General features: G+C 43.0%; 46 protein-coding genes and 1 riboswitch (2 of these 47 running past the window's edge). Of the genes, 12 read left to right on the top strand and 34 right to left on the bottom strand.

Annotation, left to right across the window (positions count from 1 at the left end; all coding sequences use genetic code 11):
• A protein-coding gene (gene ubiG / locus FQ082_RS05785) for a bifunctional 2-polyprenyl-6-hydroxyphenol methylase/3-demethylubiquinol 3-O-methyltransferase UbiG (protein ID WP_011512505.1) crosses the window boundary here: on the bottom strand, positions 1–756 show its 5' portion. The gene continues 75 nt to the left of window position 1, outside the view; only the first 756 of its 831 coding nucleotides appear in the window; it begins with the start codon at positions 754–756; its stop codon lies off the left edge, out of view.
• 376 nt (positions 757–1,132) lie between these two features.
• On the opposite strand from ubiG, the gene FQ082_RS05780 reads away from it, so the two are divergent.
• Positions 1,133–1,753, top strand: coding sequence for a thiol:disulfide interchange protein DsbA/DsbL (locus FQ082_RS05780; RefSeq protein WP_011512504.1), 621 nt, complete (start codon positions 1,133–1,135; stop codon positions 1,751–1,753).
• A 150-nt stretch (positions 1,754–1,903) separates the two neighbouring features.
• On the opposite strand, the gene yjgA is transcribed toward FQ082_RS05780, so the two are convergent.
• The 8 genes from yjgA to mazG form a co-directional block, all read right to left on the bottom strand.
• On the bottom strand, positions 1,904–2,416 hold the full coding sequence (gene yjgA, locus FQ082_RS05775; protein ID WP_011512503.1) for a ribosome biogenesis factor YjgA: 513 nt from the start codon (positions 2,414–2,416) through the stop codon (positions 1,904–1,906).
• Between the two features lie 67 nt (positions 2,417–2,483).
• Positions 2,484–3,446 (bottom strand): RNase adapter RapZ, encoded by a 963-nt coding sequence (rapZ, locus tag FQ082_RS05770; RefSeq protein WP_149492385.1) that lies wholly within the window; start codon positions 3,444–3,446, stop codon positions 2,484–2,486.
• A 59-nt stretch (positions 3,447–3,505) separates the two neighbouring features.
• Entirely contained in the window at positions 3,506–4,369 is an 864-nt protein-coding gene (panC, locus tag FQ082_RS05765; RefSeq protein WP_149492384.1) for a pantoate--beta-alanine ligase, read from the bottom strand.
• Between the two features lie 51 nt (positions 4,370–4,420).
• Positions 4,421–5,221, bottom strand: a complete 801-nt coding sequence (panB, locus tag FQ082_RS05760; RefSeq protein ID WP_149492383.1) for a 3-methyl-2-oxobutanoate hydroxymethyltransferase — start codon at positions 5,219–5,221, stop codon at positions 4,421–4,423.
• Positions 5,222–5,288: 67 nt separating this feature from the next.
• Complete coding sequence (folK, locus tag FQ082_RS05755; RefSeq protein WP_149492382.1) at positions 5,289–5,855, bottom strand: 2-amino-4-hydroxy-6-hydroxymethyldihydropteridine diphosphokinase; 567 nt, start codon at positions 5,853–5,855, stop codon at positions 5,289–5,291.
• A gap of 34 nt (positions 5,856–5,889) precedes the next feature.
• Complete coding sequence (gene pcnB, locus FQ082_RS05750; protein WP_149492381.1) at positions 5,890–8,151, bottom strand: polynucleotide adenylyltransferase PcnB; 2,262 nt, start codon at positions 8,149–8,151, stop codon at positions 5,890–5,892.
• A 164-nt stretch (positions 8,152–8,315) separates the two neighbouring features.
• Entirely contained in the window at positions 8,316–8,627 is a 312-nt protein-coding gene (locus FQ082_RS05745) for a ComEA family DNA-binding protein (protein ID WP_410477379.1), read from the bottom strand.
• A gap of 73 nt (positions 8,628–8,700) precedes the next feature.
• The gene (gene mazG / locus FQ082_RS05740; protein WP_149492379.1) at positions 8,701–9,564 is read right to left on the bottom strand and encodes a nucleoside triphosphate pyrophosphohydrolase; all 864 of its coding nucleotides are present in this window, start codon (positions 9,562–9,564) and stop codon (positions 8,701–8,703) included.
• Between the two features lie 156 nt (positions 9,565–9,720).
• Between mazG and FQ082_RS05735 the strand changes: the two genes are divergently transcribed.
• The gene (locus tag FQ082_RS05735) at positions 9,721–11,208 is read left to right on the top strand and encodes a phosphomannomutase CpsG (RefSeq protein ID WP_149492378.1); all 1,488 of its coding nucleotides are present in this window, start codon (positions 9,721–9,723) and stop codon (positions 11,206–11,208) included.
• A 145-nt stretch (positions 11,209–11,353) separates the two neighbouring features.
• Here the strand turns inward: FQ082_RS05735 and FQ082_RS05730 are convergent, their stop codons facing one another.
• The 13 genes from FQ082_RS05730 to sdhC form a co-directional block, all read right to left on the bottom strand.
• The gene (locus tag FQ082_RS05730; protein ID WP_149492377.1) at positions 11,354–12,766 is read right to left on the bottom strand and encodes a UDP-glucose/GDP-mannose dehydrogenase family protein; all 1,413 of its coding nucleotides are present in this window, start codon (positions 12,764–12,766) and stop codon (positions 11,354–11,356) included.
• Positions 12,767–12,803: 37 nt separating this feature from the next.
• Positions 12,804–14,471, bottom strand: coding sequence for a glucose-6-phosphate isomerase (gene pgi / locus FQ082_RS05725; RefSeq protein WP_149492376.1), 1,668 nt, complete (start codon positions 14,469–14,471; stop codon positions 12,804–12,806).
• Positions 14,472–14,474: 3 nt separating this feature from the next.
• Positions 14,475–15,359 carry a UTP--glucose-1-phosphate uridylyltransferase gene (locus tag FQ082_RS05720; RefSeq protein ID WP_149492375.1) on the bottom strand — a complete coding sequence of 295 codons (885 nt, stop codon included), beginning with the start codon at positions 15,357–15,359 and terminating at the stop codon, positions 14,475–14,477.
• A 53-nt stretch (positions 15,360–15,412) separates the two neighbouring features.
• The gene (gene galE / locus FQ082_RS05715; protein ID WP_149492374.1) at positions 15,413–16,453 is read right to left on the bottom strand and encodes a UDP-glucose 4-epimerase GalE; all 1,041 of its coding nucleotides are present in this window, start codon (positions 16,451–16,453) and stop codon (positions 15,413–15,415) included.
• 107 nt (positions 16,454–16,560) lie between these two features.
• Positions 16,561–17,436, bottom strand: coding sequence for a succinate--CoA ligase subunit alpha (sucD, locus tag FQ082_RS05710; protein WP_149492373.1), 876 nt, complete (start codon positions 17,434–17,436; stop codon positions 16,561–16,563).
• Between the two features lie 104 nt (positions 17,437–17,540).
• Positions 17,541–18,707 (bottom strand): ADP-forming succinate--CoA ligase subunit beta, encoded by a 1,167-nt coding sequence (gene sucC / locus FQ082_RS05705; RefSeq protein ID WP_011512489.1) that lies wholly within the window; start codon positions 18,705–18,707, stop codon positions 17,541–17,543.
• A gap of 200 nt (positions 18,708–18,907) precedes the next feature.
• Positions 18,908–20,359, bottom strand: a complete 1,452-nt coding sequence (gene lpdA / locus FQ082_RS05700; RefSeq protein WP_149492372.1) for a dihydrolipoyl dehydrogenase — start codon at positions 20,357–20,359, stop codon at positions 18,908–18,910.
• A gap of 271 nt (positions 20,360–20,630) precedes the next feature.
• Positions 20,631–21,863, bottom strand: a complete 1,233-nt coding sequence (gene odhB / locus FQ082_RS05695; RefSeq protein WP_011512487.1) for a 2-oxoglutarate dehydrogenase complex dihydrolipoyllysine-residue succinyltransferase — start codon at positions 21,861–21,863, stop codon at positions 20,631–20,633.
• Positions 21,864–22,018: 155 nt separating this feature from the next.
• Positions 22,019–24,904 carry a 2-oxoglutarate dehydrogenase E1 component gene (locus FQ082_RS05690; RefSeq protein ID WP_149492371.1) on the bottom strand — a complete coding sequence of 962 codons (2,886 nt, stop codon included), beginning with the start codon at positions 24,902–24,904 and terminating at the stop codon, positions 22,019–22,021.
• Between the two features lie 813 nt (positions 24,905–25,717).
• Positions 25,718–26,428, bottom strand: coding sequence for a succinate dehydrogenase iron-sulfur subunit (locus FQ082_RS05685; protein WP_011512485.1), 711 nt, complete (start codon positions 26,426–26,428; stop codon positions 25,718–25,720).
• 207 nt (positions 26,429–26,635) lie between these two features.
• The gene (gene sdhA / locus FQ082_RS05680) at positions 26,636–28,486 is read right to left on the bottom strand and encodes a succinate dehydrogenase flavoprotein subunit (protein ID WP_011512484.1); all 1,851 of its coding nucleotides are present in this window, start codon (positions 28,484–28,486) and stop codon (positions 26,636–26,638) included.
• 178 nt (positions 28,487–28,664) lie between these two features.
• Entirely contained in the window at positions 28,665–29,051 is a 387-nt protein-coding gene (sdhD, locus tag FQ082_RS05675; protein WP_262498170.1) for a succinate dehydrogenase, hydrophobic membrane anchor protein, read from the bottom strand.
• A 17-nt stretch (positions 29,052–29,068) separates the two neighbouring features.
• The gene (gene sdhC, locus FQ082_RS05670; protein WP_011512482.1) at positions 29,069–29,455 is read right to left on the bottom strand and encodes a succinate dehydrogenase, cytochrome b556 subunit; all 387 of its coding nucleotides are present in this window, start codon (positions 29,453–29,455) and stop codon (positions 29,069–29,071) included.
• Between the two features lie 1,031 nt (positions 29,456–30,486).
• On the opposite strand from sdhC, the gene gltA reads away from it, so the two are divergent.
• A complete protein-coding gene (gene gltA / locus FQ082_RS05665) occupies positions 30,487–31,767 on the top strand; it encodes a citrate synthase (RefSeq protein ID WP_011512481.1) in 1,281 nt (426 codons plus the stop codon).
• Between the two features lie 80 nt (positions 31,768–31,847).
• On the opposite strand, the gene FQ082_RS05660 is transcribed toward gltA, so the two are convergent.
• On the bottom strand, positions 31,848–32,810 hold the full coding sequence (locus FQ082_RS05660) for a hypothetical protein (RefSeq protein ID WP_149492369.1): 963 nt from the start codon (positions 32,808–32,810) through the stop codon (positions 31,848–31,850).
• Between the two features lie 100 nt (positions 32,811–32,910).
• Positions 32,911–33,408, bottom strand: coding sequence for a type IV secretion protein Rhs (locus FQ082_RS05655; protein ID WP_149492368.1), 498 nt, complete (start codon positions 33,406–33,408; stop codon positions 32,911–32,913).
• Positions 33,409–33,737: 329 nt separating this feature from the next.
• Between FQ082_RS05655 and FQ082_RS05650 the strand changes: the two genes are divergently transcribed.
• Positions 33,738–35,027 carry a replication-associated recombination protein A gene (locus FQ082_RS05650; protein WP_149492367.1) on the top strand — a complete coding sequence of 430 codons (1,290 nt, stop codon included), beginning with the start codon at positions 33,738–33,740 and terminating at the stop codon, positions 35,025–35,027.
• Positions 35,028–35,339: 312 nt separating this feature from the next.
• The gene (gene ribBA / locus FQ082_RS05645) at positions 35,340–36,452 is read left to right on the top strand and encodes a bifunctional 3,4-dihydroxy-2-butanone-4-phosphate synthase/GTP cyclohydrolase II (RefSeq protein WP_149492366.1); all 1,113 of its coding nucleotides are present in this window, start codon (positions 35,340–35,342) and stop codon (positions 36,450–36,452) included.
• A 105-nt stretch (positions 36,453–36,557) separates the two neighbouring features.
• Here the strand turns inward: ribBA and FQ082_RS05640 are convergent, their stop codons facing one another.
• The 6 genes from FQ082_RS05640 to FQ082_RS05615 all read right to left on the bottom strand — a co-directional run bounded on the left by FQ082_RS05640 (position 36,558) and on the right by FQ082_RS05615 (position 42,593).
• Positions 36,558–37,043 (bottom strand): acyl-CoA thioesterase, encoded by a 486-nt coding sequence (locus FQ082_RS05640; RefSeq protein WP_149492365.1) that lies wholly within the window; start codon positions 37,041–37,043, stop codon positions 36,558–36,560.
• Positions 37,044–37,117: 74 nt separating this feature from the next.
• Positions 37,118–38,068 (bottom strand): hypothetical protein, encoded by a 951-nt coding sequence (locus FQ082_RS05635; protein ID WP_149492364.1) that lies wholly within the window; start codon positions 38,066–38,068, stop codon positions 37,118–37,120.
• A gap of 130 nt (positions 38,069–38,198) precedes the next feature.
• The gene (locus FQ082_RS05630) at positions 38,199–39,176 is read right to left on the bottom strand and encodes a uroporphyrinogen-III synthase (protein ID WP_149492363.1); all 978 of its coding nucleotides are present in this window, start codon (positions 39,174–39,176) and stop codon (positions 38,199–38,201) included.
• 112 nt (positions 39,177–39,288) lie between these two features.
• Positions 39,289–40,326 (bottom strand): hydroxymethylbilane synthase, encoded by a 1,038-nt coding sequence (hemC, locus tag FQ082_RS05625; RefSeq protein ID WP_149492362.1) that lies wholly within the window; start codon positions 40,324–40,326, stop codon positions 39,289–39,291.
• Between the two features lie 182 nt (positions 40,327–40,508).
• On the bottom strand, positions 40,509–41,246 hold the full coding sequence (locus FQ082_RS05620; protein WP_011512472.1) for a LytR/AlgR family response regulator transcription factor: 738 nt from the start codon (positions 41,244–41,246) through the stop codon (positions 40,509–40,511).
• 195 nt (positions 41,247–41,441) lie between these two features.
• A complete protein-coding gene (locus FQ082_RS05615; RefSeq protein ID WP_149492361.1) occupies positions 41,442–42,593 on the bottom strand; it encodes a sensor histidine kinase in 1,152 nt (383 codons plus the stop codon).
• A 116-nt stretch (positions 42,594–42,709) separates the two neighbouring features.
• On the opposite strand from FQ082_RS05615, the gene argH reads away from it, so the two are divergent.
• From argH to FQ082_RS05595, 4 genes are all read left to right on the top strand, one after another.
• On the top strand, positions 42,710–44,083 hold the full coding sequence (gene argH, locus FQ082_RS05610) for an argininosuccinate lyase (RefSeq protein ID WP_011512470.1): 1,374 nt from the start codon (positions 42,710–42,712) through the stop codon (positions 44,081–44,083).
• 145 nt (positions 44,084–44,228) lie between these two features.
• Entirely contained in the window at positions 44,229–44,519 is a 291-nt protein-coding gene (locus tag FQ082_RS05605; protein WP_011512469.1) for an oxidative damage protection protein, read from the top strand.
• A 79-nt stretch (positions 44,520–44,598) separates the two neighbouring features.
• Positions 44,599–44,722: riboswitch (TPP riboswitch) on the top strand.
• 239 nt (positions 44,723–44,961) lie between these two features.
• A complete protein-coding gene (gene thiC / locus FQ082_RS05600; RefSeq protein WP_262498162.1) occupies positions 44,962–46,854 on the top strand; it encodes a phosphomethylpyrimidine synthase ThiC in 1,893 nt (630 codons plus the stop codon).
• 381 nt (positions 46,855–47,235) lie between these two features.
• Complete coding sequence (locus tag FQ082_RS05595) at positions 47,236–50,646, top strand: autotransporter outer membrane beta-barrel domain-containing protein (protein ID WP_149492360.1); 3,411 nt, start codon at positions 47,236–47,238, stop codon at positions 50,644–50,646.
• A 110-nt stretch (positions 50,647–50,756) separates the two neighbouring features.
• Here the strand turns inward: FQ082_RS05595 and FQ082_RS05590 are convergent, their stop codons facing one another.
• Positions 50,757–51,647, bottom strand: a complete 891-nt coding sequence (locus tag FQ082_RS05590) for a fructose bisphosphate aldolase (protein ID WP_149492359.1) — start codon at positions 51,645–51,647, stop codon at positions 50,757–50,759.
• Between the two features lie 173 nt (positions 51,648–51,820).
• Positions 51,821–52,669: an EamA/RhaT family transporter gene (locus FQ082_RS05585; RefSeq protein WP_149492358.1), complete on the bottom strand. Its 849-nt coding sequence runs from the start codon at positions 52,667–52,669 to the stop codon at positions 51,821–51,823.
• Positions 52,670–52,946: 277 nt separating this feature from the next.
• Here FQ082_RS05585 and FQ082_RS05580 point away from each other — a divergent pair, with 277 nt between their 5' ends.
• The 3 genes from FQ082_RS05580 to FQ082_RS05570 are packed head-to-tail and all read left to right on the top strand — an operon-like array spanning position 52,947 to position 56,429.
• Complete coding sequence (locus tag FQ082_RS05580; RefSeq protein WP_149492357.1) at positions 52,947–54,857, top strand: ABC transporter ATP-binding protein; 1,911 nt, start codon at positions 52,947–52,949, stop codon at positions 54,855–54,857.
• Positions 54,858–54,906: 49 nt separating this feature from the next.
• Positions 54,907–55,794 (top strand): alpha/beta fold hydrolase, encoded by an 888-nt coding sequence (locus tag FQ082_RS05575; protein ID WP_149492356.1) that lies wholly within the window; start codon positions 54,907–54,909, stop codon positions 55,792–55,794.
• Positions 55,795–55,802: 8 nt separating this feature from the next.
• A complete protein-coding gene (locus FQ082_RS05570; protein WP_149492355.1) occupies positions 55,803–56,429 on the top strand; it encodes an alpha-ketoglutarate-dependent dioxygenase AlkB family protein in 627 nt (208 codons plus the stop codon).
• 35 nt (positions 56,430–56,464) lie between these two features.
• On the opposite strand, the gene FQ082_RS05565 is transcribed toward FQ082_RS05570, so the two are convergent.
• Both FQ082_RS05565 and FQ082_RS05560 read right to left on the bottom strand, forming a co-directional pair.
• Entirely contained in the window at positions 56,465–57,460 is a 996-nt protein-coding gene (locus tag FQ082_RS05565; protein ID WP_149492354.1) for an NADP-dependent oxidoreductase, read from the bottom strand.
• A gap of 61 nt (positions 57,461–57,521) precedes the next feature.
• Positions 57,522–57,671, bottom strand: partial view of an endonuclease/exonuclease/phosphatase family protein gene (locus FQ082_RS05560; RefSeq protein WP_133103967.1) — the 3' portion only. It continues 609 nt past the right edge of the window; only the last 150 of its 759 coding nucleotides appear in the window; its start codon lies beyond the right edge, outside the window; the stop codon is at positions 57,522–57,524.

Below are 57,671 nucleotides of genomic sequence, written 5' to 3'. Positions count from 1 at the left end.
TGGATTATAGTGCAGTCCAATGATATCTTGGCGCGCAAACTCTGCATCAATTGCCATTTTATCGAGCTCAGCTGGCGTAATAAACTTGGCATAATCATGCGTACCGCGATCAAGCAAACGCAATACGTACTCTGCACCCACGATAGCAAACAAATAAGATTTTGGATTACGGTTAATCGTTGATAGTACACATACGCCGCCTGGCGCCAACAGCTTAAAACAAGCATCTACAATAGCGGCTGGATCTGGTACATGCTCTAGCATCTCCATACAAGTAACCACATCAAACTGACCAGCATGGGTAGCCGCTAAAGCTTCAACCGGAATATGCTGATAGCGCAAGGTATCTTGTAAGTTGCTTTGTTCAGCATGGAGGCTTGCTGCTTTGAGATTTTCTGTCCCAAGGTCGATACCTGTCACATCTGCGCCGCGACGTGCCATTGATTCTGACAAGATACCACCGCCACAACCGACATCAAGAACCTTTTTACCCGCCAAGCCCATCTCTGCCGTTTTTTGACTATCAGCACTCACGTAGCCACGCTTCACATTTTCCTCTATCCAGTTTAGACGCAGCGGATTGATTTCGTGTAAGGTAGCAAAGGCACCGGTTTTATTCCACCACTCACCCGCCAATTTATTAAATTTTTCAACTTCGCTTGGATCGACATTGATAGCGTTTATGGTATCGTCAGCCATGCCACTATCATTTGCTTGAGTGTGCAAAGGCTGCCCAGAAAATAAAGCTTGGCTCATAGTTTTTCCTTTATTGTTATAGTATGTGATTAAAGACTCAATATTAACATGCGAGCCGCAAAGCTGCCGTAAGTACATCGTCACCGATTGTGAACTGCTTTATTGATGCTTTAAAGGTCAATAAAAATAGAATAACAGGCTATAAGTAAGATACCTTAAATAATGACTGACAGCATTACAACCATTAGTTAAGAATCCGGTTCACAAACTGCCGCATTTTACGCTATTATAGTTGCTATTCTATAGTAGGTCGACTCAGTCGACCTATCGTCGTCTATTGACTTTGTCATTGCTTATTTGCTTTGGTATTTATATGACTATCAAAGCTATAACTATTAAAGCAAACTTCTGAATGTCGTTATTTCAAGGAATAAGTATGAAACGTATCATCGCATTAACTGGTTTGGCTTGTGCTATTGGATTTGCCAATATGGGTGCACAAGCTGCCAATTATGTCGCAGGAAAAGACTATCGTGTGTTAGATAATCCAGAAAAAATCAGCGGTGATGCTATCATTGTGCGTGAGTTTTTTTGGTATGGTTGCCCGCATTGTAATGTCCTTAATCCACACATGGAAAAATGGGCAAAAAACAAAGATAAAGATGTGGCATTCTTTAAAACACCCGCAGCATTAAACCCTGTTTGGGAAGCCAGTGCCCGTGGTTTTTATGCCGCGCAATTACTAGGTTTTGAAGACAAGACCCATGACGCTTTATTTGATGCCGTACATAAAGATGGTAAGCAATTATTTGACCAGTCTTCATTAAGCAAATGGTATGCCTCAAAAGGTGTGAACGAAAAGAAATTTAATAGCCTTTACAACTCTTTTGCTGTTGGTACCAAAATCGGTCGCTCGCAAGCAGGCGCTAAGCGTTATCAGTTATCGGGTGTGCCAGCCGTTGTTGTGCAAGGCAAGTACGTGGTAACCGGTGAAAGTGCTACCGTACCTAAAGTAGTTGATTTCCTAGTCGACAAAGTACGCGCAGAGAAAAAGTAACATTAGTTTTTTTAAAAAAAATAAAAACGCTATTTCTGATCTATTAAAAAAGCCAATCTTTACTGATTGGCTTTTTTGTATTTTAGTATTCTATCTTTAGTGTTTTATAGATACTCACTAACCAAATTCCCTTGCCTATATCTCTTATCGCTATTTTTTTAGATTCGTTAAAATAGCGACTTCACGGATATAACTGGCCAAATCTGCTTTTGACTCCGCCATTAGCTCCTCATCGTTTGTATGCTTAGCGTACTCAATCCAGAGCAATAGCTGATACATACTATGCTGCTCAGAGGCTTTATATTGTTTGACAAACTGCTTAAGCGTCCCTTCATCATTGATATTCAAACGCTCATACCAGCTCTCTATCTTAGAAACCTGCTCTTTAGGAAAATAGGCATCAAATAGTGCTTTTATCAGCTCATGACGATTTTCTTCAATCATAAGCTTGCCAACGCGCTTGGTTTGACGATTACGCGCATTGGCGCTGGTGATATCGGCAAGCGCCATTAATTCCGCCATAAAATAATCACTGGCAGGTAAAGCTTTAAGTTGTTTCTTCGATAAGCTGGCAAGCGGTATCGACAACTGTTGTAGGCGCTCATGAGCTTTTTTGAGCTCTGTGCGTGAGACGCGCATATCTTGTTCTGACCAGTCAATCATAAAAGCTTTCCATGTTTAAAAATAAATAATAGGTATAAAAAATTAGGTATAAAAGGTCTAGCAAACGCTACCAGCGATGCTTTTCACGGTGTTTCGCCGTCACGGTTAAGCCTTCTGGCAGGCTATTTTGCAATCTATCTTGTAAGTGTTTGGTGATAAATACCGAGCGGTGCTTTCCACCGGTGCAGCCAATGGCAACCGTTACCGTATGACGATTATTGTGTAAAAAATCAGGTAACCAACGATTCAAGAATGTAGCGATATCTGCCGTCATCTCAGCGACCTCTGGATAATCAGCAAAAAACGCACCCACTTCGGCGTCAAGACCTGTCGCCGAGCGCAGTGTCGGATTCCAATGTGGATTGGGTAAGATGCGTACATCAAAAACGAAGTCTGCATCGATAGGGCTGCCGTACTTGAAACCAAACGATAGTAAATTAATCACAATTTGATTATCTACACCCACATAATCACGCAGACGCTCTTTTAGCTGATGGATATTGAGCATACTAGTATCTATCTTAATATCGGCATGCTTGAATATCGGCTGCAAAAGCTGTATTTCTTTCTCAATAGCTGCTGGTAAATTATAAACGTTATTTTCTACGCCTTTGGTATCTAACACCATTAACGGATGGATGCGGCGCGTGGCATTAAAGCGTGCAACCAGCGTCTCTTCTTGCGCCGTCACATACATCACCGTGACCGCCTCTTCGCCATAGGTCTGCTTTAAACTGTCATGGATTGCATCAAAGTTAGATAAATCTGCGCGCGGCGTACGAATATCTACCCCAAGGGCAATGCGCTTAATTCCACTATCACAGACCAGCTTTTGCGCCGCTTCAGGCACAAGAGACAAAGGCAAATTGTCAATAGAATAAAAACCCAGATCTTCAAGGATATTTAGTACCGAGGTTTTCCCTGAGCCTGAACGTCCTGACACTACCAATATACTCAGTTTATCACCAACCGACTCATTGGAACCTGTTAGCTTTGATTGAGCATTATGGGTGTCTTGATTTACCTGCATGTTCCGTCATCCTTATAAATTGCATCCCGCAAATTACAATATTATAAATAGCAGCGTGATCAGACTTTATTAATCGTGACCAATCGATTGTCTAGCAAGCGTGCACGACCTAGCCATGCAGCCACTAAAATAACCAAGACTTGATGGTTATTGATACTCTCATCATCAACAGCCGTTAGCTCAGTTGTTTTTACTTCTAGATAATCAATCATAAACCCCGCATTAGTAATACGCTCGTGAGCTGCTGTCAAAAGCACCTCTAACGGCTGTTTATTATCGCTAATCTGTTTGGCTAAATACTGCAGCTCCTGCTGTAAGATAGGTGCTGTTTGGCGCTCAGACTCGCTTAAATACTGATTGCGCGATGATAACGCTAAGCCATCAGTAGCACGAATAATAGGCGCGCCAATAATATCGATTGAATAGCTCAAATCACGAACCAACTGCTTAATAATGGCTAATTGCTGATAATCTTTTTGCCCAAATACGGCTATGTTAGGTTGCACGATATTGAAGAGCTTAGAGACAACAATACCGACACCATCGAAATGATTGGGGCGAGTTTTGCCACATAGTTGCTCAGTAATAGTCCCAGCGAGAATAGTGGTCGGCGGCGGTAGTACCGGATACATCTCATCAATAGTAGGAGCAAAAACATAGTCAGCGCCAACCGTGGTAAGCTTCGCGACATCTTCATCTAAGGTACGAGGGTAGCTATCAAAGTCTTCACCAACCCCAAACTGCGTTGGATTGACGAAAATACTAACCACCACGATATCTGCATGCTGTTTGGCAATTTTTACCAGCTCCAGATGACCATCGTGTAGATTACCCATTGTAGGTACTAAGGCAATGCGCTGCGCTGTTCGGTAAGGCTGCAGAGCAACGCGTAAGTCTGAGATATGGTAATGAATCGTCGGCATGGTTAACTGCTCTTTTACTGATGGACCTAATTACTGAAATTCTATATTTGCTTAGCTAAACTGGTGCTGCTCTGTTGGAAAACTACCTTCCTTTACTGACCGCTGATACAAGGCAAATGCGCCTTCGATACTGTGCTCAGTGTTACGCTCATCAGTCAGAAAATCATGGATGAAACGCGGCGCGCGACCATGAACCATACCGAGCATATCGTGCATGACCAATACCTGACCATCAGTATCAGCGCCTGCCCCAATACCAATCACTGGCACAGCAACGGCTTCCGTTACTGCTTTAGCAAGCTCAGCAGGGACGCATTCTAGTACCAAAAGCGCTGCACCAGCGTCAACCACAGCTTTTGCATCATCAAGGAGTTTTTGACCTGCTTCATTGCCGCGACCTTGGACTTTATAACCGCCAAAAACATTCACCGACTGCGGTGTTAATCCCAAATGCACGCACGTTGGCGTACCTGCTTGCGCCAATGTTGTAATCAACTCGCAAAGCTCACGACCACCCTCAATTTTAATCACATGAGCGCCTGCCTGCATCAGCTTGCGGCTATTGGCAACGGCCTCAGGCAGCGTCACGTAGCTCATAAAGGGTAAGTCCGCTAAAATAAGCGCCTGCTTATTGCTACGGGCGATATTAGCAGTGTGGTAAGCCATATCATCGACCGTAACAGGCAAAGTTGAATCATGACCCTGCACCACCATACCCAAGCTATCACCGATTAAAATCGTATCAATCTGCGCTTTTTCCATCATGCGTGCAAACATGGCGTCATAACAGGTCAGACAAGTAAATTTGGTACCGTCTTTTTTAAACTTATTTAAAGTAGATAACGTTGTCATATCGTTATATCATCCTCAATACTTCTGAATATCAATCAACTGTCATTCACTTTAAATGAATGTCTCTTTATTTATGACTTGACGCATCATGTTCTAACAGCTTCAAACCTGCCCAATCGCTGCTTTGAGGATAGTCGATTATCGACTTTCCTACAATCATTAGCTCAGGTGCGAGCTCTCGTAACGGTATCAAAACAAAATTACGCTCATGCAAACCCACATGCGGTATCGTTAATGTTGGCTCAGAAATCCGCTCATCGCCGTATAACAATATATCCACATCAAGACTACGCTCACCCCAATGACGCAGGCGGGCACGTTTTGCTTGCTGCTCCAACTGTTGGCAAAATATCAGCAGCTCAAACGGCGTAAATATAGTTTCAAAGCCAGCAACGGCGTTCACAAAATCTGGCTGATCTTGCGGTCCCATCGGTACCGAGGCATAAAATGAAGAAATACGCACAGTGCGTATCTTTTCTTGCTCTTGCATCATCTCAAACGCGTGCTGTAAATGCTCAACAGGCGCCCCAAGCTCATTTGCCAGATTGCTACCCAAGCCAACATAACAAGTGACCCAAGAGCAAATGGCGATAGATTTTCTATCAAAATCAGTATCATTAAAGCGCGTGTTCATCGTTATCACTTTACTCTTATATTCGCTGTCAACGTTAAACGTCATTGACGCTTGGCTGACGACGGCGACGTTTCGATGGCACAGGGCCTTTATTGGCATTCATATTACTGTTAGCTACTTTATTAGCATCTTGCGGTTCGTTAGAACTTTGATTAGTAGCACTTTGACTACTAGCGTCTCGTTTAGCTTTAGTAGGCTTAGTACTTGATGCTTTAGCGGGTTTCGGTGCTTTATCAATGACGTTATCAGTAGAGCCAACAGCTAATTTAGGCACTTTTTTTGCGTACTTCCCAGATGATTTCTCATTACTACTAGTGTCTATTGTCGTTGCTTCTTTAGCACTGCTAGCCTCTGCGACAATACCACTATTTTCAATCACAGTAGGCTGACGACGACGGCGCTTGTGCGGTATCGGCTCATTATTCATACTAACAAGTGCTGGAGACTGAGCAGCATTGCGTTCTTTATAAATAGTACTACGAGCATTGTTTGAAGACACCTGAGTATTCACTGACTCTTTTGGTGCATGCGATCTATTAGTTAAGTCACTCGCTTTATTAACAGCTTTTTCTTGCGGCTGCGATTGACTATCAGCCGATGCCTTTTTACTAACTGTTGCTTGCTCAAGCACTTTTTTGATAGGCGCTTTTTGCGTCGCTTTAGGCAGCACTTTATCTGAACCAGATAGCTGCTTTTTCAAAGGCGGTACGACGTTGCCGTGTTCTATGACAAACAATGGTGCAGGTTTCGGCATGTGCTGCTGATTGCTACCATTATTACTGCTCGCCAAAGACAATTGCTGCAACTGTGCCAGCTCATTATTGTCTTGTGTGAGTTGCTGCGGGCTATAATTTTTACTATTAGCAGAAGTATGTTGACTGGCACGGCGGCGACGTGATGGCACATTTGAGGCATCATTAACCATTGCTGGTTTTGCATGACCATTACTCAGCGCTTTACCTTGATAGTCATTATCTAACTGACTTAACTTAGCATTGTCATTTGAATTCTGCTGCTTTTGACGATTGCGTCCACGACCACGCTGACCTTGTTTATAAGCACCACGGCGGATATTTTCATCAAAGTCATCAATCGCTTGATCCTGCTGCTGCTCAGTCAAGGTTTGATAGGTCTGCCACCACTCGCCCATATCATTGGTCGATTCAGAAAGTGGATGCTCTGCATCGCCGCACTGCTCGCGCAATAATAAGAAATCAAAACCGGCACGAAAACGTGGATGCTCAGATAGCTGTACAATCTGTTTGCTACGCGGCGCGGCCAGTTTTGGCTGCAATATCCAGATATCACGAATAAACTGTTCAGCAAATTTTGGAATGGCAGTCTTGATACGTTGACGATCAATCACTTTGCCTGCTGCATGCATTTGTGCATCCGCAAAAGGCATATTGCGCTTTTTGGCTTTTTCTAGCTGATGTAAGTAGTTCTCCCACAGCAAAGCGGCATAAAAGAATGCTGGGTTGATACTTTTGCCAGCAGCAATACGTTTGTCGGTATTAATAGCGACTTGTTTAACTAAGGCACTTGGCTCAGAAGGCGGATAAATGATGAGACTATCAATCGCGCCTGAATCAAACAATAACGGTAATAATGGTACTAAATAACCACCGGTAAACATCTTTTGCGTTTCATCATACAGACGGTGCGGAGAGATTTGTTCAAGTAATGACCAGTTGCCATCATGGAACTGTGCGGCTAATTCGCTATCAAACTCAAAACCCAATTTTGCTTTGAAACGCAAGGCACGCAGCAATCTGACCGGATCTTCTTCGATACGAATCGGTGCATTGCCTAATAAACGGATAATTTTATTATCAATATCTTCAAGCGCGTCGCAAAAATCATGAACTATGCCTTTAAGTGGCTGATAATAAAGGGCATTAATAGAAAAATCACGACGGGCAAAGTCTTGTTTGATATCACCCCATACATTGTCGCGCAGAATCATACCGTCTTGATTGGTATTAGAAGCATTGATAGGTGGACCACGGAAGGTGGCTACTTCGATAAGCTCACGCCCAGAGTACACATGCGCCAACTGAAAACGGCGACCGATAATACGGCAGCGCTTACCAAAGACGTCTTTAATCTCATGAGGCTTGGCATCAGTGACCGCGTCAAAATCTTTTGGACGCAGTCCTAGCAAGGTATCACGCACGCCACCACCGACGATATAGGCGTCAAACCCAGCTCGGGTTAGGGTGGCGATTACTTCGGTAATAGAATTGGGTAATTCAGATTTATTCAGTTCTAACTGCTTGGCGGCACGCTCGGCCATGCATCTACTCCTTGCCTTTTTTCTTAACCACCCTGACGAACACAGCGTCAATCAGGCGGATGTACGTGCTAGTTTAACAAATTTTGGCCATGGTGGGTGTATTTAGACAGTTACTTACATGCTATTTTGTCAATATTGGGGTTAATTAAAGTAAAATACAGCGATTAATCTTGCACGGTCAAACGTCCTCGATTTTTATCAACGGTTTTTGCGGCAATACCCTTTACCTTTGTCAATTCATCAACCGTTCTAAAACTGCCAAACATCTCACGATATAGGATAATGGCTTGCGCCTTATTGCTACCAATACCATGTAGCAATGTCAGTTCACTCTCTGTCGCTCGATTAATATTAATGATTGACTGCATACGTGCTTGAGTTTGCACTGTCTCTTGCGTCAGTAGGTAGTTGTAAGCACTTTGAGCATTATCAAAACACGGTACTGCATTAGCAGTATTAATTGACGTAAAAATCATAGAAAGCATGCCCACTAAATAAAAACCCTTTTTTTGGAGTAATTTAGGGAGCAAGGTAGCGAGTAAATACTTACTAGGTGCGTTCATGTTGTTTAGCCGCTTCCCATAATGCGTCCATTTCATTAATATTACTATCTTCTAAGCGCTTGCCAGCAGCGGCTAGTTGATCTTCAATATAGCCAAAACGCGATTTAAATTTATGTACACAGGTCAGCGTTGCTGTTTCCGCATCAAGGTCTAACTTGCGTGCCACATTAACCAGCGCAAACATGCAATCGCCAAGCTCTTTTTCAATATCAGCGATATTGGCGTTTATATCGTCTTTTGATTTATCTAATAGTTCAGCTTTTAACTCGCTCACTTCTTCATTAAGCTTATCGAACGCACCGCTGACACCTTCCCAATCAAAACCCAATTTTGACGCCTGTTTTTGTACATCCTGCGCTTGCATGAGCGCGCTGCCTGCTTTGGTATTGTCCAAACGACGCTGTGGTTTGCCACGTGCAGCGCGGGCTTGTTGCTCCTCCGCCTTAATCTCATCCCAGCGTTCTTTTACCGCGGCTTCATCTTTAAGAGTTTCTGCTTCAAACACATGCGGATGCCGGCGAATCAGCTTTTCTTGTAAAGTGGTAATCACATCACTCATATCAAAGCGCTCTTGTTCAGCGTACATCTGACAATGAAAAACCACTTGCAGCAGCACATCGCCAAGCTCGCCTTTGATGTCTTCATCATCATTACTTTGTACCGCTTCGCCGAGCTCATAGGCTTCTTCAATCGCATACGGAATTAAGCTATGATTGCTTTGCTTTTTATCCCACGGACAATCGCTACGCAACCGCGCCATTAAGGACAACAAATCCGCTAATTCGCCACTTGCTTCTGGCGTTCCTTGTACTAGTGTCGGCACTTTAACTTTATTTTTTGGGTTACTCATAAAAAAACACTCTTATACTTTTATTGGTTATTAAATAGAACCATATTAAGTTTATAACGATTTTGTCGTTAGTGTAGCATTGAACACTGATTAGCTTATAATTGAGTAATCTACTTAATTATCATCTCACTGCTTAAACGCAAGGATTTTATCGTTATGCCCACATCCGATACGAATAATGCCAGCTATGCGACTCAAACCCAGTTCGCACCGATTAAAATTGATTCATTTAAAGCTTACGATATCCGCGGCGAGCTTGGCGTCAATCTCGATGAAGACATCGCTTATCGTATCGGACGTGCTTTTGCCCAGATTTTATTCGAGCGTTATAGCACAGCTGATGCCCCCTCTGACTTACAAGACGTAAAACCAGCTATCGTGATTGGCAGCGATATCCGCCATTCAAGTGAGCAGTTAAAACAAGCCTCCATCAAAGGTATGCTAGATGCTGGCGTCCATGTGATTGATTTGGGAATGACAGGTACAGAAGAGGTCTACTTTGCTACTAGCTATTATCAAGCGTTGGGCGGTATCGAAGTCACAGCAAGTCACAATCCCATTAATTATAATGGCTTAAAACTGGTCAAAGAGCACTCAAAACCGATTAGCGCCGATGATGGCTTGGCAGAGATTCAAGCATTGGCAGAATCAGGTCAATTCAACACTGACAATACGTTAGGCAACCTACAATTACTGACGGATAAAAGCGCTTATATCGATCATGTGATGACTTTCATTGATACTGATAAATTAAAACCGCTTAAGCTGGTTATCAATTCAGGCAATGGTAGCGCAGGGCCAGTGGTTGATTTATTAATCGATAAGTTAGCACAAACTGGCGCACCGATTGAAGTCATCAAACTGCATCATGAGCCTGATGGTAGTTTTCCAAATGGCATCCCTAATCCGATGATTTTGGCTAATAGAACCGCCACTCAGCAAGCCGTGTTAGCACATAAAGCCGACCTTGGCATTGCCTTTGATGGCGATTTTGACCGCTGTTTCTTATTCGATGAATACGGCGAATTTATCGATGGTAGCTATGTCGTTGGAATGCTGGCACAAGCCTTTTTAAATAAGTATGCGGGCGAGTCGATTGTTTATGATCCACGGGTAATTTATAACACTGAAGCCGTCATTCATGAGCATAATGGCAAAGCGGTTATTAGTAAATCTGGGCACTCATTTATTAAGCAGGTGATGCGTGATTCTGGCGCGGTTTATGGCGGCGAGATGTCAGCGCATCATTATTTCCGCGATTTTTTCTACTGCGATAGCGGTATGATTCCTTGGCTGCTAACCATTGAGTTATTATCGATTACTGGTAAAACCTTGTCAGAATTGGTCAGCGGTTATATTAAAGCGTATCCAAGCTCAGGCGAGCTGAACTTTCATCTGACCACGCATGATGCGCAGGCGATTATTAAAGCGATTGAAGAAAAGTTTAGCGCTAAAAATCCAGCTAAATCTACCCTTGATGGCTTAAGCCTCAATTTTGGCGAATGGCGTTTTAACTTACGCGCCTCAAATACTGAACCATTAGTTCGGTTAAATATTGAAAGTCGCGGTGATAAGGATTTATTACAAGGCAAGACCCAGGAGATTCAACAATGGCTTGCCAGTAAAGGTGCTGTACCTGCTTAAATAGCTGCTGTGCTGAATAAAGACATTCTAAACTTATAAAGATAAAAAAAGCGCCGATTAATTTTTATATTAATCGGCGCTTTCATTTAGCTTTAGTCTAATAATTGTTTGTCTACTGAGCTTACTTTATACTTGATAGAAAATCTTATTTAGCGCGACCAATCCCCATATAGTCGCCGACTAGACCATCTATCTGCGTTCGTGACAAGGCATTTTGCGCATCGAATACGGGCATCGCTTGCTCATTAAGCTTAGCAATATCTAGTCTATTTTCTGGTAACCAGCTGATAATAAAGATTGCCTGCGCCTCATTAAGCTGTTGATAAGGATTGTTTATCAGTTCAAGTAATGGCTGCTGCTTATAAAGCGCGGCAAGCTCCGTTTGCGCTTTATCACTATAAACCAGCGTGCGAATATTATAAGACCATAATAATGCTAATAATGGGTGAATAGCCGACTCTGCTGTCCGTCCCGAGCCGGCTTTATAACTACCGCCCCAAATCATAACGGTTTTATTATCGATAAAACCATCAAAATATTGCCAAAATTTGCGGAATATCAGCTCTTTTTGGTCTTCGTTAATATGGATAACCGATTGCAATAGCGGCATGGCCAAGCTCTGTGCTTGACTTGATTGCTGTAGCTGAAGCAATTCGGTCGGTAGCGTATTACCACCAAACCCCCAGCCCGCCTGCAAGTAGCTACTGCCCACGCGCTCATCAAGCCCCATGATATGGCTGACTTGCTGGATATCGACTTGTTGACTATCCGCCAAGCGTGACATCTCATTCATGAAACTGACCCGCGTTGCGAGCATCGCCATGATGCTACTACGAGCAAATTCGATAGTTGCGATATTGGCATAATGAGTAGCACGCGCATGCTGCATTAATGGCTGTAGCATACCCAAATGATGACGACTATTAGAGGTTTTTTCACCGAGTAGCCATAGTGACGGATTTAACATCGAGCTATAAGCGTCGCCATCTTTTAAGAAAACGAACGGTAGATAATAGACCCAAGCACGCTTTAAGCGCTGAGACAATGCATCTATAGTGCCAAGCTGCTTAATGCCACTCATTATGAGCGGTTGTGTCTGCTGTTGACTGTGATTAAAAGCGGTAAGCCAATCATCCTCTACCCATACCGAATCGATACTGTCTAAAAACAACCAATATAGGATTACTGATTTTGGTTGATTTACCTCTTGCTGCTCGTCGATAGCCTTCGTATTGCTATGACCTGCTACTTCATAAAGCTGTATAAGCTTATCAGCGGTATTAGGCAGTGCAAAACTCATAATGTGCTGTTGCTGCGTATACATTTGCCATAGTGCCTGCAAATGATGCTCAAAGCCATATTGATGTAGCTGCTGCGCCAATATCTCTTGGTCTGCGTATAAATGCACTTGCTGACCAAGACTTGCCAGTACGACAGCACTGGTCACCGCCTCAATACTATGACCAATAAGTACGCAGACAGCAGAATCTTTTGCCAAATAGCTAAACGAATTGGATTCAGATTGGGGCATGTTTTTATCCATAGTCTCGGCGCTCATGAGTGTACCTTTAGTCGTTATTAATATAGCAGAGCTCTCAAGAAAGCTGTTTGATGTGTTTTAACAGCTGATTGGTTGAGGTATCGAATGGTGCGTTACCCTCTTGCTGCATCGCATCATGAACGGACTCTGCCATCTGCTTACCCATCTCAACGCCCCATTGATCAAATGGATTGATATCCCAAATACTGGCCATGACATAAACCTTATGCTCATAAAGCGCGATTAACGCCCCCAAGCTATGCGGAGTAAGTTCATCAATCAGCAAGGTTGTAGAAGGCTGGTTGCCTCGGTAGTATTTATATTTATCAGCATCGCAAGCAATTTGACCATCCGTTTCAGCGATAGCAGCATTACCAAAAGCCAGTACACGGCTTTGAGCCAAACAATTGGCTAAAGACAGTTCATGCTGCTGTTGTAGTGGCGTATTTTTTGCCTCATCACTATAGCGACGTACACAAGCGATAAAATCACAAGAGACTTGCTGCGTTCCTTGATGTAGCAGCTGATAAAAAGCATGTTGGGCATTGGAACCAATTTCACCCCAAAGAATAGGACAGGTATCATAATCAATACGATCACCATGCTGGGTCACCGATTTACCATTACTTTCCATCTCTAGCTGAGTTAAATAACTGGGTAAATAGCTTAAGCGCCCATCATAAGGCAGCACAGTATGAGCATTTACCTGCAAAAAGGTGCTATTCCAAACTGCGATTAAGCCCAATAATACCGGCAAGTTTTCTGCAAAATCCGCCTGCGCAAAATGCTCATCCATACTATGCGCGCCTGCCAACAGCTCTTTAAACCCAGACATACCGATACGAATAGCTATGGCAAGACCAATCGCTGACCATAAAGAAAAACGACCACCTACCCACTCCCAAAGCTGCAACTGGTGCTCAGGGTGAATACCCCAATCACTCATTTTTTCACTATTGGCCGAGATACCGATGAAATGACGACGTAACACACTGTCCTCAGTGCCCGCGCGACGTTTTGCGGTGGCAAGTAACCATGATAATGCTGTTTTGGCATTGGATAAGGTATCAATGGTACCAAAGGATTTAGATGAGATAATAAATAAAGTGGTTTCAGGATTTAGATGTTTTAGCAAATTATCCAGCTGCGTGCCATCCATATTGGAGACGAAATGGACCTCAACACAGGTATCTGCCCACTCATCAAGGGCAGTGGTTGCCATCAGTGGCCCTAAGTCAGAACCCCCTACACCGATATTAACAACATCTGCAATCGCTTTACCTGAAAACCCGCGCCATGTCCCACTGCGTACACGCTCAGATAAGCGTTCAACTTGCCCCAAACTTTGATGGACATCAGCGACTACATCTTGCGTATCAAGTTGTAAGTTTGCTGTGGTGGGCAATCGTAGTGCAGTATGCAAAGCGGCACGTTCTTCACTGGTATTCACCATCGCCCCTTGTAGCAAGGACTGAATACGAGCAGACAATTCACAACTATTTGCCAAATTTAATAAACTTTCTAGCACAGTATCATCTAGACATTGCTTGCTGTAGTCCATATACAGCGCCCCACTTTGAGCACTAAAACGTTGGGTACGCGTATTATCTTGTGCAAACAAGGCAGCTAATGACCACTTCGACTCAGCTGCTGCTTTCAGATTCTGCCAATATTTAGAATGGCGGGCACTGCTATAGACTTTATTGTCTTTTGTATCGTTCATTAACTACTCTTCATCGGCTAATTGCTGCTGAGCGAAATATATAAAAGCTTGCATATAAGAGCGCATATCGCCAGCGTCATAACTGCTACCACGCATGGTCGTGACATTGACACCATACTCACTGATAAGCGCATCAATAGCATCCGTCAGTTGAATTTCTCCGCCAACTGAGGCTTGGGTATTAGCCAGATAATCAAAAATATGATGACTAAAGACATAACGACCAACCACAGCGAGTCTTGATGGCGCATCAGAGAGATTTGGCTTTTCTACAAAACCTGCCACTTTAAAACTGACATTTTCATCTGTTTTATCATCTATATCGCCCTCATCTATAAGCGCTTCACTTAATTGAGCGATACCATATTTATGTACGTCTTCATCTGCCACTTTATCGACCAATATTTGCGAATGGTTATCTACAGAAAAAGCGTCAATCATAAACGCCAAATTGTCAGCAGACATATCTCCATTAAAAGGGTCAAGCACCACATCTGGCAGCAGTACTGCAAAATCATGCTCACCAATGATTGGGCGTGCGGCAAGCACCGCATGACCTAAGCCCAATGGCATACCCTGACGTATCATCGATATAGTTACATCATCTGGTAGCCAGTTTAAGCTGTCTGCTAGCTCGTTCTTACCTTTAACACGCAATTGATTGTCAAGCTCGGCATTGATATCAAAATAGTTTTCAATCGCACTTTTTTGTGCATGACCAACCAAGACAATGTGCTTAATACCGGCAGCAATAGCTTCTTCCACCACATAATGGATGGCAGGACGATTACCAAGCGGCAATAGCTCTTTAGGTACGGATTTAGACAATGGCAACATACGAGTACCAAAGCCTGCAACGGGTATCACCGCGTGAGTAATTTTTTTCATAAGGATTAATACATACTTAATAAGAATGGATAAGGGTTTATTTTCTATAATACTTATATTGAGTTATAACCATTTGGATTTATGCTTTGCCAACGCCATGTATCTTGGCACATATCAGTAATAGACAAGCTTGCCTTCCATCCTAATAACTCTTGTGCTTTATCAGCACTAGCATAGCAACTGGCAATATCACCAGCTCGTCGCCCAACGAACTGAAAAGGAATATCTTTAGCTGATACGGCAGAGAAAGCTCTAACTAACTCTAATACAGAAGTTCCTCTACCTGATCCTAAATTGATCGGAAGAAAACCTAAGCTTTGCTTCTGCTGCTTTAGATAATTGAGCGCGGCGACATGACCTTGTGCAAGGTCCGTGACATGTATAAAGTCACGCACACCCGTACCATCTACCGTAGCATAGTCATCGCCAAAAATGCTCAATTGAGCAAGCTTGCCGACCGCAACTTGTGAGATATATGGCATTAAATTATTTGGAATATCATTGGGATCTTCGCCAATTTGTCCAGATGGGTGCGCGCCAACAGGATTAAAATACCTCAAAGGAATAAGGCTCCAGCTGTTATCTGATAGCGCTAAATCTTCTAGAACATGCTCAACCGTAAGCTTACTCTGTCCATAAGGATTGGTACAGGAGCGTGGAGAGTCTTCATTAATTGGCAGAACTTCAGGATCACCATAGACCGTAGCTGATGAAGAAAAGACTAGTTTTTTAACCTCATATTCAGCCATGATTTTAAGTAAGGTAATCGTACCACTCACATTATTATCATAATACATCAAGGGTTTAGCTACAGATTCGCCAACCGCTTTTAAGCCAGCAAAATGAATCACACCAAAAAATTGATGCGCGGCAAATACTTGCCTGAGTGAATCAGCATCACGAATGTCGCCTTCGATAAAGTCAATAGGCTGCCCAATAAGGCTAGAAACACGATTTACTGCCTCAAAATTGCTGTTAGATAAATTGTCATATATCACCACCTCGTAGCCTGCTTCATGCAGTGCAATACAAGTGTGTGAGCCGATATATCCTGCGCCTCCAGTCACTAATATTTTATTTTTATTATTTTCCATATTGATATCCAAAGCAATTTTCAAACAAAAAAAGACACCCCATTGTAGGGGTGCCTTCATTATTTTTCAACGTCATTTGAGTATTAACAGTCAGTTAGCTGCTGATACTACCAACCTGTTATTTCTTTTAGCTTCTCGCCCAATTTTGATGGGTCACGCGTGTAAGCAATACCTGCCGCTTCGAACGCTTTAAATTTATCTTCAGCTGTACCTTGACCGCCAGAGATGATAGCGCCGGCATGACCCATACGCTTACCTTCAGGAGCAGTTACACCAGCAATATAACCAACAACTGGCTTAGTTACATGGTCTTTGATATAAGCGGCTGCTTCTTCTTCAGCAGTACCACCGATTTCACCGATTAGGATAATTGCTTCAGTTTGTGGATCTTCTTGGAACAATTTCAATGCATCAATCTGGTTCATACCAGGGATCGGATCGCCACCGATACCGATACAGGTTGATTGACCAAAACCAAGTTTAGTAGTTTGAGCAACGGCTTCATAAGTCAAAGTACCAGAGCGTGAGATGATACCCACTTTACCTGGCAAATGGATATGACCTGGCATGATGCCGATTTTGCACTGACCTGGGGTGATAACGCCTGGGCAGTTAGGACCGATTAGACGTACATCGCCTGCTGTTTCAAGGTAGCGTTTGGCTTTTAGCATATCAAGCGTTGGTACGCCTTCAGTGATCACAACAATCAGCTTCACACCAGCGTCAATTGCTTCGATGATAGAATCTAGTACAAAAGGAGCTGGTACATAGATAACAGAAGCGTCTGCTTGGGTGGCTGCCATTGCTTCAGACATGGTGTTGAATACTGGCAAACCTAGGTGCGTTTGACCGCCTTTACCAGGGGTTACGCCGCCAACAACTTTTGTACCATATTCGATAGCTTGTTCTGAGTGGAACGTACCATTTTTACCGGTAAAACCTTGCACCAATACTTTGGTGTCTTTATCAATTAATACACTCATTATCTTATCCTTGTATGCGGTTGTCTGGTAGGCGCTTGCCTATCCTGCTACGTTAAATGTTAACGTCGGTAGAATAACAGCAAACACCTTATACTCTTGAGCAATTAAGCTTTAACAGCGTCAACAATTTTTTGAGCGGCGTCTGATAAACCTTGAGCTGAGATCAGTTTCAGACCAGATTCTTCTAGAATTTGTGCGCCAAGCTCAGCATTGTTACCCTCTAAACGGACAACAACTGGTACTTTGACGTCAACTTCCTTGATCGCAGCGATAATAGCTTCTGCAATCATGTCACAACGTACGATACCACCGAAGATGTTGATCAGAACACCTTCAACGCTGCTGTCTTCAAGAATAATCTTGAATGCTTCAACAACGCGATCTTTAGTTGCACCGCCGCCAACGTCCAAGAAGTTAGCAGGCTTGCCGCCGTACAATTTGATGATGTCCATCGTAGCCATTGCAAGACCAGCACCGTTTACCATACAACCGATATTGCCTTCTAGGGCAACATAGTTTAGATCAAACTCAGCCGCTTTAAGCTCACGCTCATTTTCTTGTGATTTGTCTTGTAGCGCAGCAATCTTAGGCAAACGATATAAAGCGTTTGAGTCGATACCAATTTTGCCATCAACACAAACGATCTCGCCATTTTCGCGAACCGCTAATGGGTTGATTTCAAGTAAATCAATGTCGTTTTCAACGAATGCTTGATAAGCACCAGACATCAATTTAACGAATTGATTGATTTGCTTGCCTTCAAGACCCAATTTAAACGCGACTTCACGCGCTTGGAATGGCAATAAACCAACCAATGGATCAATATTTACTTTAAAAATTTTCTCTGGCGTTTCTTCTGCAACTTTCTCAATCTCAACACCGCCTTCTGTTGATGCCATAAACGTCACGCGACGTGAAGAGCGGTCAACAACAGCGCCAAGATATAGCTCGGTTTGTACTGGATACATATCTTCTGCAACCAAAACGAAATTCACTGGTTGACCAGCGGCATCGGTTTGATACGTTACAAGGTTTTTACCGATAAGCTCATCAGTCACTTGCTTCGCTTCTTCACGAGTCTTAACCAGTTTCACGCCGCCCGCTTTACCGCGACCACCAGCATGAACCTGCGCTTTGATGACTGCGATATCAGTTGGGGTTTTGTCAAAAGCTGCCGCTGCTTCGTCGCCACTGTAGGCAATGATGCCTTCTTGAATTGGCAAGCCATAGCTTTTCAATAGCTCTTTTGCTTGATACTCATGTAAATTCATTGATTGAATCCTTTATTTTTACCATTAATAAAAAATGAAAACTCATACATCGTAGAATGCTCTACTGTATGTTAGACCAACTCATCATTCAAAATAGTCATTCAAAATAGCTATTCGAACAATGCGATGGTCATGCCATCATCTAATAACCATTTAAGACACTTAACATATCTTTATACAAATATTTTTAGCCGTTAAAATTATTTACGTTTTTTACGCTGAATCGCGTGAATGGCACGACCATCCGCAGACAATGCTGCTTCATGGACGGCTTCAGAGATCGTTGGATGCGCAAACGTCATCAACTGCAAATCTTCGATGCTTGATACAAATTCCATCGCTATCATACCTTGATGGACGATATCGCCTGCACCAGCAGAAATCGCATGCATACCTAATAAACGATCTGTTTTGGCATCAGCAACGACTTTGATAGAACCTTGAGCTTCACTTTGAGCAAGAGCGCGACCGTTTGCAGCTAAGTTAAATGAACCTGTTTTGACTTCATAACCGGCAGCTTCTGCTTCTTGCTCTGTCAAACCAACCCATGCGATTTCTGGATGCGTATAGATGACGTTGATAATAGTGTCATAGTTAACTTGAGCTTTTTCACCATGAATACGCTCAACCGCCATCATGCCTTCTTCCATGGCTTTATGAGCAAGCATAGGACCGCGTACCAAATCACCGATAGCATAAACGCCATCAAGATTGGTTTTGCACTGATCATTGACATCAATCAAACCGCGTTCGGTCAATTGAATACCACTGTCTTCGCCAAGTAGTTTCTCAGAATAAGCGCGACGACCGACACAAACGATCAGCTTATCAAAGCTCTCTTCACTAGATTCGCCTTTGGTTTCACTAGTAACGATGACTTGATCGCCTTTCACTTCAGCATTGGTCACTTTGGTATCAACACGGATATCAAGACCTTGCTTTTTCAGCATTTTGCCCGCTTCTTTAGCGATATCTTTGTCAGCAGCAGCCAAGAAGCTAGGTAGTGCTTCATATACGACAACTTCTGCACCTAGACGACGCCATACTGAACCAAGCTCAAGACCGATAACACCGGCACCGATTACGCCTAAACGCTTAGGTACAGCAGTGAAGTCAAGCGCGCCAGTAGAATCAACGATACGATCGCCGTCAGTTCTGGCAACTGGAATATCAATCGGTACTGAACCAGCTGCAAGAATCACGTTTTTAGCAGTGATAGTCGTTTCTGCTTCATCAGCAAGGGCGGTAAATTTAACTTTTTTATCAGCACCTTTACCATCTTCTAATGTGCCCCAGCCTTGTAGCCAGTCAACCCCATTACCTTTCAATAACGCAGCAACACCGCCAGTTAACTGCTTAACGATGCCTTCTTTACGAGCAATCATTTGCTCGATATCGATAGCAACATCACCAGTAGTAATACCATGCTCATTAAGGTCGTGCTTAGTCGCTTCATAGCGATGTGAGCTATCAAGCAATGCTTTTGATGGGATACAACCGACGTTTAAGCAAGTACCGCCAAGTGCAGGCTCGCCTTTATAAACGCGTTTTTCGATACAAGCGACGCTCATACCAAGCTGTCCTGCACGGATTGCTGCTTCATAACCACCAGGTCCGCCGCCGATGACGACTAAATCGTAACTGTCTTTCATAATACGTTCCTATTTTAATTTTAGTTTAATGTTAGGTATCATATAAACCAATTTTATCTCGTTAGTAAACCATCGACTTATCTGTTCGATAACCAATACGATATCTAAATGCTAGATAATAGATGCGTTTAAAAAGACGATAAAGATAGTTGCTGAGTATGCTTAGCTCATTGCTCATAAGATAGAACTGAAAAAGCTAAAAGGCATTAAAAGATAATCTATACAAAGCTAAAAAGCTTGTACCAGTCAATACTGATACAAGCCTAAAAACTTAAAGATCTAAAAGTAGCATAGTAGGGTCTTCAACCAATTCTTTCAGTGTTACTAAGAATTGTACCGCTTCTTTGCCATCAATCATACGATGGTCATAAGACAGTGCAAGATACATCATTGGCAAGATTTTAACTTCACCATTAACTGCCATAGGGCGGTCATTGATGGCATGCATACCTAAGATAGCAGTTTGTGGTGGGTTCAAGATAGGTGTTGACATCAGTGAACCAAATACACCACCGTTTGAGATGGTAAACGTACCGCCAACCATGTCTTCTAGACCAAGTTTGCCTTCTTGTGCTTTACCACCAAACTCACGAATCTTGGCTTCAACATCTGCCATGCTCATGCGATCAGTATCACGCAGTACTGGTACGACTAGACCACGGTTAGAAGATACGGCAACACCGATGTCATAGTAACCATGATAAACGATATCATCACCGTCTAATGACGCATTCACAGCTGGATAGCGTTTTAGTGCTTCAGTCGCCGCTTTTACGAATAACGACATAAAGCCTAAACGTGTACCATGACGCTTTTCAAACTGATCTTTATACTTGGTACGCATATCCATCAACGGTTTCATGTTGACTTCGTTAAACGTCGTTAACATTGCCGTTTCTTGAGAAGCAGCTAGCAGACGATTCGCGATTGTTTTACGTAGACGTGTCATTGGTACGCGTTTTTCAGTACGCTCGCCAACTGCTTCAGCAACAGGACGACCACTATCAGAAGTGATTGAGCTATCCGCTTTCAACGTTGGGTTTGACATGTCAGTTTTAGTCACACGACCGCCGCGACCACTACCTTCGACGTTTTTAGGATCTACGCCAGACTCTTTGGCTGCTTTACGAACCGCAGGGCTTTGATCTTTATGATCAGATTCAGCAGACGCTTGTACTGGCTCACCGCCATCTGTTGCTTGCTTAGGTTGTACTGGCGCAGCTGGTTGATCTGGATCAACGGCAGGAGCAGCTTCAGCACTGGCGCTAGCACCAGCTTCGAATTCGGCAATCAGCTCATCAGACAATACGGTGTCATCTACTTGCTTAACGATTCGGGTTACAACACCGTTATCAGGCGCGACCACTTCTAATACAACTTTATCAGTTTCGATTTCAGCTAATAGGTCATCACGGTTTACTTGCTGACCTTCAGTGACATGCCATTCAACGATTGTACCATCGGCAACCGATTCTGGAAAAACGGGGGCTTTAATTTCAGCCATCGATATACTCCTTAGATTTGGATATTACTATTTATAATTAAGTCGTGATAGGCAGTCAGTGCCATTTAAAATGTGATATTTAAATTGTCTCACTGGGTACTGACTGTCATCGCCTGATTCATTGATTACATACAATCTGTTATTTAGATGAGCTATTAAATAGACAGCTCATCTACACTGATACCAAGACCACCAGCGATTAAATCTTGTTGTTGCTTAACGTGTAATTTTGCTGATCCTGTCGCAGGCGCTGCACTGGCAGGACGTGCAACTGGCTCCATCACTTTTGCTCTGGTTGGATGCGGTACAACAATACGGAACATATGTGGTGCTAAGTAATACCAAGCGCCTTGGTTCAACGGCTCCTCTTGCGTCCAAACGATTTCTTTTAAGTTGCTGTATTTTTCAATTTCAGCAATTAAGCGTTTTTCTGGTAAAGGATAGAGTTGCTCAATACGAACGATTGCTACATGGTCTAGACCTAAAGCACGGCGCTGCTCAAGCAAGTCATAATAAACTTTACCGCCACATAGCACCATACGAGTCACATTGTCCGGATTTTGCTGATCCATCTCTGGCAATACTGTTTCAAACTTACCATTTGCCAATTCTTCTAATTGAGAAGTCGCAAGCTTATGACGTAGCAAGCTCTTTGGCGACATCACGATTAACGGTTTACGAATCGGGCGAACCGCTTGACGACGTAGCGCATGATAAATCTGTGCAGGCGTCGTTGGTGTGATGACTTGCATGTTGTCTTCAGCACATAACTGCAAGAAGCGCTCAAGACGGGCTGATGAATGCTCAGGACCTTGACCTTCGAAGCCATGCGGCAATAACATGGTCAAGCCGCAAACGCGCTGCCATTTGGTCTCGCCACTGGCGATAAACTGATCGATAACTACTTGAGCACCGTTAACAAAATCACCGAACTGCGCTTCCCAAACAACCAATGCATTTGGCACCGTAGTCGCATAACCATATTCAAAAGCTAGTACTGCTTCTTCTGATAGCAATGAGTTATAAGTGGCAAAGCGTGCTTGATCTTCACTCAGGTGAGCAAGTGGCACATACATGCTGCCATCTTCAATATTATATAGCTCACTATGACGATGTGAGAACGTACCACGTCCTACATCTTCACCAGTAATACGTACCAGCACTTTATCGTTATCGACCAGTGATGCGTATGCCAATGTCTCAGCTGCACCCCAGTTCAAAGGCTCTTCGCCAGTTTGCATCGCTAAGCGCTGCTCGACCACTTTTTGTACTTGACGCTGTAGCTTGTAACCTTCAGGCATTTGTGCCATGCGGCGACCATAGCCTTTCAACACTTCGATGTCGACACTGGTATCCCAATCATCAACCAAATCGTGACCCAAATAAGGTTTCCAATCGACAAATAGCTGCTCGTTAGGCTCGTTTACTAATGAATTGGCAACATATTCACCGCGATCTAATGATTCACGATACTCATCTTCTAAACGTGTTTCATCTTCTTTACTCAGCAAACCTTCTTCGATTAACTGTTTCGCGTAAATAGTACGAGTCGTTGGTAGCTTTTTGATCACTGCATACATGAGTGGCTGAGTAGCTGAAGGCTCATCCGCCTCATTATGACCGTTACGGCGATAGCAGAAGAGATCTATAATGATGTCTTTGTCAAACTCATGACGATAATCTAACGCCAATTGCGCGGCAAATACCACAGACTCAGGATCATCACCGTTAACATGCAAAATTGGCGCATGAACCATTTTTGCCACATCAGTACAGTATTCAGTTGAGCGTGCATCTTCTTGACGGCTAGTGGTAAAACCAACTTGGTTATTAATCACAATATGGATGGTGCCGCCCGTCGTGTACGCACGGGTTTGTGACATCTGGAATGTCTCTTGTACCACGCCTTGACCAGCAAACGCTGCATCACCATGAATGACGATTGGCAATACTGAATTGCCCGTCTTATTTTCATGAAGTGGCTGATCATTACGACGTACTTGACGCGCACGTACTGAGCCTTGCAATACTGGAGCGACGATTTCAAGATGAGACGGGTTAAATGCTAACGCTAAATGCGCCTCGCCACCTGGCGTCATCACATTCGATGAAAAACCATTGTGATATTTCACATCACCTGAGCCTTTTTCTGGCTGAACTTTGCCATCGAACTCATCAAACAAATCAGCAGGGTTTTTACCCAAGATGTTTACCAATAAGTTCAAACGCCCACGGTGAGCCATACCAATGACCATCTCTTTTGTACCATAACCGCCAGCACGTTGAATGATTTCATTGATCGCTGGAATAAAGCTCTCACCGCCTTCCAGACCAAAACGCTTCACACCCGTATATTTACGAGCAAGATATTTTTCTAAGCCTTCTGCTGCCGTCAAACGCTCAAGAATAGACAAACGTTTTTCTGTATCAAAAGAGATATGACCTAGATTGGTTTCTAGATATTTTTCCATCCAGCGCTTTTCTGTGCTGGTGGTCACGTGCATATATTCTGTACCGATATAACGGCAATAGACGCGCTCCATGATTTCAATAATTTCACGTAACGGTGCTTCATTTTTACCGATATTTAGATCATTAGTAGGAAATACCGTATCTAGATCCGCGTCAGAAAGATTGTGATAGGCAAGGGTCAAATCCTCTACTTCCGCACGTGGGTGTAGACTTAATGGATCTAACTGCGCACGGCGATGACCGCGACGACGGTAAGCTGAGATGAGCTGCTGTACGCCCATTTGCTTATTGTCACCAACATTGTTGCTATGACTAGTAGTCGCGCTACTGGTGTCGATGCTGACCTTATTAGCGGTCTGATTACGGGCTAATAATAAAAACTGGTCTTTAATGGCGTTATGCGGCGCATCATTTGGCGATTTGTATTGTTCAAAATACGTTTGCCAATCACTGCCAACACTATTAGGATCTTCTAGGTATTGCTCGTAGAGAATATCAATATAATTGGCGTTATCAGCGGCCAACTCTGTGTGATCTACGCTCGCTGCTTCTTTAGTTATACTATTCATAATAATCGTCTATTTGATAGATAAATGAATGGAATCGTGCTTATTATTGTGAAATCTGTTGGATATAGGCGGCTCAGCTATTGAATAAATAGCTTTTTAACAATCAACAATCGACATAGAACACCATTCAAATTATTTGTGAACGTTCAGTTTTCTTATGTCGCTCGTCGCAAAACATTAATTTATATATAATGCTGTCAGTTATAACTAAATCGTTATTTATAGCATTTTTTTTAAAATTTTTTTGTTCAGCTGGCTTATTTACAAGCCATTTCTGCTGGGTAACTTGGCTATTGTAGCTCTACAATGGCTATTTGACAAATTATGCACTGCTGTATAGCGTAACATACCTACCTTTACAGCCATAGTTTGTTTGTTCAATACTAAGTATTTACACAATGAATATCTATTATCACTTTACGCAATTCATAGGTGATTGACTTCCTGCATATTCATACATCACTGCTATGCATCCTTTTTAACCTCAGTATTATATACCTTCTATCATCGTCATTCACCCCTATAATCTTATAATAACCAAGCATTTTTTATGCTTAGCCATTACTACTTATAATTATATAGGCAGATGGACCAGATAACAGGTCGTCTTACATATAAGCAACGTATTGTTAGTATGGCCTTACTTGTCATCATTATTCTGATTCAAATTCAAATATTGTTCTAAGACGACTTAACAAGAATGGTTACTTTACGCTATTGTTTTGCTTATTTTAACGAATAAAAAACACCACCTTATCTCAGGTGGTGTTTTTTATAGCGCTATTATAAAGCTAATTGAGCTTAAAAGGTATATTAACCTGCTTGATCAAGCAACAAATTACGCAGATGACCGATAGCTTTGGTTGGATTCAAGCCTTTTGGACATACTGATACGCAGTTCATGATACCGCGGCAGCGAAATAAGCTGAATGGATCGTCTAAACGAGCCAGACGCGCGCGCGTATCACTGTCACGGCTGTCAGAAACAAAACGATCAGCATGCAGTAGTGCTGATGGTCCTAAGAACTTATCAGGATTCCACCAGAATGATGGGCAGCTGGTTGAACAGCAGGCACATAAAATACATTCATATAAACCATTTAACTTGTCACGTTGCTCAGGTGACTGCAAGCGCTCAGTCGCAGGCGCTGGCTGATCATTAATTAAGAATGGATGTACTTTTTCGTACTGCTCGTAGAATTGGTTCATATCAACGACCAAATCACGAACCACTGGCAAACCTGGTAACGGACGAACGGTTACTTTTTCTGGCAAAGTATTCATGTTGATCAAACATGCTAGACCATTTTTACCGTTAATATTCATGCCATCAGAGCCACAGATGCCTTCACGGCACGAGCGACGGAAGGTAAGAGTTTCATCTTCCTTCTTTAGGCGTAATAACACGTCAAGCAACATACGATCTGAGTCTAATAGCTCAATCGTATAAGTTTGCATGCGCGGCGCTGCGTCCAGATCAGGATCGTAGCGATAGATTTCGATGGTGCGAGTACCTCGGCTCATAATGCTAAACTCCACACGTCGGTGATGGCGGGCATACAAGGATTGCAACATAGTCGCGCTGGCTATTAATCTGTACTGACAAGAATAATCAAATACGGATTAATAGGGCGCTGGCATGAGCTTGTAGCTGGCGGTCACCTTTTTAATAAATGAATAAAGGATAAAACGTTTATGCTGTCTATACACATCAGGCGCAAGGCGTCTGACTTAGTAGACACGAACCTTTGGCTCGATATAATCAACCGTTAATGGAATTTTACGAACCGGCTTATAGATAATCTTATTGCCTTCAGAATACCATAAGGTATGCTTCATCCAATCATTATCGTTACGACCGTTTGGTGCGTATTCATCATCTTCAGGACGATCATAGTCAGAGACACTGTGCGCGCCGCGGCTTTCATGACGCTGGGCCGCCGATATCATCGTCGCTTTTGCTACTTCGTAAAGATTGCCCACTTCAAAGGCTTCAATACGAGCAGTGTTAAAGACTTGTGATTTATCAGCCAAATGAATTTGATCAATCTTCTCGCCTAGCGCTAAGATTTTTGCAACGCCTTCGTCCATCATCGCTTGTGTACGGAATACACTGGCATGCGTTTGCATGGTTGCACGAATCTCATCGGCAACGTCTTGCGCATTGTAGCCTGAAGTTGACTGTTGCAGCTTATCTAAACGACCGACTGTGTAATCAAGGACGCGAGGATCAAGTGGCTTATAGTTATGATCTGCATGATGGAATTCATCAACGATATGCTTACCTGCAGCGCGACCAAATACCAATAAATCAAGCAATGAGTTGGTACCTAAACGGTTAGCACCGTGAACACTGACGCACGCACATTCGCCAATTGCATATAGACCTTTAACAACGTTGCCTTTTGCATATAGACCGTCTTCATCCGTACCTGCTTCTAGATCCGGTACAATCACTTGACCATGAATCGTAGTTGGAATACCGCCCATCATATAATGAATGGTTGGAATAACAGGAATTGGCTCTTTCGTGATATCGACGTTGGCAAAGTTTTTACCAATCTCGAATACTGAAGGCAGACGCTTCATGATGGTTTCAACACCCAAATGGGTCATATCCATCACGATATGATCAGCATTTGGACCACAACCACGGCCTTCTTTAATTTCTTGGTCCATAGAACGAGAAACCAAATCACGTGGTGCTAAGTCTTTAACCGTTGGCGCATAACGCTCCATGAACGCTTCGCCATCTTTATTACGTAAGATAGCGCCTTCACCTCGGCAACCTTCGGTCAATAGTACGCCGGCACCATGAACGCCGGTTGGGTGGAACTGCCAGAACTCCATATCTTGTAGTGGAATACCTGCGCGAACCGCCATGCCAATACCGTCACCAGTATTAATATAAGCGTTGGTAGAGGCAGCAAAGATACGACCAGCACCACCTGTCGCTAGGACAGTAATTGGCGACTGGAATACCGCAACAGTACCAGTTTCTTGCTCAATCGCGATGACGCCATTGATGTTGCCGGCTTCATCTTTGATCAAATCAAGGGCAATCCACTCAATAAAGAATTCAGTACCTTGCTGTAGGTTTTTTTGATATAGCGTATGCAGTAGCGCGTGACCGGTACGGTCAGCAGCAGCACACGCACGTTGTACGGCTTTTTCGCCATAGTTTGAGGTATGACCACCGAATGGGCGCTGATAAATTGTGCCATCTTCATTACGGTCAAACGGCATGCCCATGTGCTCAAGCTCGTATACTACTTTTGGCGCTTCACGGCACATGTACTCAATCGCGTCTTGGTCACCCAACCAGTCTGACCCTTTAACGGTATCATAAAAGTGGAAATGCCAGTTATCGTTGCTCATGTTACCGAGACTTGCACCGATACCGCCCTGAGCTGCAACAGTGTGCGAGCGGGTTGGGAATACTTTGGTTAAGACTGCAACCTTCATGCCGGCTTCAGCTAAGTGCAATGATGCACGCATACCTGAACCACCACCACCAACGATGACCGCGTCATAGTTTAAAGTTTTGATATTGCTAATGGTATTGTCTTGTCTAGTTGCCATTACGGTTTTCCTAATGCCTGTTAATACTTGCGAAGTAAATACAAGGACTGCTTAACCAGTCATACACTCCGAGCTGAATCATCGACTCAAAGCACGGATATGGATGATGTAATTGTATATAACTGGGTATCTAAGCCGCCTTCAACCACTTACTAAAATATGCATATCTATCTGAGCGTTAAACAGCAACGACACCGAAGCCGTTACCCCAAAAAATCATGATGCCCCAGAATAAAAATACAAAAACGGCAATAATCATTAATGTCTGTAAGACCAAGCGTAGGCCAGCTGCGCTCGCGCCCAATTTACCAGTAGTGATATAGTCTGTGAACACGGTCCACATACCAATCCATGCATGACCGGCTAGCGCTAGAACTGCTACTAAGCTAAATAGACGCATCGGTAAGCTGGTCATAAAATTTGACCATTCCGTGTAGCTCACATCGCCATGGGTCAAAAAGAAGCCCAATAGCGCCACACTATAAACTGCTAAGACCACCGCACTGATACGTTGGACTATCCAATCACGTGAGCCTGAGCCGGTTAGACTGGTTGCGCTTTTTATTCCTGAATCGTTTCTCATTAGAACATCACCCATACAAATGACGCGACTATTAATATCGCTGCAATTACAAAGCTGATCATAGAGGCAGCACGGCCAGATTTCAGCTCTTCATTCATGCCCATATCAGCAAATAAATGCTTCATACCCATCACAAAGTGATAAGCGATGGCGGCGACGAAAATCCATGCCAAAAAGCGCACTAAAACATTGTCAAAAACGGTTTCAAAACTCTCAGGCGATGCCAAAGAATTCTGCAATAACCACAGCATGACTGGAATAAGTAAAAATAAAATGATGCCAGAGATACGATGCAAGATTGAAGCAATCGCAATCGGTGATCGATTAACACTAATCACTTGGCTGAGGGGCAGATCAATAGGTCGGTTGCTTTTCACAGCGGGCATCCTTTTTGCGGTTATGTCTGGTAGTTACTTATGATTTAGCAATCGTCTGCCAAATACACTGAGCACCACACAAGACGAATAAAGTAAGGAAGGAAGAGCTAGCTGACGTCATTTAATTTGCGCTAAATCTGAAAGTATACGGAGATTGACAGGGTCATTATGGGCATTCAACTATTGCTCAATAAACCCTTTCAACAATAAGCTTTCTACATATTAACAGACCACAAAACGAAGCACGGGATAAATCGATTAACTATTCTATTTTTACTGGTTCCCATTAACAAAAAAAAGACAACGCCATGGAGTCATCTCTATGTTATCCTTTTTTGTTAAGGTAAACTTCACTGTAAGCTATTTAAAAATAGAACAGTTAACAAGAATATTCAAGCGATAAGCTCGGTCTTGGTCTATAAAGTGATTATTCAATCGTAACAAAGTATGAGTGGAGCAAAGCCCCTCACCTACTTTATTAGGACAAGTCATCAATTTGCGCAAAGCTAGTGCCAGTTAAATCCCTCTAATTATAAAATGACTGAGCCCTAATTACAAATTTATCCCCTAAATAGTGGTTATTAGAGATTTATTAACAAAAAACTGGCTATTTGCAATATGAATTCATTAGTATTACTCAGGCTTAGTGACCTATAAAGCCAAACGAATGTATCAGCTAATGATGCTCTGTCTGTTTTATAGTAAATATTAGAAGATATCTCAACAGAGTACTTGGTTAAAACTGTCTCTTTATATCTAGGTTAATAATAATCATTACGCTATGATAAATAAGAGGGTTTACAGTCAAATTACCTACTAGACATATTTTGATACAAAGTTTACAACCGATAAGCACTACTAGCGCACGTCTATTGGTGGTCTAGCAAGTAAAAGTCTTTTCAAAACTTAAGTAATAACTGCTAATATAGCCTGCATATTAAATAGGTCACATTCATTTTGGCCATTTGACTATTTATGATGCGAGGGTGTGCGTCACTATTATTTTTGTTCTAACAAGTTAAAACAATGGAGATTAAATTATGGCTGATAATCAAGCCACATTGACCGTAGATGGTAAGGACTACCAACTTCCTATTACTGAAGGTACTTTAGGGCCGTCAGTTATCGAAGTTGCTGCTTTCCAACAAGCTGGCTACTGGACCTATGATCCAGGCTTTATGGCAACTGCTCCTGTCGAATCGAAAATTACCTTCATTGATGGCGGTAAAGGCGAGCTATTGCATCGCGGCTATCCTATTGACCAGTTAGCAAACAATGCAGAATATCTAGAAGTGGCTTATGCACTGATTCATGGTGATCTGCCTAACGCTGAGCAAAAAGCCGATTTCTTTGAAAAAATTCGTAAGCATACTGGTGTTCATGATCAATTGCGTAAGTTCTTTGAAGGCTTCCGTCGTGACGCCCATCCAATGGCAATTATGGTTGGTGTCGTTGGTGCCTTATCTGCGTTTTATCATGAAGATTTAGACATCAGCAATGAAGAACATCGTGAAATTACCGCGATTCGTCTCATCGCTAAAATGCCTACACTTGCGGCAATGAGTTATAAATACTCACAAGGTGAACCGTTCATGTATCCACGTAATGATTTCAATTATGCGGAAAACTTCTTATACATGATGTTTGCAACCCCTGCTGATGTTGATTATAAAACCAACGACGTTATCACGCGTGCTATGGACAAAATCTTTACTTTGCATGCTGATCACGAACAAAACGCATCAACGTCTACCGTACGTCTAGCAGGTTCTACTGGCGCCAATCCTTACGCTTGTATCGCTGCTGGTATCGCCGCCCTTTGGGGACCATCACATGGTGGCGCTAACGAAGCCGTACTTGAGATGCTAGATGAAATCGGTTCAGTAGAAAACGTTCCAGAATTTATGGAAAAAGTGAAAAGCCGTGAAGTGAAACTGATGGGCTTTGGTCACCGTGTTTACAAAAACTTTGACCCACGTGCACAAGTGATGAAAGAAACTTGTGACGAAGTACTAGGCGCATTGGGTATCAATGATCCTAAGCTTGAGCTTGCTATGGCACTTGAGAAAATCGCTTTAGAAGACCCATTCTTCGTTGAGCGTAACTTGTATCCAAACGTTGATTTTTACTCTGGCATTATCCTTAAAGCCATCGGTATCCCAACGTCAATGTTTACCGTTATCTTTTCACTAGCTCGTACTTCTGGTTGGATCAGCCATTGGTTAGAGATGCACAGCGCACCATTCAAAATCGGTCGCCCACGCCAGTTATACACTGGTGAAACGCAGCGCGATTTCGTTAAAGTTGAAGATCGTAAATAGTAATTAAGCATTTGTAAAAATAAACAGCCATAAAAAAATCTCGCCATGTGCGAGATTTTTTTATGGCTAAATTTAACGGATTACTTAAATTCTTTTAGCGTTTGCTCATATTTAGCGATTTGTTCATCATAACCTTCAATCGTTTCATTGAATTTTGCCATTAGCATCTCAAATTCTTGCTGTTGGGTTTGTTTCATTTTTTGCATATCTAGTACTTGCTGGGCTTCTATCTGCTCCCAAACTTGATGCTGAATAATTAAACGTGCCAATGCAGGGCTTTTAGAACTGACTCTGCCAGCAATTTCTGCATCTTCAAAAAGCTGTGGTACTAAGGTTGCGACATTAATCAAAGTATCCGTATCCTGCGCATTCAGTGGCGTGGTCACTGGCTGATAAAGCGCTTCCATTGCTTGCTCATAGCGTTCTATAATCTGCTTTTCAGTTAATATCACAGGCTTACGTGGCTCTAAGCTAATACGCTTTAACACCGTTAAATCGCGCTCACCAACTTCGGTACTGGTGTTAATTTCATCGTTTGTGTCAGTATCTGTCGCAGAGTTGCCATTTGCTACATCCTTTGCAGCTGCTTCCGGATCTTGTGTTAGTTGTGGCGTAGCAGTTATAGCTCCTTGATCGCTGTTAGCTGGCTGATTATTGCCAGTTGCAACAGTAGGCTCATCGACTAATAAAGCGTTTTCACTGTCTGCGATATCAGCAGCTTGTAGCGACTCGTACTCTGCTTGCAGACGCCCCTGCAATGCCTGAAACTGGGTAACATATAAAGGTTGGAACTGCTCAATACGTGCGGCAGCAGAATCACTTTGCGCCATCGGTTGGCTGTCTTCTTCACTTGTTTGCTCACTGGTTTGGGGCTTATCCGCTACATTTTCTTCTGCTGCTTGCTGCTGACATCCGCTTAACAATAAGACACCAGTCAATGCCGCTGCCAGTAAGGCATTTGAGTGCTGTGGACACTCAATACCTTTATTAGTAAGGTTACCATAAACACCATTATCATGTTTTACTAGCCAAAATTTAAACATCTGAATTTATTTCCTGTGTTAAAAACAAAAATATCACATAGCTATATAGAGGTTAAGAATCAGTCGCGGCATGGTCTACTAGGCTCAAGATTAGTCGCAATTAAACCACTAAAAATGGAATGCAGCCTGCAAGATCTTGACAGTATTGTCCGCGCTGACGACGAACAAAATAGTCTTGTACCATGCGTGCCTGCTGCTCGATACCATATTTAAAAAAAGGCTTACCCATTTCTAGTCCATAATTATAGCGACGATCGATAATAGCACCGCGTACCACCTTCAAGCCTTGTTGCAGCTGCCACACATGTGTCAATTCATGTATCAGCCAACCTTGTTTGCCTAATGGCGCTTGGCTGAAATCATCTATCCAATCTGATGCATGAAAATAAATATGACCATTAGGACTCACAGCGTAATGTTTGAGTACCCACCATGCTGTTTTCAGCTGAACGTCATCAAGTCTGAGGCTGTCACCAAAAACCGAACGTGCAAGATTAATTTCACCTTCAGTAAGAGACCGCGCTTGTTGTTTAGCAGTTACTAAGTTAGCAGATGCTGAACTACGATTTAATAGACGCTTAAAAATCGACTGCAACATGACTACTATCATCCTTTATCTGTGATCTATCATTTTCATAAGGTTAATTAACACCTTAATAGGGATAATATAGATATAAGTAAAGCGTTAAAGACATAAGCTGTACATTTAGCTGACTTTTATTAACGTGAATCTGCGTTAGCCTAGCTTTTATAATAATGTTAAAGACATCATGAATTATTATCTTATTTATGACTTATTGCTTAATCGCAATAAGGACAGCATTATAAAGACAAATATGGAAAGCAGTAATTTGAGTTCGTATATTATGGATAACTGTTTAATCTTACAATAAAAAGCTTTGAATCACAGAAGCTATAGAGAATTTTATGCCACCTAATTTTCATGCTGATACACCCCTCGCCCAGCGTATGCGCCCGACCACGCTTGATGCCATTATTGGTCAAGAGCACTTGTTAGCAGTAGGTGCTCCTTTACGGCGCTTGGTAGAGCAAGGACATCTGCCGTCTGTTATTTTGCATGGAGAAGCAGGCATTGGCAAAACAACCATCGCTATGCTTTTGGCGGATGCCGTTGAACGAACCTTCCACGCACTATCTGCTTTAAATACTGGGGTTAAGCAGTTACGCGAGGTATTAGATACTAAGGATTCGCTCAGCTTTGAGTCGCCTGTTGTATTCATTGACGAGATTCATCGCTTTAATAAAGCTCAGCAAGATGCATTACTGGGCGCTGTAGAGTCTGGTGATATTACCTTGATTGGCGCGACCACTGAAAATCCTTCCTTTAGTGTCAATAATGCGCTGTTATCACGTTGCCAAGTGTATCGCCTAGAGCCATTGACGCCTGAGCAAATCAGTGCGGTATTACAGCGGGCGCTTTTAGAAGATAATATATTGAAAAACCTATCGGTCGATTTGCAGGCGCAAGATACGATTAGCCAGTTGGCACATGGTGATGCACGAAAAGCCCTTAATTTATTAGAGCTTGCCATTCAGACGGCTGATACCAATCAATCACCGCTCATAATCGATGATGCACTGGTCGCCCGTGTCGCCCAGACCGCACTCGTACGCTATGATAAAGATGGTGAGCAGCATTATGATATGGTCTCAGCCATGATAAAGTCAGTGCGCGGCTCAGATCCTGACGCGGCACTATATTGGATGGCGCGCATGCTAGTGGGCGGTGAGCCGGCTGACTTCATCGCGCGGCGTTTGGTGATTTTAGCCAGTGAAGATATCGGTAATGCCAACCCTAATGCCCTACTCCTTGCTGATGCGGCATTGCGCAGTGTCCAATCCATCGGCATGCCAGAATCACGTATTATCTTGGGGCAAGTGGTGGTCTATCTGGCAACTAGTGCCAAGAGTAATAGTACTTACAACGCTATCAATGCTGCGATGAGCTTGGCAGAAAAAGACGCCTCACCTGTGCCGCTACACCTACGTAATGGCGTGACCAAATTAATGCGCAATCAGGGATATGGACAAGATTATATTTATCCGCACGATTATCCCAATCATTATTATGCGCAAAGCTACTTACCAGACAATTTAATCGGTACGCGCTTTTATGAATTTGCGGACAATCAGCGTGAGCAGCATAGCAAGCAGTTTATCGATTGGCTGAAAGACCAAGCGGCCAGTAATGACTAATCACTCAAAATACGACTGATTATATGCGCTGATTTATCAATTGTCGTTACCATTAGTGATACTAATCACGATTTTAGACAGACTGGCCTATATAGTTTCAAGATGAGGCAGCACAGTGGGATGAAAAGCGTTAAAATGTCCTCATAATGATGTATAAGCAATGATTAGATAACGTCTACAGTTGATCTATTTGATCCAGCGCGTTTTGCTTAGCCGCAACAGCGCTTTGTCGCATCTACTGCTACAATAGGCAGATAACGCTTTATATCCCATATTGACACCTATTTATACAATAAAATATTGAGATCTACTATGAGTTTAAATACGATTCCTGAGATTATCGAAGACATTCGTGCAGGTAAAATGGTCATCTTGATGGATGATGAAGACCGCGAAAACGAAGGCGATATTATCATGGCAGCGACCCACGTGCGCCCTGAAGATATCAACTTCATGATTACTCATGCACGTGGCTTAGTTTGTTTGACCTTGTCACAAGCACGTTGCCAGCAGTTGGCACTGCCACTCATGTCTGACCGTAATGAAGCAAAATTTAGTACCAATTTTACCGTTTCTATTGAAGCGGCTGAAGGCGTGACTACGGGTATTTCAGCCGCTGACCGCGCGCGTACCATTCAAGCAGCTGTCTCCTCTTCTGCAAAACCAGAAGACATCGTTCAGCCTGGGCATATTTTTCCAATCATGGCACAGAATGGTGGTGTCTTGCACCGCGCCGGACATACCGAAGCAGGTTGTGATTTGGCACGTCTTGCCGGACTTGAGCCAGCAGCGGTGATTGTAGAGATTATCAATGCCGATGGCACCATGGCACGCCGTGATGATCTTGAAGTATTTGCAAAGGAACATGATTTAAAAATTGGTACGATTGCTGATTTGATTAACTACCGTATTGCTAATGAGCAAACCGTCGAAGAGATTGCATCGCATCCGTTTGAGACCGAGTATGGCACTTTTACCTTACATCGTTTCCGTGAGTTCGGTGCGACTGAAACCCATTTAGCTTTGGTTAAAGGCGATGTGAGCCAAGGTGTTAGCACTGTTCGCGTCCATGGTTTCCATCCTCTACGCGACTTGTTTGCTGCCAAAAATGATACCACTGGTCGTAGCGGCTGGAGTGTACGCTCAGCATTAGAAGAGATCAGTGCATCAGAGCGTGGTGTCTTGGTTTGGATTGGCAATCATGAGCCGACTGACTTGGGCGATGCCTTGGACAAGGCGGCATTGAATGAAGCTCTGTCTACCATCACACAGCAACCATATCGCAGTATTGGTGTTGGCGCACAGATTTTGCGTCATTTAGGGGTACGTGATATGCACCTCTTGTCCTCACCGATGAAGTTTTATGCCTTATCAGGTTTTGATTTGAACGTGGTTGATTTTGTCCATGCACCAAAGCAAGATTAATAGGCTTAATTAATAGAAACTTATGATCAATAAAAAAGGCGCATCAACTGAGGTTGGTGCGCCTTTTTTCTTATTTGCTCAAAGCTTAATCACAAAGCATCATACTTAGAGTTGTGGGATATGACCGAATGTTGCTTCTAGAGCTAGTAGTCGTTCACGCTCCTCATTCGTCCATGGCTTTTTGTCTTGACCATTGCTCTCTAAGCGCACTATCACTGCCTCAGCGGTCGCAACGATGGCAGCTTGTGCCGTACTATAATAGCTGTACTCGATTACTATGCTGGTGGTACCCAAACGCTGGCAACGAACGCCTAATAACAAGGTATCAGGAAAAATCACTGGGCGCAAATACTGGCAGCTTGATTGTGCCAATACCGTGACCATATTGCCATCAAACATGCCCAGCGCCTGCAAATAGCCAATACGGGCTGACTCAGCGTAGCGATAGTACACCACATTATTTAGATGATTAAAGGCATCCATTTCACCCCAATGAATCGGCTGCTGATGGATAATAGGATAATGCGCTAGCTCTTCAGGACGATGATGGTCCAAATTATCAATGATAGATGTTTGATTGAAAAGTTCCATAACTGCCTGTCTCTTATTTTTATAATACTTTAAAACAATAACACTTTAAAACAATCGTATAAATCCGTAGTGCATTAACGTTGCGGCTTATTTAAAATCTGTGAGGTTAATAATGGCGATGTTTTTGGTGCATTCGCAATCAGTCTATCCAAACCTTCGATCACTTCTGGCATATTTCTAGGAGAGGATTTGGTCTGCAAGTCATTTTTGTCTGACTGTTGCTTGTTATCGATAGAAGCCTGTGATTCTGCTTGTTTAGGCATCAGCGTTTGCAGCCGCTTACGTGCTTGATTTAAATACATGACTAACTGATCACGATCATGCATGTTGCTGGCTTGACTGGCTAGATTTAAGGTCATGATGGCTTCATGAATCGTCAGCTGCCGACGCGTTAAAAGGCTATTGTCAATAAATTGGCTCGTCGCTGTGTTTTTCTGTGGTGCACTGTTGAGCTCAGTATTAGCAGCACGCTCATGGCGATATAAAAAATCTTGGATATTTTGAATCGCAAGGTTTTGCAGCTGCCAAGAGCTTGGTTGAGCACTTCTCGCCTGCAAGCGCTCAATATCTTTAACCAAGCTTTGTTTAATAACAACCGTTAGTGCAGGCGCAATCTCATTACTTTTCTGTGAAAGCTGCCAATGTAGACCTTGCAATAAATCAATCGCCGCACTGCCATTACTGTCTGCCAGCAACCTATCAGCAGCTTGTATCTGGATACGTAATAAATCCAGCTGGTTTTGAGCTTGGCTATTGACCGCTGCACTAGTCGCTGGCAGCGTTTGTTGACTCATGGCAAATAAGCGGTCGTCCATCTCATTTAAACGGCTGACAACTTGCTCATTACTTTGCAAGCGCTCATTGACCGTATGCTGAAAACGCTGCTGACTGATATATAGCCACAGTAAGACGCCTATCAACAATAAAATAACCACCCATTGCAAGCGCAACAAGAACATATTTGCTTGCCGGCGCTGCTGAAGAGCAGAAGGATCTTTCGATAACGATTCAGAATTCATTGGCATAAGGCCACACCGTTCATGATTGATAAGGTTAAGCGTAAACAGTTGAGCAAGTAGTTTAAGTAATTTTAGAGTAAGTAGCACGTTACGCTGAACGTCTCTTTTTTATCTCAAATTTACTATATGTTAAATATTATAAGCTGGTTGTCTTAATAGCAGTGAGAATGGTTTCTGGCGCCAAACCCTCTACGCGCCAATAACTTAAATTTTGCTCAGCAACCATATTGGCTAAGCGCTCACCCAATACCACATAAGCAAAGTCTGATAGTTTAAGTGGCGCATTGACTGACATTACTTGGTGTTCTGCTGCTACATCGAATGTTTTGGCAGCCTGAACGATACTTTCCCAATGCTCAAATGCGGTACCACTACTTACAATGACAATGGGTTTTGCTTGCTGCGACGCGGTTACGCCAACGGTCGCATTTCGATTATTGAAATCTTGTAGCCATTGCTGATACTGCATCATGGCATCAACAGGCATTTTGCGCTCGTACCAAGCAATGCTATCGATATGCACACCGCGCGCTTGCAAAGTATCGACCAATAATCGTCGTCCACCAAGACCTCGCCACACGAGTAGCTTATCCCCCGCCTGCAGGTTATCAATCTCAGGCATCGCCAGCATACCTTCGTTATTAGCAATAACAGGCTGCAGTACTTGATAACTGGCGTTTGATAACTTTGCCTCATTTAACACAGCAGCAGTCGCTTCACCAACCGCAATCAGATGGCTTGGCGCTACTAAAATATTAGAGCTACCTTCTATAGCCTCTACTTCTTTATCAGTCGCGCCATTATCTTGGTGCTCACGCTCAAGCAACTGCCAAATAGCCAAACCTGAGGCTGCCGCTGTCGGGCTCACGATGACCAGTGCTTGATACTCGCCTGCTAGCCATTGGCGCATCAGCATCATATCGTTATCAGTGACTAAACGCGGTTGTAGTGTCAACATCGGCATATCAACAACCGACATACCTGCCGCTTGTAAATGTCGCGTCAGCGGTGCGGCACGCTCGACTGGGCGTGTATTGATGACAAGTTGCGGCAGCAGTGATGGCCTATTAATTGGTTGATTTGAATCCGTGGACTTAGATGATGACCAAGACATAAATATACCGTGAAAAAAGCAAATAGAGTTAGCACCATCATAGAGTCATCTAAACCATGATAACTCTATGACTGAGTTGATAATGGTGATCCAGTGTTATACAGACTAGCTATTACTCAGGATGATAGATCGCTGATAGAATCTCACCAGCACCTGCTTGTAATAACATCTCAGCAACTTCGATACCCAACTGGTTTGCTTGGGCTTCTTGCTCAGCTTGACTGCCCATCAACGTCTGGCGCTTGTCCACCTTAAGCAGCTCGCTACCATCTTCTTGACCAACGCGACCGCGCAGCCATAAGGTATCGCCATCATCGTTGTTACCATTGTCATTATCATTGCTATCATTATCAGCAGCCAATGCATCTGCCTTTTGTAATACAGCATAAGCGGCGATAGGTACTTGGCAACCGCCCTGCAGATGACGATTTAATGCGCGCTCAGCGATTAAGCGGATACGGGCTTTGTCGTCATTGAGTGGTGCCAATAATTTTAATACGTCAGCATCATCTTCACGACATTCAATTGCTAACGCGCCTTGCCCAACCGCTGGCAAGCAAATATTGATATCCAACTCACTACGAATACGTGCATCAAGCTCAATGCGCTGTAGACCACTAGTCGCCAAAATAATCGCATCATACTCGCCCGCATCTAACTTGCTTAGTCGCGTGCCGACATTGCCGCGGAGGGTTTTAATTTGCAAATCGGGACGATAAGCTTTGATTTGACACTGACGACGCAAACTTGCAGTACCGACTACCGCCCCTTGTGGCAACTCATCGATACTATGATAAGTATTCGATACAAAAGCGTCGGTTGGTGAAGCACGTTTGCAATAAACGCCTAGCGTCAACCCTTCTGGTAAATCCATGGGCACGTCTTTGAGTGAGTGCACTGCAATATCTGCTTGCTTGTCATACAGTGCTTGCTCAAGCTCTTTAACAAATAAACCTTTGCCGCCAATTTTAGCCAGTGGCGTATCCAAAATTTTGTCACCTTTAGTGACAATTTTTAGCAGATTAATTGTCATCTCAGGATACAAAGCTAGTAATCGATCACGAATATGCTCAGCTTGCCATAATGCCAGTGGGCTCTGGCGCGTAGCGATATTTAAGGTAGTCAAAGCAGGTTGCTGCATGGTGCTCATAAAAGGCCTCAATAATTTTAATACTAAACGGTCATTGCTCGACGATAATGTGAGTTTTTCGCCCAAGATGGGCGTAAAAATGGTTTATAACGATAATAATGCAAAAAAAATACCCCTATTTAAGCATAAATAAGGGTTTGATGATATGGCGTGATTATTTTAGGAGACAAAGTGAGGCATGCTTAGATGTTTTGAATCTTTTCGCGCAGCCCTGGTAAATGGCGGCGGCTCACTGCCAAAGTCTCATCAATTCCTTTAAAATGTAACTGATATTGGCCGGCATCTAAAGTCTCTAAAAAATCTAAATATTTGATATTGATGATAGCGTTACGATGTACCCGGAACAGCTTGTCTTCAAACTCTTGCTCAAGCTCTTTTAAGGTGTCATCAATGAGCACGATGCCATCCTTGTGCCGTACTTTGACGTACTTCTGATCTGCCGTAAAATAGTAGATATCTTTGAGTTTTATCAGCTCAACACCGCGATGGGTACGCGCTGCAATATGTTCGCGCACTGGACGAGACGTTGGACTTTCAAGTTTACGAATCTCATTGAGCTGCGCAGCATTGAGATTGGTGGCTTTTTCTAGGGCTTCGAGCAACTCATCTTTATTGGCAGGCTTTAGCAAGTAACCAATAGCATTGGCTTTTAGAGCGGCAATGGCATAATGATCATAGGCCGTCACAAAGATGATTGCGGGCGGATGTTGCAGCTTAGCAAGCTCTTGCGCACACTGTACGCCATCCATCTCAGGCATACGAATATCTAGCAATATGATGTCTGGCTGCTGAGATTTTACGGCACTAATGGCTTCGATACCCGTCTTTGCTTGGGCAACCACCTCATGACCTGACTCTTTAACAATCCTAACCAAACGTTCACGAGCTAATGGTTCATCATCACAAACTACGATCCGCATGCAAGCTCCTTTCAAGGGCATACTTTGAACATATATTTAAAAATATCAATAATATATTAGCACTTATAACCTATCATCTAGTATAGGGAAATAATGGTTTTTGATAATAGATTTACCTTAATCAGACTTATTATCCGTCCATACTATTCGTGCCATATTATAAATGCTGCAATAAATATGCCACGGTTAAAAAAGCTATAAACTAACGTCCTGTAGCGGATAATCGATAGTCGTCATAATCTGTTTGCTTGTCACCCTACTTTGGATATCTGCACTCTGACCAAAATACGCTTGTAAGCGCTGCGCTTGAATATGAAAATCCATATGCTGGCGCAAATCATGATGGATCATTAAACTATTTTTAGGTAATTGCACGTTAATGGTGATTGCCACACGGTGCTGTAGCCACGTGACATGAATATCGATATATACAGTTTCAGTGCTCCTCTCAACCACATTCAGCAGCATTTTTTCAATCACGCTCTGTAAACTCAAAGCGGTAATGACCATGTCATACATGATATTTTCATCAGGCAGCTGCCAACTTACTACCAACTTGTCTGCCAATCGAATCGCCTCAATGGCCAAATAATGCTCACAAAGTGCCACCTCTTCTGCAAAACTGATCTCGCGCGCGCCATTAAAGCTGGCACGAAATAATACTGAAACGTGTTGTAATAAATCAGCAGCGCGAGAAGGATTGGTCTCAATCAGTGACATCAAGGTATTAATGGTATTAAAAAAGAAATGCGGTGCCAGACGCGCTTTTAATACATCATTTTGTGCGGCAAGCTTTTTTTCAAACGATTGCTTCAACGCCGTCATCTCACGATAACGACGTAAAAAGATCAGCAATCCTGTAATGGTAAATCCTGCAATAATTAAAGTGTTAAAGATAACGGTTGAAATAAAAGCAGTGAGAGTAAAGGTAAAGGCGCCTGTATTGATCATCAATAACAAAACCAGTATCAACGTGATAATGGCACTGATAGTAATGATGAACAGAACATATAAGCTCACCTTCAGTGTACGCATACGTTTAAAAACAGGACGTAGATAGTCAATAAGATAAAAGGAAGGCAGTAGTGTTAAGGTGGTTTGGATAAATCTTGCCGTCATTTTTATGGCAAATTGTGTTTCATTGACAACGCTATGACGATCGACAATCGCTAAAAAAAGCGACCAAAAAAAGATTACCAGCAGCCATTGCCAAGGTTTCATGATTTCCATGAGCTTGGGTATAAAAAACTCTAAGCGCTCCGCTAGTAAGGCAACCTCATCATTTGCTATACTTGAGTTCTTATTCTCTTGACTTGTCTTAGACTGATATGAACGCCAATTCTTCAAACCTTAGTAATCCCGATTCAAATAAAAATTCATCTGCTTCTGAGTTTAGCACAGATGCTTCTATAACAAACGCTGCCGCACAGAACAGCCCTACTACTAGTAGTCAGGGTCAGCAGATGTGGGGAGGACGCTTTAGTGAAGCGACTGACAGCTTTGTGGCAGCCTTTACCGCATCGGTTGGTTTTGACCAGCGCTTTGCCCGCCACGATATTCAAGGCTCAATTGCCCATGCGACCATGCTCAGAGAATGCGGTATCTTGGAAGCTGATGACGTTGCAACGATCATTGATGGTTTGCATCAAGTGCTACGCGAAATCGAAGCCGGTGAGTTTAATTGGTCGATTGCGTTAGAGGACGTGCATATGAACGTCGAATCGCGCCTGACCGATATCGTCGGCGCGGTAGGCAAAAAGCTGCATACCGGTCGCAGCCGTAATGACCAAGTGGCGACTGATATTCGTCTTTGGTTACGCGAAGAGACTGATAATATCATTGCGCTATTGGTGCGCTTGCAAAGTGGCTTGCTAGATTTGGCTGAGCAACATACTGATACCATCATGCCAGGCTTCACCCATTTGCAAACCGCGCAGCCGGTCAGCTTTGGTCATCATGTCATGGCATGGTTTGAGATGCTATACCGTGATACCGAGCGCCTAGTCGATGCCCGTCGCCGCATTAACCAAATGCCGCTTGGTAGCGCGGCACTTGCTGGTACGACTTTTCCAATTGACCGTACCATTACCGCTGAGCTATTAGGTTTCGAAGGTATTTGCCAAAACTCGCTTGATGCGGTATCAGATCGTGATTTTGCCATCGAATTTACTTCGGCAGCATCTATTTTAATGATGCATATGTCACGCATGAGCGAAGAGATCATTCTTTGGATGTCAGCACAATTTAACTTTGTGCAGATTCCTGACCGCTTTTGTACCGGCTCATCAATCATGCCGCAAAAGAAAAACCCTGATGTACCAGAGTTGGTTCGTGGTAAAGCCGCACGGGTATTTGGTCAATTGATGACGTTACTTAGCCTCATGAAAAGTCAGCCGCTTGCTTATAATAAAGACAATCAAGAAGACAAAGAACCGCTATTTGATTGTGTTGATACCTTGACCGGTTCATTACTAGCATTTGCTGATATGCTACCAAATATCACGCCGAATAAAGAAAATATGCGCGCCGCCACGATGAAAGGTTATGCAACTGCAACTGATTTAGCGGATTATCTGGTGCGCCGTGGCGTGGCATTCCGTGATGCTCATGAAGTGGTCGGTAATGCCGTCGCTTTGGGCATTGCTGAGGGCGTTGATTTAAGCGACTTATCTCTTGCGCAACTCCAGCAGTTTAGCGATGCGATTGGTGAAGACGTGTTTGAGTATTTAACCTTAGAAGGCTCACTTGCCGCGCGTGATCATTTGGGCGGTACTGCGCCGAATCAAGTCAAACAAGCCGTCAGCCGTGGTCGTACTCGATTGGAATTATTCGCTTAATATCTGTTTAATAGTATTAGCGCTTTATTATTAAAAATACCCGCCTTTGTTGCGGGTGTTTTTTTGAGCATAATCAGGTACAGTATTAGGTAATATCATTTGTTATTAACCTCATTAAAAAAACCATTATAAACAGGAGTCATTCATGACCGAAACCTTTAACCCACAAGCCAATACCGTTTTTTGCCGCAAATATCAGCAAGAGTTACCAAAAATGCCGCATCCGCCTTTTCCGAATAAAAAAGGTCAAGAACTGCAAGAAACCGTGTCTGAAAAGGCTTGGAAAGAGTGGCTTGAGCAGCAAACCATGCTGATTAACGAAAACCATCTTAGTATGCTGGATCCAAAAGCGAAGCAATTTTTAACTGAGCAGCGCGATAAATTTTTAGATAATGAAGATTATGAGCGTGCTCAGGGATGGACACCAGAAAGTTAATATTGAAACGGTACTAACAAATCGGTAAATGACTAGGACTTGTCGTCGAAGTTTGATAGTATTAAGAAGATTCACAACACTGACAGACTCGGGGTGCGATATATATTGACTGCTTGATATGCAGTTGACGTATGGTCGCTGAGAAACCACCCGCCGAACCTGATGCGGTTAGTACCGACGCAGGGAAGTCTTAAGCTTATGTTATATCTGTATAAAGGGCGCGCAGAAATGCCTTCTTATTATTGTTCATATCTAGCAGCGCTTTATATTGCTGTATGCCAATAAATAAAATGATGCCCACCAATCCTTTATAGATAAGCTATCAAAATAAATTTTGATAGCATTATTGTTTCGTGATTGAATTTATCGATATGGGATAGGCTTGCCCCGCAGATACTGGCGGTGTTGATTTTATTCAAAAACCAACACGCTAGGACAGCATATGACTATTTCAGATATTGGCTCGCAAGCCACCACACATACCCCTGTAAAAGCAAGCAAAGCAGACGCACTAAAAACTCCCGCCCATCGCAGCGAAACTGACGCCCGTTTTGAAGAAGACGCACGCGACCTACATCGCATTTTGCCTGCCTCTCGCAAAGTCTATATCGAAGGCTCACGCCCTGACATTCAAGTGCCGATGCGCGAGATTACCCTAGACCCTACTCCTATCCAAGGCGTGTCCGAGTCCGAGTGGGAGCAAAATCCACCGTTTTATGTGTATGACACCTCGGGCGTCTATACCGACCCCAATGCCACGATTGACTTGACCAAAGGTCTGCCAAAACTACGCGAAGGTTGGATAGATGAGCGCGGTGATACCGAACAGCTAGCTGGTTTATCAAGCTCATACGGTCTGGCGCGCGCACGTGATATCAGTACTGCAAACTTACGCTTTGCTCATATTGACAAGCCTCGCCGTGCTAAAGCTGTTGATGGGAAAGTAGGTAACGTTACTCAATTGCACTATGCTCGCCGTGGCATTATTACCCCAGAAATGGAATATATAGCTATCCGCGAAACCCAAAAACAGCATGAGCTGACTGATATGCGCCAGCACGAAGGCGAGACTTTTGGTGCGCACACGCCAGCGATTATCACCCCAGAATTTGTACGCAGTGAAGTGGCTGCTGGTCGCGCTATTATCCCTAACAATATCAACCATCCTGAATCTGAACCTATGATTATCGGGCGTAATTTTTTAGTAAAAATTAACGCCAATATCGGTAACTCAGCGCTGGGTTCTTCTATCGATGAAGAAGTCTCGAAAATGACATGGGCGACGCGTTGGGGTGCGGATAACATCATGGATCTGTCTACTGGTAACCATATTCATGAAACCCGTGAATGGCTGATTCGTAATTCACCTGTACCGATTGGTACGGTGCCGATTTATCAAGCGTTAGAAAAAGTCGATGGCGTAGCCGAAGATTTAACGTGGGAAATATTTCGCGACACTTTGATTGAGCAAGCCGAGCAAGGCGTTGATTACTTCACCATTCACGCTGGCGTATTGCTTGAATACGTTCCGCTAACTGCCGGACGCTTAACCGGTATCGTCTCGCGTGGTGGCTCTATCATGGCACAGTGGTGCATGTTTCATAATAAAGAAAGCTTTTTATATACCCATTTTGAAGACATCTGCGAGATTATGAAACAGTATGATGTGGCATTTAGTTTGGGCGATGGCTTACGTCCGGGCTGCTTGCAAGATGCCAATGATGAAGCGCAGTTTGGTGAGCTGCGTACCCTTGGCGAGCTGACGCAAGTGGCATGGAAGCATGACGTACAGGTCATGATTGAAGGTCCGGGACACGTGGCAATGAACCGTATTAAAGAAAATATGGATTTGCAGCTTGAAGTTTGTGCTGATGCGCCCTTTTATACACTAGGACCCTTAACCACCGATATCGCACCCGGTTACGACCATATTACCAGTGCCATTGGTGCGGCAATGATTGGCTGGTTTGGCACTGCGATGCTCTGCTATGTGACCCCAAAAGAGCATTTAGGTTTGCCGAATAAAAAGGACGTTAAAGATGGCATCATCACTTATAAAATTGCTGCTCATGCTGCTGACCTTGCCAAAGGACACCCCGGTGCGCAGGCACGTGACAACGCGTTATCCAAAGCGCGTTTTGAGTTTCGCTGGGATGATCAGTTTAATTTGGCACTTGATCCTGATACCGCGCGCGAATTTCATGATGAAACCTTACCCAAAGATGCACACAAGACGGCACACTTTTGCTCCATGTGTGGTCCAAAGTTTTGTTCAATGAAAATCACTCAGAATGTCCGTGAGTATGCCAAAGGACTAAAAAGCAAAGAAGCGTAGATTTTTATAGACAGCACTTAGATTAGTTAACACTACGTTATTTTCACATAAAGAAAACCCCTGCTATTTAAGTAAAAAATACTTATTTAACAGGGGTTTTTATGTTTTGAATTCAAAGTTAACACTATCTTTTCAAAACGAAAAACAATCTATTTTTTGCTGAACATAACATTCAACAAGTGTATATTTAATTAGTTATCCAAGCTTCTGATATAGCGGCTAAATCATATTTGTCAAAGGAAAATTTCGAAGGATAATGGCTCTCTTTGGAATATGAACAATTGTGTAAAGAAAGATAGACAGGAAAATATTTTAGGGTAAGATAATGCTAAATACGTAATAAAGTGTTACTTAACAAACAACTATTCTTAAGGTCTCTGTATGAATCATGTTTACCGTGTCGTTTTCAATCATTCTTTAGGTGTTTATCAGTGCGTGTCTGAGCTTGCTAAATCTCGCGGGAAATCCTCAGGAAAATCTCAAGTTGCTACTAAGCTTATACTTGCCCCGCTGGCTATATCTATGCTTGGATTATCAGGAACAGCAATGGCAGTTACCTATGATGATGGCAAGGTTCACGTAATTGATGATAATCCTTATGTTATTTCAGAGGATGTGATTGTTAGTGGTAAAGGTAGTGAAATAGAAGCCAAATTTCCAACGATTGTAGGTAAAGACGGCAACGGGAAATTAACCTTAGTTGATGATGGGGTTTTAGACACATTTACACTTACTATTGGCCAAAACGAAGGCGCGAATGGTGAGGTTTTAATTAAAGACAAATCTCGGCTTTATCTTGATAATACGTTGACCGTTGGCGATGCTGGTAAAGGTTTGTTCACATTAAAAAATGATGACCCGAATGCAGAACCAGGAGGTACTGGTACCCTTCTCATTTACAAAGACGCTTATATAGGGAATAAAAGTACGGGTGATGGTAAAGTAGTGATTGATGGTGACGGAGCTGATGTAATTTTTAGACAAAACGTATATGTTGGAAATGAAGGTACTGGAAATTTCACCGTCAAAAATATAGGCGTAGTGAATATCGAAGAAGCTCTTATCGTAGGTAGTAAATTAGGTAGCAAAAATAACCTAGTTGAAGTGTCAACACCAAGCAGGAGTGGACCTCATTCATTTATTAATGCTAGCAAAATTATAATAGGTGATGCAGGTGAAGGTGCTCTAAAAATCTCCACTTCTGGTAGTGTTAGGTCCAATAGTGATTTTATCGTCGCTAATCAAACGGGTAGCTCAGGGAGTCTTAACTTAGATAATGGCTCAGTATCTTCTAAAGATGATTTTATTCTCGCTAATGGCGATGGTACGGTCGCTAACGTTACTTTGAGCGCGGATTCACGTTTGCGGTCTGATAAGAATATCATTATCGCTAATGGTGTAGATAGCGTTGCGAATGTGAATTTAGAAGGAGATAGTTCAGTATCTACGTTTTCTAATGACATTGTGATCGGAAAAAACAAAGGCGCTGTAGGAAATGTTACGCTAAGCGCATCACGTTTGAACAGTGCAAACATGATTGTAGGACAGCAAGGTAATGGTACGCTGAATGTGAATAATGAGCCTGACAGTATTGGTAAAGTCAGTATCAGCGACACTACTTACGTTGGAGGTTTTGGTGAAAACACTCAAGAAGCTAAAGGGGCGTTAAATATTAATAACGCCTCATTTAGAACAGGTAATCTTGTAATTGGTAATACTGGTTCCGGTGTACTCAAGGCTAGCGGAATAGATAGCTATTTATCTGTCAAAGGTATAGAACGAAATATAGCATCAAAGCAGTCTGATATTTATCTAGATGGTACAACTGTTGAAATCAAAGCAGATCAACCAAACTTGTTTGCAAATTTCACTAAGGACAATATTATTCAGCTAGGTAATAAGGGCGTCGTTTTTGATACCGAAGCTTTTGTGTTTAGTGCTGATAAGCCTGATGAGTATATTGCAACTGATGTGGTCATCAATCCAAATGCAGTCATTACAGGAAACGTTGGCAAGATTTCTTTTAAGGACGGTGGCGGTTTTGTAAAGACAGGCTCAGGTAATCTCGAGTTTTCTATGAGCAGTAAGCAGTGGACTGGAGATTTAGGTGTGGCAGAAGGTACACTTAAGATTAACGGTGATTACTCAATGGCAAAAGATGAAACACTTACCATTGGCGTATATGATAATAATAGCAACGGCATCATTGATAACAATGAGTATGGCAAGCTTATTGTTAATGGTAATATTGATATTAGTGAAGGAGACCTATATGTTTATGCTGAAGATATCTCTAAAGTAAAGACAGATAATTTAATTAAAGATGTCATAAAGGCAAATACTCGCAAAGGTGAATTTAGAACTGTGAGCGATAATAGCCCACTGGTAAGCTTCTATGCAGATTATAGCAATCCAAATGCTGTAAATCTAAAAATGGGAATAACCCCAGTTGTTGTTCCGCCAGTTGTCACACCGCCAGTTGTCACACCGCCAGTTGTCACACCGCCAGTTGTCACACCGCCAGTTGTCACACCGCCAGTTGTCACACCGCCAGTTGTCACACCACCACCAGTTGTCACACCACCACCAGTTGTCACACCACCACCAGTTGTCACACCACCAGTTGTCACACCACCAGTTGTCACACCGCCAGTTGTTACACCGCCAGTTGTTACACCGCCAGTTGTTGATACCACCTTTGCTCAATCGGTACTGAGCCAATTTAACCGAAATGATCTAAGCCTTGCTTACGTCTTAGATAGAGCTATTCAAGATCGTGTAGCGAATGGCAACAATGATTTAGCTGATGACCTTATTAGCTCAACCATTAACTTTAACCAATCTAAACTGGCGGCAGCAGCGAACCAATTGCAGCCATTATTTATGGGTGCCACTAATCGCATCATTACTGATACCAACTATGCCGTTAGTGAGGCAGTGACTGAGCATCGTTCAACCACGCTTGAGCGCAATCTTTGGGTAAAAATAATCGGTAATAACGGCACTCATGAAGCGGAAAACGGTATTACTGGCTATGAGACTGAAGGCTATGGTGCTATCGTTGGATTAGATACACCGATTAATAGCGATCTTAACTTAGGAGTTGCAGTTTCTTATATCAATACTGATGCGAACACCGATGACAGTAATCTAGATCATGATTTGACCGCTAAAAACTGGCAAATTCTCGGTTACGGCAACTATGCTGCAAGTGAAGCGACGAATGTAAACTTCCATGCGGGTGCTGGTAGCAGTGATGTAAAAGGCGAACGCAATCTGTCTATCTTAACTAATGCTGTTGCTAGCTCTGATTACTCTGTTGATACCTTGCAAGCAGGAGTGGGTGTTGGTCATCGCGTCGGTACTGAGCAGCGTCATATAACACCATTTGCTCAATTTAACTACGCCCAAGCAAAAAGTGATAGTTACCAAGAAACGGGGGCTGGTGTTTATAACTTGAATGTCGATGAGAATAAATACGAGTCAATGCGCTGGACAGCAGGACTGCGTATGTCACAGCTTTTAACGCCAAAACTGGCTTTGACTGGTCAATTAGCGGCCGCCATTGAAAACGGCGATAAACATTCTGATATTACTGCCAGTTTCATTGGTATGCCGAATGACAAGTTCACAACCGTTGGTCAGGAAGTTGGTCGCGAGATTGGTATCGCTGGTATCGGTCTTAGCTATAGTCCGACTGCTAATATGAAGATCTCAGCGGGCTATCGCGGAGAATGGCGTGATAACTACGATGAGCAAGGCGCGAGCATCACCCTACAAACGACGTTTTAGTATTTAAATAGTTATGAAATAAAAAAGCTTGAATCTAATAAAATTAGGTTCAAGCTTTTTTTATGTTTCTAATTTAATGTTCACTTATCTTCGATATTAATTCTCGAACCTCAAATCTTCGACGCCTGATAAATCTCATCAATCGAAGTATTAATAGTATCAGCAAACTCTTGATCGCTTTGCTGCTTGCTCAAACCTTCAGTAAAGGCACGTGAGAAGCTGGCAATCATACCCGGATTTTGCTTCAATTTTGCGCAGGCATCCGTGCGACTATAACCACCCGATAATGCCACGACTTTCAATACTTTTGGATGATCAATCAGTTCTTGATAAAATCCAGCTTCTTCAGGTAAGGTCAGCTTGAGCATCACTTGTTGCTCATCATTTAAGCGCTCAAGATTATGCAAAATACTGGTTTTAAGAATCAGCTCACAATCATGCTTTTTCTCACTATTGATATCAATTTCTGGCTCAACGATCGGCATTAGACCCTTTGATAGGATTTGCTTTGCTACGTCAAACTGCTGTTGGACGACTAGCTCAATGCCATCAACACTTGGCTCATAAATCACGGAGCGCATTTTAGTACCAAATACTGGATAGTTTTTTGCTTTGTCCAATAATAGATCTAGATTTGGCATCGGGCGCATGACTTGCACGCCATTCATACGCTCTGCTAAGCCTTTATCCACCTTTAAAAACGGGACGATTTGCTTGTCTTCCCATAAATAGTTGGCAGTGGGCTTGCCATTGACCGCGCGCTCCATAGTATCTTCAAACAAAATTGCACCAAGTACCCGCTCATTATCAAAGCAGTCGCACGTCATGATACGTGCTCGCATCTCGTGCACTTGGTCAAACATGGCTTCGTCATTGTCATAGGCATCGCCCATAACTCCATAATTCTCTAGCGCTTTTGGCGTGCTGCCACCACTTTGGTCAAGGGCTGCGATAAATCCTGAACCATTTTTGATACGTTGTAATTGCTTTTGGTATTCCATGGAAAGAGCATCCTATTTTATTTATTGAGGTCAAGTGTCACAAATGATATTTTTAGCTGATATTAGTTTAACTGTTCGTAGATAACCTTACCATAGGATGCTATATGTGCCTATAACTGAACGGCAAAAGCATTTATAAAATTGTTGTCATACCTATATTACGCCAAAGATATCTACGCCAAAAACAAGACTGCGACACAGCAAATCGCCAATAATAAACCCAATATATTGATACGGTTGAGTGATTCTTTAAATACTCCAACGCCTATAAGAGTAGCAACAGCAATCACACCAACGTTCATCCCAGTAAAGACGATACTTGGCGATTCTGACAATACTTGATGAGCGCGAATATAGGCATAAATATTACCCATATTTAGCGCACCAAGTAATATCCCTGCTGCAAGTGCATTGCCCTGCCAGCGTACGCGCATGATGAGCAGATAAATCAACAATAGCAGACCTGCCAACCCAAAACTGACAAATAGTGTCAGTGGAAAGGCAGCACCTTGCTTGGCAACTTGTTTAAATAGAATATCAATAATGCCATAGCCTGCCCAGACGCCAAACAACCATAGCGGTGTATGTTTGGCTTGTTTGCTAATCTCACCCTGCTGCGGACGATAAATCAGCGCCCCGAGCGCCAAAAACCCAAGCAATAAGCCAAAAACACGTATGCCTGTCAATACTTCACCAAATAATAAAAAAGCGGCGACAATAGGAATGATCAAGGACAGTCGCTGAGCGGCATCAGTAGCTACCATACCGACTGCTTCAATCGCGCGCCCGAGTATAATAAATACCGCAGGCAGTAGTACACCAAGGCCGATAATAATTACCCATGCTCCACCAAGGTCACTCATGCCACTGACATCTGGCTTCAATAGAAACCAAGTCAATAAAAAGGCGACCGGATAGCCGGCAACGATGGTTTGACGAATATCAATATCACGTTGGCGCAATATTTTAAGTAATACAGAGACGGCAACGCTACACAGCACTGCTATCGTTAAATACATCATAACGCTTTACCTTAGTCATCCATCATATCGAGGGTATATATCAGTGTTAATTTAGAAGGAGAGAAAACCATAGAATGTAACAATATATTTCTTATGCAGCAAGCTATTTATGCCCATGTATCATCAGATGGTCCTATGAGTGTCTGATGCGTTCAAATTACAATTAGCCTGTAAGCGTGTTGGTCAAGATTTGCTAAAATAGATGCCTACTTACTCACTTATATAATGGCTCAAGATTGCGTCTATTCACGCTTTTCTTGACGTATTGCTATTGCCTATGAACACTCTATTTCGCTTTTTTGAAAATCGCCTGCCGGCCTTCCCTGAAACTCCAATGCCGCTGCCCTCACCTCGCGATGGTATGCTAAAGTTTCTGTGGGCGTGCACCAATGGTTTACGCGGCTGGCTACTGCTGTTTATGATTTTGTCAGCCGGTATTGGTATTTACGAAGCCATGCTCTTTGCTTGGATTGGAAATATCGTTGACTGGCTTGGGGTTTATACCCCGCAAAATCTGTGGCTAGAAAAAGGCGACATGCTGCTGCTCATGCTGGCGGTGATGATTGTCAGCCCATTATGGATTGCCTTATCCTCATTTATCCATTTTCAAACCTTGCAAGGGGTATTCCCCATGCAGATGCGCTGGCGTTTTCATCAGCGTATGCTTGGTCAATCGATGCAGTTTTATCAAGATGAATTCTCCGGTCGCGTTTCTGCTAAAGTGATGCAAACCGCATTGGCAGTACGTGATACCGTTATGACAGTTACTGACATGTTTATGTATGTCGCTGTCTATTTTATTACTTCAGGTATCATTCTCTTCAATCTTGACAGCTTGCTACTGATCCCCTTTATCGCATGGTTTGTATTAGTTTGGCTTGCGATGTGGTATTTCATACCTAAACTCAAACAGACGGCTATCGTACAAGCAGATGCTCGCGCCTTGATGACGGGGCGCATTACTGATGCTTACGCCAATATTATGACCGTCAAGCTGTTTAGTCACTCGCGCCGTGAGCTCAGTTACGCCAAAAACGCCATGGGGCAGTTTTTGGGTACCGTCCATGCACAAATGCGCTGGGTCAGCTATCTTGAGTTTTCAACGCATTTGATTAGTGTTGTTTTGGTCAGTAGTACTGCCGGTATTGGCTTGTATTTATGGCAACAAGAAGCCATTGGTGTCGGTGCTATTGCCGCTGCAACTGCCATGGCGCTACGCTTGAATGGTTTAACGCGTTGGATTATGTGGCAGACGGCAAGTTTGTTTGAAAGTATCGGTACGGTACAGGACGGTATGCGTACCTTATCTGCACCGCAAACCATCATTGACAAACCCAATGCACCAGCTTTAAAAGTCACAGAAGGTCGTATCGTCTTCGATCATGTCGACTTCAGTTATGAGAATGACAGCGATGATACAGACAATAATGATGGTGGTAATTTAAACGACGGTAACCTATCAGCCACTTCTACCATCAAACTTCTCGATAATTTTTACTTGGACATCAAACCCGGCGAAAAAATCGGTCTGGTTGGACGTTCAGGTGCCGGCAAATCTACCTTGGTCAATCTACTCTTACGCTTCTTTGATGTCGATAAAGGTAAAATCCTCATTGATGGTCAAGCGATTGATGAGGTGACCCAAGAGTCCTTACGTCAGCAAATCGGTATGGTGACCCAAGATACCTCTTTATTACATCGTACCGTACGCGAAAATATTGCTTATGGTCGTCCTGATGCTACTGACGAGCAGATTATCATCGCAGCAAAACAAGCTCAGGCATGGGACTTTATCAAAGATTTATATGATGATAAAGGCAACATGGGGCTGGATACTCAAGTTGGTGAACGCGGCGTCAAACTTTCGGGTGGACAGCGTCAACGTATTGCCATCTCACGTGTTATGCTAAAAAACGCGCCTATTCTACTGTTAGATGAAGCCACCAGTGCGCTCGATTCTGAGATCGAATTTGCAATTACTGAAAGCCTGAACGATATTATGACTGGCAAGACAGTTATTGCCATCGCCCATCGCTTATCAACCATTGCCGCTCTTGATAGACTGGTTGTGATGGATAAAGGTCAAATTATTGAGCAGGGCAGCCATGATGAACTATTGAATCTACATGGTATCTATGCACGATTATGGCATCGCCAAAGCGGCGGCTTCTTAGGTGAAGACAGTTAATTAAAAGCGCTTTATTAAGAGTAACTTCTCACAGGGACGTGTTTATTTTATGGAAGCTTATACAAATCGCATCAACCTTGCTGGCAGACAGGCTCGCTATTATGACTTACAGCAACTAGGGTCAGCCAATCAAACTGATTATAAACGTGCGCCTGCCCATTTTTATGGGGGTAACAGCTTTACCGTTGGTACTTATACACCATTGTTAAATGAGCTGGCAGCTAGCTTTGAGCTGAGCTCATTGGCATTACGCGGCTATTGGTACGATAAACCGCAAGCACGCCGCCTAACGCGTGAGCAAGATGCTGAGATGCTGATTGAGTTTTTAGAAAAAACCCAAGATAAACCAGTTGTTGGCATTGGACACTCGCAGGGTGCAACTGCTACTGCAATAGCGGCAGCAAAGCGTCCAGAGCTTTTCTCAGAACTCTACCTTATCGAGCCTGTTACCTTTACCAAAAAACAAGCAAGAATATATAATCTGTTGCCGCGGCAGTTTTTACTAAGTCAAGAACCCTTTAAAAGTACAGTAACTAAGCAAACCACTTGGGCAAGTATTCAGGAATACTTCGATCACTTGCGGGCACAGAGAGCGTATCAACGTATCAGTGATGCTCACTTAAAAACCTTTGCTACACAAAGCCTGAGTGCTAATAATGACGGTAGCTATACTCTGCTATTCTCACCAGAACAAGAGTTAGCTAATTATTTTGGTGCCCCTCATATTGATGCGGCCCTTAAAAAGCTAAGCTGCCCTTACACTTTGATTACTGGCAAACCTACTTTATTTATCAATCCAAAAGTGCGTAAACAATGGCACAAATTTGTTCCTGATAGCAGTATTATTTCCTTACCAGAATATGGACATTTATTACCCATGGAGGCGCCAGAAATCTGCGCTCAAATTATCAATGAGCATTATCAGAGCAATAAATAAGCTGACCTATGACCGACCTTTTTGCGCCCAAACCGACTGACAATCTACTGCCTTATGACGGTCAGGTAAATGACTTAGGGATTGTGATCGATTATCCCAGCCCCTTATTTTATAACTTGGTGACTGAGTTACCTTGGCAAGAAGATATCGTTACTTTATTTGGCAAGACACATGTCACAACGCGTCAAATCGTTTGGATGGGTGATAGCGATATTGACTACCAGTACTCTGGTCATACGCGTCAAACCATACCTTGGACAGATACTGTGTTTCATGTGAAACAACATGTTGAGCAGCAGCTACTAATACTTGGAATTGATGTTAATTTTAATTCCTGTTTACTTAACTATTATCCTTCTGGTGAGGATGGTATGGGCTATCATGCCGATGATGAACGAGAGCTTGGTGAGCAACCAGTTATTGCTTCATTATCTCTTGGTGCTACGCGTAAATTTGTCTTTAAGCATAAAAAAACTCAAGATAAAGTTGAGCTTTATCTTGAGTCAGGTCAGCTAATTGTCATGCATGGTGGGACTCAGAGCTTTTGGAAGCACAGTATTACCAAAACTAAAAAGGTAGCCACAGGACGCATTAGCTTAACTTTTCGGCAAATATATCCAAATAATCGAAGCTAACCATTAGCTAAATCTATTATCCAATCAACCTCGGCTCAACTGACTTTCAATACCAATTTACCAAAAGCATCGCCTTTTTGCAGCTCATGATGGGCGGTAACGACTTCTGACAATGGATAAGTCTTTTGCAAACGTAAAGTTAGCTGACCATCTGCTACCAGCTGTAGCACTCGTGCCATATCCTCGCCATTACGCTGAGCCGCATAACCTTCAACGCTTAGATTTTTTTGACTGCCTGCTTCTTTGAGTTTATCTACCCAAATTGTTGGTAGTACATATACACGTCCAGACTCTTTGACAACGTCTAGCGCCCTTACACCCGCTTCATCACCGACCAAATCCAATAAGACGTCGGCTTGCAGCTCAGGGAACGGATCATTTTTGGTGTAGTCAATCCAGCCTGTAAGCTGGCTAGTATCTATCAAGCTATCCAGTTTTTTATACTTTTCTGCTGAGCAAATAAGCGTGACTTTAATATTATGTTTAGCGATTTTTTTCATCAAAAGCTGTATCAATAGATGACCAACACCGCCTGCTGGGGCATTCATCACTACATGCTCGCCCTCTTTGATATCAGCGAACTCAACAAACTGTAGCGCAGTTTGTCCGATACAAGGTAATGCGCCTGCCTGCTCTAAGGTGACAGCTTCAGGTACACGTGCCAGCATTTTAGCATCAACAGCGACATATTCAGCATAGCATCCACCGTTAAAAGTTAATGCTGCGACTTTATCACCAACAGCAAATTTCGTACTTTGACTGTCAACCACTGAGCCTGACATATCAAAACCCAAAATCGCTGGTTGATTATGATCAAACTTATCTTTTTGGATATTGGTGGCGCCCCAGCCTTTACCTTGACGAGTTTTATAATCGACTGGATTGATACCGGCGTAAGCAACTTTTACCAGCACTTGATCATCTGTCAACTCAGGTACGGCGACATCATCTTGGTATATCATGACTTCAGGTTCACCAAACTCACGTATGAGTACGGCATTTTGAGTCATTGGTATGCTTTTATCAGACATTGTTTATCATCCTTGTTTATTTTACGGTTTAGCGTTCTTTATTCCATTAATAATTTTTACTCTATAGCAACGCCAGTTCTGCACTCAAAGGCAGATGATCAGACAGGGTTGACCACGGTTTACCCGTATGTACCCAAGCATCTTTTATTCTGAGATTACGGACGTAGATACGGTCTAAGCTCAATACAGGTAGCTTTGCTGGAAAGGTAGG

This window comes from Psychrobacter sp. ANT_H56B (assembly GCF_008369245.1).
Lineage (GTDB): Bacteria > Pseudomonadota > Gammaproteobacteria > Pseudomonadales > Moraxellaceae > Psychrobacter > Psychrobacter cryohalolentis.
Note: the sequence above shows the minus strand (reverse complement) of the source record. Positions and strands in the feature narration are given on the sequence as shown.

Bases quoted from the DNA above. Each gene is read 5' to 3' on its own strand.
- FQ082_RS05780 (WP_011512504.1), top strand. From the start codon at position 1,133: ATGAAACGTATCATCGCATTAACTGGTTTGGCTTGTGCTATTGGATTT.
- yjgA (WP_011512503.1), bottom strand. From the start codon at position 2,416: ATGATTGACTGGTCAGAACAAGATATGCGCGTCTCACGCACAGAGCTC.
- rapZ (WP_149492385.1), bottom strand. From the start codon at position 3,446: ATGCAGGTAAATCAAGACACCCATAATGCTCAATCAAAGCTAACAGGT.
- panC (WP_149492384.1), bottom strand. From the start codon at position 4,369: ATGCCGACGATTCATTACCATATCTCAGACTTACGCGTTGCTCTGCAG.
- panB (WP_149492383.1), bottom strand. From the start codon at position 5,221: ATGACAACGTTATCTACTTTAAATAAGTTTAAAAAAGACGGTACCAAA.
- folK (WP_149492382.1), bottom strand. From the start codon at position 5,855: ATGAACACGCGCTTTAATGATACTGATTTTGATAGAAAATCTATCGCC.
- pcnB (WP_149492381.1), bottom strand. From the start codon at position 8,151: ATGGCCGAGCGTGCCGCCAAGCAGTTAGAACTGAATAAATCTGAATTA.
- FQ082_RS05745 (WP_410477379.1), bottom strand. From the start codon at position 8,627: ATGATTTTTACGTCAATTAATACTGCTAATGCAGTACCGTGTTTTGAT.
- mazG (WP_149492379.1), bottom strand. From the start codon at position 9,564: ATGAGTAACCCAAAAAATAAAGTTAAAGTGCCGACACTAGTACAAGGA.
- FQ082_RS05735 (WP_149492378.1), top strand. From the start codon at position 9,721: ATGCCCACATCCGATACGAATAATGCCAGCTATGCGACTCAAACCCAG.
- FQ082_RS05730 (WP_149492377.1), bottom strand. From the start codon at position 12,766: ATGAGCGCCGAGACTATGGATAAAAACATGCCCCAATCTGAATCCAAT.
- pgi (WP_149492376.1), bottom strand. From the start codon at position 14,471: ATGAACGATACAAAAGACAATAAAGTCTATAGCAGTGCCCGCCATTCT.
- FQ082_RS05720 (WP_149492375.1), bottom strand. From the start codon at position 15,359: ATGAAAAAAATTACTCACGCGGTGATACCCGTTGCAGGCTTTGGTACT.
- galE (WP_149492374.1), bottom strand. From the start codon at position 16,453: ATGGAAAATAATAAAAATAAAATATTAGTGACTGGAGGCGCAGGATAT.
- sucD (WP_149492373.1), bottom strand. From the start codon at position 17,436: ATGAGTGTATTAATTGATAAAGACACCAAAGTATTGGTGCAAGGTTTT.
- sucC (WP_011512489.1), bottom strand. From the start codon at position 18,707: ATGAATTTACATGAGTATCAAGCAAAAGAGCTATTGAAAAGCTATGGC.
- lpdA (WP_149492372.1), bottom strand. From the start codon at position 20,359: ATGAAAGACAGTTACGATTTAGTCGTCATCGGCGGCGGACCTGGTGGT.
- odhB (WP_011512487.1), bottom strand. From the start codon at position 21,863: ATGGCTGAAATTAAAGCCCCCGTTTTTCCAGAATCGGTTGCCGATGGT.
- FQ082_RS05690 (WP_149492371.1), bottom strand. From the start codon at position 24,904: ATGAATAGTATAACTAAAGAAGCAGCGAGCGTAGATCACACAGAGTTG.
- FQ082_RS05685 (WP_011512485.1), bottom strand. From the start codon at position 26,428: ATGAGCCGAGGTACTCGCACCATCGAAATCTATCGCTACGATCCTGAT.
- sdhA (WP_011512484.1), bottom strand. From the start codon at position 28,486: ATGGCAACTAGACAAGACAATACCATTAGCAATATCAAAACTTTAAAC.
- sdhC (WP_011512482.1), bottom strand. From the start codon at position 29,455: ATGCCCGCTGTGAAAAGCAACCGACCTATTGATCTGCCCCTCAGCCAA.
- gltA (WP_011512481.1), top strand. From the start codon at position 30,487: ATGGCTGATAATCAAGCCACATTGACCGTAGATGGTAAGGACTACCAA.
- FQ082_RS05660 (WP_149492369.1), bottom strand. From the start codon at position 32,810: ATGTTTAAATTTTGGCTAGTAAAACATGATAATGGTGTTTATGGTAAC.
- FQ082_RS05655 (WP_149492368.1), bottom strand. From the start codon at position 33,408: ATGTTGCAGTCGATTTTTAAGCGTCTATTAAATCGTAGTTCAGCATCT.
- FQ082_RS05650 (WP_149492367.1), top strand. From the start codon at position 33,738: ATGCCACCTAATTTTCATGCTGATACACCCCTCGCCCAGCGTATGCGC.
- ribBA (WP_149492366.1), top strand. From the start codon at position 35,340: ATGAGTTTAAATACGATTCCTGAGATTATCGAAGACATTCGTGCAGGT.
- FQ082_RS05640 (WP_149492365.1), bottom strand. From the start codon at position 37,043: ATGGAACTTTTCAATCAAACATCTATCATTGATAATTTGGACCATCAT.
- FQ082_RS05635 (WP_149492364.1), bottom strand. From the start codon at position 38,068: ATGCCAATGAATTCTGAATCGTTATCGAAAGATCCTTCTGCTCTTCAG.
- FQ082_RS05630 (WP_149492363.1), bottom strand. From the start codon at position 39,176: ATGTCTTGGTCATCATCTAAGTCCACGGATTCAAATCAACCAATTAAT.
- hemC (WP_149492362.1), bottom strand. From the start codon at position 40,326: ATGAGCACCATGCAGCAACCTGCTTTGACTACCTTAAATATCGCTACG.
- FQ082_RS05620 (WP_011512472.1), bottom strand. From the start codon at position 41,246: ATGCGGATCGTAGTTTGTGATGATGAACCATTAGCTCGTGAACGTTTG.
- argH (WP_011512470.1), top strand. From the start codon at position 42,710: ATGTGGGGAGGACGCTTTAGTGAAGCGACTGACAGCTTTGTGGCAGCC.
- FQ082_RS05605 (WP_011512469.1), top strand. From the start codon at position 44,229: ATGACCGAAACCTTTAACCCACAAGCCAATACCGTTTTTTGCCGCAAA.
- thiC (WP_262498162.1), top strand. From the start codon at position 44,962: ATGACTATTTCAGATATTGGCTCGCAAGCCACCACACATACCCCTGTA.
- FQ082_RS05595 (WP_149492360.1), top strand. From the start codon at position 47,236: ATGAATCATGTTTACCGTGTCGTTTTCAATCATTCTTTAGGTGTTTAT.
- FQ082_RS05590 (WP_149492359.1), bottom strand. From the start codon at position 51,647: ATGGAATACCAAAAGCAATTACAACGTATCAAAAATGGTTCAGGATTT.
- FQ082_RS05585 (WP_149492358.1), bottom strand. From the start codon at position 52,669: ATGATGTATTTAACGATAGCAGTGCTGTGTAGCGTTGCCGTCTCTGTA.
- FQ082_RS05580 (WP_149492357.1), top strand. From the start codon at position 52,947: ATGAACACTCTATTTCGCTTTTTTGAAAATCGCCTGCCGGCCTTCCCT.
- FQ082_RS05575 (WP_149492356.1), top strand. From the start codon at position 54,907: ATGGAAGCTTATACAAATCGCATCAACCTTGCTGGCAGACAGGCTCGC.
- FQ082_RS05570 (WP_149492355.1), top strand. From the start codon at position 55,803: ATGACCGACCTTTTTGCGCCCAAACCGACTGACAATCTACTGCCTTAT.
- FQ082_RS05565 (WP_149492354.1), bottom strand. From the start codon at position 57,460: ATGTCTGATAAAAGCATACCAATGACTCAAAATGCCGTACTCATACGT.